Source organism: Candidatus Ichthyocystis hellenicum (assembly GCF_001460935.1).
Lineage (GTDB): Bacteria > Pseudomonadota > Gammaproteobacteria > Burkholderiales > 2013Ark19i > Ichthyocystis > Ichthyocystis hellenicum.
The window spans coordinates 474,110-531,281 of sequence record NZ_LN906597.1; the positions used below are offsets into that span (position 1 = coordinate 474,110).

The 57,172-nt window shown below is 42.0% G+C and carries 58 protein-coding genes and 4 tRNA genes (2 of these 62 cut by a window edge); 51 read left to right on the forward strand and 11 right to left on the reverse strand.

The annotated features are described in order from the left end of the window. The 17 genes from minD to Arg41_RS02260 all read left to right on the forward strand — a co-directional run. Positions 1-785, forward strand: partial view of a septum site-determining protein MinD gene (gene minD, locus Arg41_RS02180; RefSeq protein ID WP_092342054.1) — the 3' portion only. It extends 25 nt beyond the left edge of the window; only the last 785 of its 810 coding nucleotides appear in the window; the start codon falls outside the window, past its left edge; it ends in the stop codon at positions 783-785. Positions 786-787: 2 nt separating this feature from the next. Further along, entirely contained in the window at positions 788-1,051 is a 264-nt protein-coding gene (gene minE / locus Arg41_RS02185; RefSeq protein WP_092342052.1) for a cell division topological specificity factor MinE, read from the forward strand. Then, positions 1,048-1,545: a crossover junction endodeoxyribonuclease RuvC gene (gene ruvC / locus Arg41_RS02190; protein ID WP_092342050.1), complete on the forward strand. Its 498-nt coding sequence runs from the start codon at positions 1,048-1,050 to the stop codon at positions 1,543-1,545. The genes minE and ruvC overlap by 4 nt, the downstream gene beginning before the upstream one ends. Beyond that, entirely contained in the window at positions 1,542-2,132 is a 591-nt protein-coding gene (ruvA, locus tag Arg41_RS02195) for a Holliday junction branch migration protein RuvA (RefSeq protein WP_092342048.1), read from the forward strand. Before ruvC ends, ruvA begins: the two co-directional genes overlap by 4 nt. Next, complete coding sequence (gene ruvB / locus Arg41_RS02200) at positions 2,122-3,144, forward strand: Holliday junction branch migration DNA helicase RuvB (protein WP_420885861.1); 1,023 nt, start codon at positions 2,122-2,124, stop codon at positions 3,142-3,144. Before ruvA ends, ruvB begins: the two co-directional genes overlap by 11 nt. Positions 3,145-3,160: 16 nt before the next feature. Beyond that, on the forward strand, positions 3,161-3,874 hold the full coding sequence (locus Arg41_RS02205) for a MotA/TolQ/ExbB proton channel family protein (protein WP_092342044.1): 714 nt from the start codon (positions 3,161-3,163) through the stop codon (positions 3,872-3,874). Next, complete coding sequence (locus tag Arg41_RS02210) at positions 3,835-4,260, forward strand: ExbD/TolR family protein (protein WP_157722239.1); 426 nt, start codon at positions 3,835-3,837, stop codon at positions 4,258-4,260. The genes Arg41_RS02205 and Arg41_RS02210 overlap by 40 nt, the downstream gene beginning before the upstream one ends. Before the next feature lie 14 nt (positions 4,261-4,274). Beyond that, positions 4,275-5,072, forward strand: a complete 798-nt coding sequence (locus Arg41_RS02215; RefSeq protein WP_092342040.1) for an energy transducer TonB — start codon at positions 4,275-4,277, stop codon at positions 5,070-5,072. A 16-nt stretch (positions 5,073-5,088) separates the two neighbouring features. Beyond that, a complete protein-coding gene (gene tolB / locus Arg41_RS02220) occupies positions 5,089-6,378 on the forward strand; it encodes a Tol-Pal system beta propeller repeat protein TolB (RefSeq protein WP_092342038.1) in 1,290 nt (429 codons plus the stop codon). A 22-nt stretch (positions 6,379-6,400) separates the two neighbouring features. Next, positions 6,401-6,964, forward strand: coding sequence for an OmpA family protein (locus Arg41_RS02225; RefSeq protein WP_092342036.1), 564 nt, complete (start codon positions 6,401-6,403; stop codon positions 6,962-6,964). Further along, positions 6,964-7,737: a tetratricopeptide repeat protein gene (locus tag Arg41_RS02230; RefSeq protein ID WP_092342034.1), complete on the forward strand. Its 774-nt coding sequence runs from the start codon at positions 6,964-6,966 to the stop codon at positions 7,735-7,737. The genes Arg41_RS02225 and Arg41_RS02230 overlap by 1 nt, the downstream gene beginning before the upstream one ends. Positions 7,738-7,745: 8 nt before the next feature. Next, positions 7,746-8,882 carry a hypothetical protein gene (locus Arg41_RS02235; RefSeq protein ID WP_092342033.1) on the forward strand — a complete coding sequence of 379 codons (1,137 nt, stop codon included), beginning with the start codon at positions 7,746-7,748 and terminating at the stop codon, positions 8,880-8,882. Between the two features lie 3 nt (positions 8,883-8,885). After that, on the forward strand, positions 8,886-9,428 hold the full coding sequence (locus Arg41_RS02240) for a TlpA family protein disulfide reductase (protein WP_092342032.1): 543 nt from the start codon (positions 8,886-8,888) through the stop codon (positions 9,426-9,428). A 38-nt stretch (positions 9,429-9,466) separates the two neighbouring features. Then, on the forward strand, positions 9,467-9,934 hold the full coding sequence (gene accB, locus Arg41_RS02245; RefSeq protein ID WP_092342031.1) for an acetyl-CoA carboxylase biotin carboxyl carrier protein: 468 nt from the start codon (positions 9,467-9,469) through the stop codon (positions 9,932-9,934). Between the two features lie 18 nt (positions 9,935-9,952). Further along, positions 9,953-11,302: an acetyl-CoA carboxylase biotin carboxylase subunit gene (gene accC / locus Arg41_RS02250; RefSeq protein ID WP_092342030.1), complete on the forward strand. Its 1,350-nt coding sequence runs from the start codon at positions 9,953-9,955 to the stop codon at positions 11,300-11,302. A 91-nt stretch (positions 11,303-11,393) separates the two neighbouring features. After that, the gene (locus tag Arg41_RS02255; RefSeq protein WP_092342029.1) at positions 11,394-12,422 is read left to right on the forward strand and encodes a zinc-ribbon and DUF3426 domain-containing protein; all 1,029 of its coding nucleotides are present in this window, start codon (positions 11,394-11,396) and stop codon (positions 12,420-12,422) included. Between the two features lie 16 nt (positions 12,423-12,438). Beyond that, positions 12,439-13,281: a symmetrical bis(5'-nucleosyl)-tetraphosphatase gene (locus Arg41_RS02260; RefSeq protein WP_092342028.1), complete on the forward strand. Its 843-nt coding sequence runs from the start codon at positions 12,439-12,441 to the stop codon at positions 13,279-13,281. Here the strand turns inward: Arg41_RS02260 and Arg41_RS02265 are convergent. The 3 genes from Arg41_RS02265 to Arg41_RS02275 form a co-directional block, all read right to left on the reverse strand. After that, entirely contained in the window at positions 13,257-13,802 is a 546-nt protein-coding gene (locus Arg41_RS02265) for a hypothetical protein (protein ID WP_141663152.1), read from the reverse strand. The two genes, Arg41_RS02260 and Arg41_RS02265, sit on opposite strands and share 25 nt — an antisense overlap. Before the next feature lie 163 nt (positions 13,803-13,965). After that, on the reverse strand, positions 13,966-14,487 hold the full coding sequence (locus Arg41_RS02270) for a cytochrome b (RefSeq protein WP_092342026.1): 522 nt from the start codon (positions 14,485-14,487) through the stop codon (positions 13,966-13,968). 31 nt (positions 14,488-14,518) lie between these two features. Continuing rightward, a complete protein-coding gene (locus Arg41_RS02275; RefSeq protein WP_139057382.1) occupies positions 14,519-14,794 on the reverse strand; it encodes a hypothetical protein in 276 nt (91 codons plus the stop codon). A gap of 140 nt (positions 14,795-14,934) precedes the next feature. Between Arg41_RS02275 and ychF the strand changes: the two genes are divergently transcribed. The 21 genes from ychF to rpsJ all read left to right on the forward strand — a co-directional run bounded on the left by ychF (position 14,935) and on the right by rpsJ (position 36,146). Continuing rightward, positions 14,935-16,032 (forward strand): redox-regulated ATPase YchF, encoded by a 1,098-nt coding sequence (ychF, locus tag Arg41_RS02280; RefSeq protein ID WP_092342024.1) that lies wholly within the window; start codon positions 14,935-14,937, stop codon positions 16,030-16,032. A 53-nt stretch (positions 16,033-16,085) separates the two neighbouring features. Beyond that, on the forward strand, positions 16,086-17,501 hold the full coding sequence (locus Arg41_RS02285; protein WP_092342023.1) for a cation:proton antiporter: 1,416 nt from the start codon (positions 16,086-16,088) through the stop codon (positions 17,499-17,501). Between the two features lie 37 nt (positions 17,502-17,538). Next, positions 17,539-18,039 (forward strand): NUDIX domain-containing protein, encoded by a 501-nt coding sequence (locus tag Arg41_RS02290; protein WP_092342022.1) that lies wholly within the window; start codon positions 17,539-17,541, stop codon positions 18,037-18,039. A 92-nt stretch (positions 18,040-18,131) separates the two neighbouring features. Next, a tRNA-Tyr gene (locus Arg41_RS02295) sits at positions 18,132-18,217 on the forward strand. Positions 18,218-18,224: 7 nt separating this feature from the next. Next, positions 18,225-18,298 (forward strand) — tRNA-Gly (locus Arg41_RS02300). A 21-nt stretch (positions 18,299-18,319) separates the two neighbouring features. Further along, positions 18,320-18,391, forward strand: a tRNA-Thr gene (locus Arg41_RS02305). Positions 18,392-18,480: 89 nt separating this feature from the next. Then, complete coding sequence (gene tuf / locus Arg41_RS02310) at positions 18,481-19,665, forward strand: elongation factor Tu (RefSeq protein ID WP_092343884.1); 1,185 nt, start codon at positions 18,481-18,483, stop codon at positions 19,663-19,665. Between the two features lie 18 nt (positions 19,666-19,683). Next, positions 19,684-19,756: transfer RNA gene (locus tag Arg41_RS02315), tRNA-Trp, on the forward strand. Between the two features lie 18 nt (positions 19,757-19,774). After that, positions 19,775-20,122 carry a preprotein translocase subunit SecE gene (gene secE, locus Arg41_RS02320; RefSeq protein WP_092343416.1) on the forward strand — a complete coding sequence of 116 codons (348 nt, stop codon included), beginning with the start codon at positions 19,775-19,777 and terminating at the stop codon, positions 20,120-20,122. Beyond that, positions 20,122-20,655, forward strand: coding sequence for a transcription termination/antitermination protein NusG (gene nusG / locus Arg41_RS02325; protein WP_092343415.1), 534 nt, complete (start codon positions 20,122-20,124; stop codon positions 20,653-20,655). The genes secE and nusG overlap by 1 nt, the downstream gene beginning before the upstream one ends. Before the next feature lie 78 nt (positions 20,656-20,733). Further along, positions 20,734-21,165: a 50S ribosomal protein L11 gene (gene rplK / locus Arg41_RS02330; protein WP_092343414.1), complete on the forward strand. Its 432-nt coding sequence runs from the start codon at positions 20,734-20,736 to the stop codon at positions 21,163-21,165. 3 nt (positions 21,166-21,168) lie between these two features. Further along, complete coding sequence (gene rplA / locus Arg41_RS02335; RefSeq protein WP_092343413.1) at positions 21,169-21,870, forward strand: 50S ribosomal protein L1; 702 nt, start codon at positions 21,169-21,171, stop codon at positions 21,868-21,870. Between the two features lie 133 nt (positions 21,871-22,003). Next, positions 22,004-22,537: a 50S ribosomal protein L10 gene (rplJ, locus tag Arg41_RS02340; RefSeq protein ID WP_092343412.1), complete on the forward strand. Its 534-nt coding sequence runs from the start codon at positions 22,004-22,006 to the stop codon at positions 22,535-22,537. Positions 22,538-22,580: 43 nt separating this feature from the next. Next, the gene (rplL, locus tag Arg41_RS02345; RefSeq protein ID WP_092343395.1) at positions 22,581-22,958 is read left to right on the forward strand and encodes a 50S ribosomal protein L7/L12; all 378 of its coding nucleotides are present in this window, start codon (positions 22,581-22,583) and stop codon (positions 22,956-22,958) included. A gap of 113 nt (positions 22,959-23,071) precedes the next feature. Further along, entirely contained in the window at positions 23,072-27,244 is a 4,173-nt protein-coding gene (rpoB, locus tag Arg41_RS02350; protein WP_092343390.1) for a DNA-directed RNA polymerase subunit beta, read from the forward strand. A 42-nt stretch (positions 27,245-27,286) separates the two neighbouring features. Beyond that, complete coding sequence (gene rpoC / locus Arg41_RS02355; protein ID WP_092343391.1) at positions 27,287-31,513, forward strand: DNA-directed RNA polymerase subunit beta'; 4,227 nt, start codon at positions 27,287-27,289, stop codon at positions 31,511-31,513. A gap of 52 nt (positions 31,514-31,565) precedes the next feature. Further along, entirely contained in the window at positions 31,566-31,940 is a 375-nt protein-coding gene (rpsL, locus tag Arg41_RS02360; protein ID WP_092343392.1) for a 30S ribosomal protein S12, read from the forward strand. Positions 31,941-31,973: 33 nt separating this feature from the next. Continuing rightward, the gene (rpsG, locus tag Arg41_RS02365; protein WP_092343393.1) at positions 31,974-32,444 is read left to right on the forward strand and encodes a 30S ribosomal protein S7; all 471 of its coding nucleotides are present in this window, start codon (positions 31,974-31,976) and stop codon (positions 32,442-32,444) included. A gap of 38 nt (positions 32,445-32,482) precedes the next feature. Next, positions 32,483-34,582 (forward strand): elongation factor G, encoded by a 2,100-nt coding sequence (fusA, locus tag Arg41_RS02370; RefSeq protein ID WP_092343394.1) that lies wholly within the window; start codon positions 32,483-32,485, stop codon positions 34,580-34,582. A gap of 26 nt (positions 34,583-34,608) precedes the next feature. Then, the gene (gene tuf / locus Arg41_RS02375) at positions 34,609-35,793 is read left to right on the forward strand and encodes an elongation factor Tu (RefSeq protein WP_092343884.1); all 1,185 of its coding nucleotides are present in this window, start codon (positions 34,609-34,611) and stop codon (positions 35,791-35,793) included. Between the two features lie 11 nt (positions 35,794-35,804). Then, positions 35,805-36,146 (forward strand): 30S ribosomal protein S10, encoded by a 342-nt coding sequence (rpsJ, locus tag Arg41_RS02380; protein ID WP_092342178.1) that lies wholly within the window; start codon positions 35,805-35,807, stop codon positions 36,144-36,146. Here rpsJ and Arg41_RS02385 read toward each other — a convergent pair. Next, positions 36,133-38,280, reverse strand: coding sequence for a penicillin-binding protein 1A (locus tag Arg41_RS02385; protein WP_092342180.1), 2,148 nt, complete (start codon positions 38,278-38,280; stop codon positions 36,133-36,135). The two genes, rpsJ and Arg41_RS02385, sit on opposite strands and share 14 nt — an antisense overlap. A gap of 177 nt (positions 38,281-38,457) precedes the next feature. On the opposite strand from Arg41_RS02385, the gene pilM reads away from it, so the two are divergent. The 5 genes from pilM (at position 38,458) to Arg41_RS02410 (ending at position 43,688) form a co-directional block, all read left to right on the forward strand. Next, positions 38,458-39,564 (forward strand): type IV pilus assembly protein PilM, encoded by a 1,107-nt coding sequence (gene pilM / locus Arg41_RS02390; protein WP_092342182.1) that lies wholly within the window; start codon positions 38,458-38,460, stop codon positions 39,562-39,564. Continuing rightward, positions 39,551-40,183: a PilN domain-containing protein gene (locus Arg41_RS02395; RefSeq protein ID WP_092342184.1), complete on the forward strand. Its 633-nt coding sequence runs from the start codon at positions 39,551-39,553 to the stop codon at positions 40,181-40,183. The genes pilM and Arg41_RS02395 overlap by 14 nt, the downstream gene beginning before the upstream one ends. 27 nt (positions 40,184-40,210) lie before the next feature. Next, positions 40,211-40,885, forward strand: coding sequence for a type IV pilus inner membrane component PilO (locus tag Arg41_RS02400; protein ID WP_092342186.1), 675 nt, complete (start codon positions 40,211-40,213; stop codon positions 40,883-40,885). Positions 40,886-40,960: 75 nt separating this feature from the next. Then, positions 40,961-41,482, forward strand: a complete 522-nt coding sequence (locus tag Arg41_RS02405) for a pilus assembly protein PilP (protein WP_092342188.1) — start codon at positions 40,961-40,963, stop codon at positions 41,480-41,482. Positions 41,483-41,570: 88 nt separating this feature from the next. Continuing rightward, on the forward strand, positions 41,571-43,688 hold the full coding sequence (locus Arg41_RS02410) for a type IV pilus secretin PilQ (RefSeq protein WP_092342190.1): 2,118 nt from the start codon (positions 41,571-41,573) through the stop codon (positions 43,686-43,688). Position 43,689: 1 nt separating this feature from the next. Here Arg41_RS02410 and mnmE read toward each other — a convergent pair whose 3' ends face one another. The 7 genes from mnmE to dnaE all read right to left on the reverse strand — a co-directional run bounded on the left by mnmE (position 43,690) and on the right by dnaE (position 52,621). Next, positions 43,690-45,054, reverse strand: a complete 1,365-nt coding sequence (mnmE, locus tag Arg41_RS02415; RefSeq protein ID WP_092342192.1) for a tRNA uridine-5-carboxymethylaminomethyl(34) synthesis GTPase MnmE — start codon at positions 45,052-45,054, stop codon at positions 43,690-43,692. Continuing rightward, positions 45,051-46,628, reverse strand: coding sequence for a membrane protein insertase YidC (gene yidC, locus Arg41_RS02420; protein WP_157722240.1), 1,578 nt, complete (start codon positions 46,626-46,628; stop codon positions 45,051-45,053). The genes mnmE and yidC overlap by 4 nt, the downstream gene beginning before the upstream one ends. Before the next feature lie 61 nt (positions 46,629-46,689). Further along, positions 46,690-46,914: a membrane protein insertion efficiency factor YidD gene (gene yidD / locus Arg41_RS02425; RefSeq protein ID WP_242641377.1), complete on the reverse strand. Its 225-nt coding sequence runs from the start codon at positions 46,912-46,914 to the stop codon at positions 46,690-46,692. A gap of 4 nt (positions 46,915-46,918) precedes the next feature. After that, positions 46,919-47,314 (reverse strand): ribonuclease P protein component, encoded by a 396-nt coding sequence (gene rnpA, locus Arg41_RS02430; protein ID WP_157722241.1) that lies wholly within the window; start codon positions 47,312-47,314, stop codon positions 46,919-46,921. Positions 47,315-47,333: 19 nt separating this feature from the next. Further along, entirely contained in the window at positions 47,334-47,465 is a 132-nt protein-coding gene (rpmH, locus tag Arg41_RS02435; protein WP_092342200.1) for a 50S ribosomal protein L34, read from the reverse strand. 98 nt (positions 47,466-47,563) lie between these two features. Beyond that, positions 47,564-49,078, reverse strand: a complete 1,515-nt coding sequence (locus Arg41_RS02440) for a fumarate hydratase (protein ID WP_092342202.1) — start codon at positions 49,076-49,078, stop codon at positions 47,564-47,566. Between the two features lie 87 nt (positions 49,079-49,165). Then, complete coding sequence (gene dnaE / locus Arg41_RS02445; protein WP_092342205.1) at positions 49,166-52,621, reverse strand: DNA polymerase III subunit alpha; 3,456 nt, start codon at positions 52,619-52,621, stop codon at positions 49,166-49,168. 240 nt (positions 52,622-52,861) lie between these two features. Here dnaE and rplC point away from each other — a divergent pair, with 240 nt between their 5' ends. The 8 genes in view from rplC to rplP are tightly spaced (at most 32 nt apart) and all read left to right on the forward strand, a layout consistent with a single transcriptional unit that may run on beyond the window. Next, a complete protein-coding gene (gene rplC, locus Arg41_RS02450) occupies positions 52,862-53,497 on the forward strand; it encodes a 50S ribosomal protein L3 (protein ID WP_092342207.1) in 636 nt (211 codons plus the stop codon). Positions 53,498-53,519: 22 nt separating this feature from the next. Beyond that, positions 53,520-54,152: a 50S ribosomal protein L4 gene (gene rplD, locus Arg41_RS02455; protein ID WP_092342209.1), complete on the forward strand. Its 633-nt coding sequence runs from the start codon at positions 53,520-53,522 to the stop codon at positions 54,150-54,152. Further along, entirely contained in the window at positions 54,149-54,463 is a 315-nt protein-coding gene (locus Arg41_RS02460; protein WP_092342211.1) for an uL23 family ribosomal protein, read from the forward strand. Before rplD ends, Arg41_RS02460 begins: the two co-directional genes overlap by 4 nt. Next, a complete protein-coding gene (gene rplB, locus Arg41_RS02465; protein WP_092342213.1) occupies positions 54,450-55,274 on the forward strand; it encodes a 50S ribosomal protein L2 in 825 nt (274 codons plus the stop codon). The genes Arg41_RS02460 and rplB overlap by 14 nt, the downstream gene beginning before the upstream one ends. 17 nt (positions 55,275-55,291) lie before the next feature. Further along, on the forward strand, positions 55,292-55,573 hold the full coding sequence (gene rpsS, locus Arg41_RS02470) for a 30S ribosomal protein S19 (RefSeq protein ID WP_092342215.1): 282 nt from the start codon (positions 55,292-55,294) through the stop codon (positions 55,571-55,573). A gap of 32 nt (positions 55,574-55,605) precedes the next feature. Next, positions 55,606-55,956: a 50S ribosomal protein L22 gene (rplV, locus tag Arg41_RS02475; RefSeq protein ID WP_092342217.1), complete on the forward strand. Its 351-nt coding sequence runs from the start codon at positions 55,606-55,608 to the stop codon at positions 55,954-55,956. Between the two features lie 11 nt (positions 55,957-55,967). Continuing rightward, positions 55,968-56,741, forward strand: coding sequence for a 30S ribosomal protein S3 (gene rpsC, locus Arg41_RS02480; RefSeq protein WP_092342219.1), 774 nt, complete (start codon positions 55,968-55,970; stop codon positions 56,739-56,741). Between the two features lie 18 nt (positions 56,742-56,759). Beyond that, on the forward strand, positions 56,760-57,172 hold the 5' portion of the coding sequence (gene rplP, locus Arg41_RS02485) for a 50S ribosomal protein L16 (protein WP_092342221.1). It continues 13 nt past the right edge of the window; the window shows 413 of its 426 coding nt (coding positions 1-413); it begins with the start codon at positions 56,760-56,762; its stop codon lies off the right edge, out of view.

Consider the following 57,172-nt stretch of genomic DNA (forward strand, 5'->3'; position numbering starts at 1 on the left):
CAGGTAAGGGTGGTGTTGGTAAGACGACAACCAGTGCAAGTTTTGCTTCTGGTTTGGCACTGAAAGGTCATAAAACGGTAGTTATTGACTTTGATGTTGGATTGCGTAATCTAGACTTGCTGATGGGTTGTGAGCGTCGAGTTGTATACGACTTTGTTAATGTAATTAATAAGGAGGCTACCTTATCTCAAGCATTAATTAAAGATAAGTATTGCCCTGATCTCTATATACTTCCTGCTTCACAGACACGGGACAAAGACGCATTGACAGAGGACGGGGTTCAGCGGGTCTTGGAGGAGTTATCTTCGATGGGTTTCGGGTACATCGTGTGTGATTCTCCCGCTGGAATTGAGCATGGTGCCGTTATGGCGTTGCGATTTGCGGAGATTGCCATAATTGTTACCAATCCAGAAATTTCTTCTGTGCGTGATTCCGACAGAATTTTGGGGATTTTGCAGGCTAAATCCAAAGAAAGTAATGGTGAGCCAGTAAAAGAGTATTTGCTGGTTACTCGCTACAATGTTAAGCGAGCAGAGTCAGGAGAGATGTTGAGCTTTTCTGATGTTCAGGAGATTCTGAGAATTCCGCTTATCGGTGTAATTCCAGAGTCGGAAGTTGTTCTTCAAGCTTCGAATCAAGGCAAGCCCGTTATTCATATGGCGGAGCATGATAGCTCTCAGGCCTATCGTGATTTGGTTGATCGTTTTTTAGGAGAGGATCGTCCGCTAAGGTTTGTATCAGCCGAGAAACAGGGATTGTTGAAGAGAATATTCGGAGGGAGGTAGCTTTGTCTTTATTCGACTTTATATTTCACGGTCGCCAAAAATCAGCGGAGGTTGCGAAAGAGAGATTGCAGATCATTCTTGCTCATCAAAATGGGGGGAGCAATCATAATTTCTTGCCAGCGCTTCAAAAGGACCTAATTAATGTGATTTCTAAGTATGTTTCTGTTGGGGAGGAGGACATACGTGTTGCGTTGGAAAAGCAGGGTGACTACGAGGTTATAGAGGTCAATATTGTTATACCGGAAGAAGCTAAGCATGAGTTATGACAACTCGTATTCTTGGTCTTGATCCAGGTTCTCGTTTAACTGGCTTTGGTGTAATTGATTGCGCTTCTCCTTTTAAATTTAGTTATGTTGCTAGCGGAGTTGTCCGAACAACGCAGGGTGTTTTGGCTTTGCGACTGAAAGAGTTATTTGAAGGGGTAGGCACTGTTGTTGGTACTTTTTCTCCGGATATTGTTTGCATTGAGAAGGTTTTTGTTAATGTTAACCCGCAGTCTACGCTTTGTTTGGGTCAGGCAAGGGGTGTCGTGCTTTGTTCTGCAGCGATGTTTGATTTGCCAATTTCTGAATATACGGCTCTACAGATTAAGAAATCTGTAGTAGGTAACGGTCATGCCGATAAGAATCAAGTACAGTACATGGTGTCTTATCTCTTGGAATTGCAGAAAAAAGTTGGTTCCGATGCATCTGACGCTTTGGCGTGTGCTATTTGTGGTGCACAGCGTATCTTGTCGACAAGCGGTGGGGTTGGGAGATGATAGGTTATTTAAGAGGTGCTTTGGCAGAAAAAAGTCCTATCCATGTTGTTGTCGAGTGTTGTGGGATAGGTTATGACCTAGACGTTCCTATGTCTACGTTTTATCATTTACCTAATGTCGGTCAAGTAGTTCTATTGCGTACTCATTTGGCTATTCGCGATGATGCACACCTACTTTTTGGGTTTTTGACCGAGGATGAGAGAGTTTTTTTTCGCCAACTCTTGAAAACAAATGGTGTTGGCAGTCGTTTGGCATTGGCCGTTTTATCGGCAATGACCTTAGATCAGTTTTCAATAGCAGTTCTATCAAAAGATTTATCTCTTCTTAAGACAATTCCAGGGGTAGGATCTAGGCTAGCAGAACGATTGACGTTGGAGATGAAAGATTTTTGTTGTTCGCGCCGATCATCATTTGATCAAGTCAATAGTTCTACTTTGGCAAGATCAGTGGTTGATGATATTTCCCATGCTTTGGTGTCATTGGGATATTCAATGAAGGAGATAGCTGTTGTTATGCCGAAAGTTTCTGGTGAAGTAGATGTTTCTGATGGGATTAAATTAGCACTTAAGTATCTTTCTGCGCAGTGATGACATGATAGAAATTGATCGTATTGTTACTCCTAATAGAAATAGTGATTCAGATGGTTCGCTGGAGCGAGCACTGCGTCCTAGGACGTTGTCAGATTACGTTGGCCAATCTAGTATTTCTAAGCAATTATCCATTTTTATCCAGGCGTCCTTACAGAGACAAGAGCCCCTAGACCATGTATTGTTGTTTGGTCCCCCAGGGTTGGGTAAGACTACTTTAGCTGCGATTATTGCCTATGAGATGGGTGTTAATCTCCGTCAGACTTCTGGTCCTATCATAGAAAAAGCAGGGGATTTAGCAGCAATTCTGACTAACATAGAAAAAAATGATGTTGTTTTTATCGATGAAGTTCACCGCTTATCTCCTTCTGTCGAGGAAATTTTGTATCCGGCTCTTGAGGATTATCGTTTGGATATTTTAATCGGTGATGGTCCTAGTGCCCGTTCAGTTCGTTTGGATTTGGCTCCATTTACCTTGGTTGCAGCTACAACACGAGCTGGTATGCTAACTGATCCGTTGCGAGATCGTTTTGGCATAGTTTTCCGGTTAATGTTTTACTCTAGTGACGAATTGGCTTGTATAGTTAGGCGATCGGCACATTTATTGGGAGTTGAGTTGGATGACTCTGCTGCTTTTGAGATAGCACGCAGATCTCGTGGCACGCCTCGAATTGCAAATAGATTGCTAAGAAGAGTAAGGGACTTTGCTGAAGTAAAGGCCGATGGCCATGTTACGTATGATGTATCTTGTGCTGCTCTGAAGCTTATGCAGGTTAATGAATCGGGGCTAGATCGTAATGATTTGCGTTTTTTGAGGACAATTTGTGATCATTTTGATGGTGGTCCGGTTGGATTGGAGAGTGTTGCTGCGGCTGTAGGCGAGTCAGTGGATACGATAGAGGATGTTATTGAGCCGTTTCTAATTCAACAGGGATTTATGCAAAGAACTTCTCGTGGTCGAGTATTGCTTCCAAAGGCACTAACTTGCATAGAAAAATCTTCCGAGTTTTAAAGGGGGGGTAGGAAGAATGTCGATAATTGAAGTATTGAAGTCTGCTACCTGGATAACCAAATCTATTTTGTTTATTCTGCTTGTTCTTTCTGTTGCGTCTTGGGCTGTTATGTTCTCGGAATATGTAGTTTTGAGGCGGCTTTCTTCTCATGTTTTGGCTATAAATAATCTTGTTAAATCTTGTTCTTCTATACAACAAGTGAATAGCTATTTGAGACAACATGTTTTAATATCTGTTTTTGTTGACATAATTGAAAAGAGTGAATCGATTTGTCGAAAAGCTATTGCCAGTAAACGTTCTTTTTTGCCGTCAGAGATTATGGTTCCTGTTCACCGTTGTGCCGACGATGCTGTTTCTAGTTATGTCAATACTATTGGATCCCATATTAATTATTTAAGCATCATTGGGGCTATTTCTCCTTACATAGGTTTGTTAGGGACGATTTGGGGTATTGTAAGTGCCTTTCAGGGCTTTTCCGATCTATCCAGAGTGACTCTGTCACAAGTAGCCCCAGATATTTCGGAGGCGTTGGTTTCGACTGCCGCTAGCTTGCTTGTAGCCATTCCTGCTGTAGTTGCTCACAGCAGGATGAATCTTATGTTAGATGAGTTGGTACAGGCTATTTGTGATTTTAAGGAGTGCTTTTTGTTGCACCTCCACATGCATTTGATATCAGGAGAAGAAATTTGTTGGAAAGATCAAACAGAAGAGACATTATTGCGCCATTGAACATCATTCCTTTGATTGACATTATGTTGGTGTTGCTGGCTATATTTATGATAACAGCTCCTGTCATGAATGTTTCCGATATTCACTTGCCTATTGTATCTGCTGGTAACCAATCTTCTCCTAATCCTAATCAAGGGCTTTCCATCAAAATTAACTTGGATGGCATCCATTTTTTGGGATTGGCTGGAACGGCAGATAAAGTTCTAACCCCGTCTGAGCTTAGGGGAGAGTTGGCCTCATACAGCAACCGTGATTCTATGGAAATATCAATTTTGGCAGATGAGAAGGTGCCATACGGTCAAGTTATGGGCGTGTTTTCTGTTATTCGTTCTCTGGGGTTTGTTAATCTTAATCTCGTCGTTCAAGATGGCACTGGTGGTTTATAGGATTAGGTTGGATCATGCAGAAAAGATTTTTTGTTTGGTCACTTTTTGTGCATGGAATTTTTTTTCTGCTCGTGGTACTTAATTCATCGGAAAAAGGGCAACCCAATATCAGCGGTGCTTATTCTTCGCCTCACGAAGAGAAATTATTAGTGCGTGGATTTATGCCACCTGCGGTACCCCCTGGTGGGGGGGGATTCGTTAAAACCGACTATTCTCCTGGGGTAACATTAGGAGGCGGGTATCATGTCTCCCAAGTAAAATCAAGCAAGATACAAAAGTTACATCACAGCACAAAGAAAATAAAAAGGGTGTTGCCTAAAAAATTTGAAGGACCACAGTCTTTATCATCTAAGAAATCTTATAGTAAATCGTCGAAAAGAATTAACATAATTAAGAAACAAGTGGGAGAACTTTCTTCCGATAAAATTATGGCCAGTATGTTGGCAGAAAAAAACAGAATAAATAAAGACATAAGAAACAAATATATAAGATCCCAATTGGATAAGTCTGTTGCTCTGTTGGAATTTACTCGTGAAAGGATAAAGTACCTTGATGCGATTCGTAGCAAAATATACGCTGGAGTTCTTTCTTCTATTCCTTTTTCTCCAAAACTGGAAACCATTGTTAAGGTTTATCAGGACCGCAAAGGGAAAATAATTTCAGTTAGCGTAATTAAGAGCAGTGGCAATCATGATTATGATAAACAGGTTGTTTCTGCTACCTATCGAGGAAGTCCATTGCCTTCTCCTGTACGCGCTGATCTTTTTCGGGATACAATCGTGCTAAAATTCAGTCCTCAACGGAAATTTTGAACATGAGGAGTTCCGAATGAGGTGGTTTGGTATAGTGTGTGGGTTATTTCTTCTTGTTGTTCCTCTTTCTTGTTTTTCTCAGCGTGTTGATATAGATATCAGCGGTGGGTCTAAGAGTCGTGTCAATATTTTATTGCTTCCTTTTCGCGGTGTTAGTTCTTTGGCCAGGGATCCGCTGGACATAGTTGTTGATGATCTGAATGATAGCGGGTTCTTCCGTGTTGAAAGGATTAAGAACAAGTCGATAAATGATTCTGTTAATGCAGTTGTTGATGCTTCTGTGTGGAAATCTCGGGGATTTGATGCTGTTGTTAATGGGCGTGTAGTTGCTATTCATCCGGGGCATTATGAGCTTAACTTTGCGGTTTACGATGTCAACCAAACTCGATATTTAGTTAATAATAAACTAGCTCTATCTGATAACAAGTTGGATAAAGTGGCCCATCTCATATCTGATGAGATCTACAAGTCATTTTTGGGGGTAAATGGTTATTTTAATAGTAAGATTGCGTATATTACTAAGAAAAATGGTAATTACGAATTGCATACTGCTGATGTAAATGGAAAAAATGATAAAACGTGGGTTAGTCTGTCAGAGCCTTTACTATCTCCTAAGTGGTCTTATGGCGGTGATATGTTGGCGTTTGTATCTTTTGAGCGCAAAAAACCGGTAGTTAAAATTTTGCACCTTGCTGATGGTACTTTGTCAACATTGGCTAACTATGATGGAAGTAATTCGTCTCCGGCATGGTCGCCAGATGGAAGTCATGTTTTGGTCGTTCTGACGAAAAACGGAGTTTCCGATATCTATGCTTTAACAGCGTCAGGTACAGACTTGGTTCCGGTGATTCATTCTTCTAGCATTGACACGGAGCCTGTGTACTCTCATGATGGAAAGAGTGTTTTTTTTACTTCTGATAGAGGGGGATCGCCGCAGATTTATCGTTATACACTAAGCACGAAAAGGACTGAGCGGGTTACTTTTGTCGGTGGGTATAATGTTTCTCCTGCCGTTAGTTCGGACGGACGTTATCTGGCCTATGTTAGTCGCCAAGAAGGCAGGGGTTATGTTGTGATGTTGATGGATCTTTCCTCTGGTCAATTTTGGTCTTTGACTTTGGGGCCCAATGATGAATCGCCGAGTTTTTCTTCTAATGATCAGTTGATAATGTATGCTTCTAACGTGGGTGGCAAGGGGACAATACATATTGTTTCCCTGTTGGGTGAAGAGCGTTACGAGTATAAGTTTTTTGATAGTAAAGTTATTTCTCCGTCGTGGAGCAGTAGTTCCGTCGTGGAGCAGTAGTATAAATCGATAGGATGTATGCATGCGAAAAGTAGCAATATTGTCTTTGATGTTATTGTTGTCCGGATGTGTTGCCAGTAATTATGGCTCTCGTAGTTCACGGTTTTGTCAGGAGAACAGTGGGGCGTATGGTGCCAATGAAGAGGCTGCTGGTTATGCTCCTGTCCAAACGGTGTCGTTAGACTCTTTGGAAGAAGGGACTTCAGGTGAGCATTCTTCTGCTGATCAACATAAAGCTAATTCACTTCAGAAGAGTGTTTATTTTCCTTTTGATAGTTTTGAAATTTTGCCACAGTACCAAGGTGTTATATTGTCGAACGTGAATTATTTGAGGGCTAATCACCTAGAAAGCATTCGCATTGTTGGAAATACAGATGAGAGGGGGAGTAGAGAATATAATCTGGCTCTTGGGCAGAAGAGGGCGGGGATTGTCCGTCAGGCTTTTGTCTCTATGGGTATATCTCCCTCACGTGTGGAAGCGGTTAGTTTTGGTAAAGAAAAACCTAGGGCAAAGGGGCATGATGAGAAGGCTTGGTCTGAGAATCGCCGAAGTGATTTGCTCTACAAGAGTCTTGGAGAGTTTTGATGAGTTATAGGCTACTTCTGTTTTTAGTTTTTGTTTCTCTTGGTAGGTTGGCTTGGGCGGATTTTGGTGATTTGCCATACTCTAGTAAGATGGTAGAGTTGGAGGATATGGTCGAGCATCAAAAGGGAGAGATTGTCAGTTTGAGGTCACGATTAGATCAGGTCCAGCTAGATATTCTTAATAGCAGGCAAGAACAATTGGTGGAACATCAGAAGTTAGTTGGGCAGTTATCTGATTTGCAGCAGCAGATTATCAAGCTTAGTTCTGCTCATGTGGTTAATAGCGATAAGTGTGTTTCTGCTCCACATATTGTTTCTAAACCTGTTTCTAAAGTAGTGGTAGAACCGTATTCTAATCCTATCCCAAGCCAATCGGTTATTTCTGAAGGTAAATCTGCTGAGTCCTTGTTGGATTCTCGATCCTACGAAAAAGCACTTCAGAGCATGAGGTCTGGTCATTATAGGGGAGCATTGGTATCCTTTAAGGATATAAAATCGAAATTGTCGCCAAACTCTCCACACAATGCAGATTTGAACTATTGGATGGGAACTGCTTACTATCTGCTTGGGGAGTATAAGGATGCTATTGAGTTTTTTTCTAATGTTTATGAGAGATGGCCTGAAAGTGAGCGTGCCCCGGATGCGCTGTTTAATTTAGTTAACAGCTATTACCAGACCAACCAAAAGTCAGAGGCGAAAATAGCAGGTGAGAATTTGGTTAAAAATTATCCTCATTCTGCTGCAGCAAAGTCATTGTCTAAGCTTACTCTTTGAGGGGTATCATGTTTTTTCCCAAAAGATTCGCTTTAGCGTTTTTTCTATGTCTTGTGAGTGGAGTTTCGGGGGCGGTTTCCTTTCATAGTGATCCGTGGACTATTGATGTTAGCGGTTCTTTTAATATGTCGATTGTGCTTTCATCTTGTAATAAGGATACTGCTCTTATTGATGTGTTGAGGTGTCCTTCTCTGCCAGATAGCTCGGGTTACTATGGTTTGACAAATGATTTTTCTCCGTCATATATTTCCCTCAGGTTGCTGCGGCAGGGGCAGCCGTTGAATGTTGGTGGTGTTTTGACGGTGCGGCTTCCCGTTTTTAATGAGCTTGTTCGCAGAGGTGATTTTACGGTTTCCCGTGCTATACCGCAGGGTTTTATTTTTTGGGAAACGCCTTCTTCTGGTCGTTTTGAAGTTGGTCGGGGGTACCCGTTGTTGGGCCGTGACATAGCATTTTTCAGTGGAATACTGCCAGGAAATTTACATAAATTTGAGGCGTTTTCAAGTTACAGAACTCATTTGCCCCGTTCTTATGCCTTCGTTTCTTACCAAACTCCAGCAACAGATGGATTTTCAGCCGCTGTTTCATTGGGAGATGGGGTTGAGCTGCAAAGCTATATAGGCGATCGTTCTGTGGAGGCTCATTTGCCTAATCTATCTCTTCATTTTTCCTACGAGAGTAAGTTAGTTCATTTGTGGGTTAATTATTTTGTGCAACCTTTGTCTTATAGGCATAGTGGATCTTCTTTTGATCTTTCTGCCAATGAGGTTGGTGCTGTTTTGGGTCCAGCTCGGTTGTCGGGTGATGGATTTTCTTTGGTTATGAACTACCAAATTGGTAGGGCGGTTGGTTTGTTGTCTGATTTTTTTGGTCCTATCGGACTAGAATTGAAGGGATTTCCAAAGATTAGCTATTTATTTGAGGGTATTGGGTACACAATGGGGTTGACGCGATTTTTTGCTGGGTATTCCAGAACTAACCTGCTTAGCCGTAAGCGACTTAGTGATGGTTGGGGCGGGGCTGTGAGTCATCAAATTAATCCGAACTTTTTTCTTTTTGGGCGTGTTGGTGTTGCTAATTGGCCTGGGTTGGTTATTAATCAACAGCTTCGATTTGTAGGTATGGGTTTTGTTCTTATTTTTTAATTCATGTTGCTAAGAGCTTCTATTTTTGTTTTCCTGGTGCTAATTCTGGGGGGGTATGTCTGCCGAAAATTTTTTGAACCCTCGGCAAATACTCCTGAAAGTTCGACAGAGATTTTTTTCAGGGATATTAACATAGTTGGTATGGACGGTAAGCCAGTTACCTTGCGGGCAGAATTTGGACAGGTGATTTTTAGCAATTTTTGGGGGACTTGGTGCGACTCTTGTGAAAGAGAGACAGACTTAATTTTGGGTTTGTATAGGGATTATGTGCCCTTGGGCGTTAAGTTTGTCAGCGTTGCTATCGACTCGATTGGCGATGTTGTTGTTTTTAATAAGAAGAAGATGATAACCTACCCGGTTTATGTTTCTGATATTAGTGCAATACGTTTTTTGCTAAAATACGGCGATATGTCCGGTGTTCTACCGTTTACCCTGGTGATTCACAGTCGATTCAGACAAGCTTTTGTTGGTGAGTTAAAAGATAAGGTTATTCGAAAGTTTATAGATAATGAGCTTTGTCTGGTGAGGGCGGATGTTGGGTCGTGATTCTTTGTGTTTAAAAATTCGGGGGTGTGTTTTTTCCCATGGACCTTAAAAAATTGAAGAAACTTATAGATATGGTTGAGTCTTCAGCCATTGCAGAGCTTGAGATTACCGAGGGCGAAGAGAAGATAAGAATAGTTAAGATTCCTCCGCTGCAGAATCAGCTCGTGAGCATTCCTGCTAACCTGTCTTCTCGTGATTATGTTGTTTCTGCTAATCCTCCTGTGACAAGAGATTTGTCAAGCGCACCCGAACTTGATGTTGAGGTTGTGCAGGATTTTATTATTCGTTCTCCTATGGTAGGTACTTTTTATCGTTCTCCTGCACCTGGACAGCCACCTTTTGTCTCCGTCGGTGCTTCAGTTAAGGCCGGTGATGTGCTGTGTATTTTGGAGGCAATGAAATTGCTAAATGAAATTGAAGCTGAGTGTTCAGGCGTTATTAAGTCCATTTTTGTTGAAGATGGCGAACCTGTAGAGTTCAATCAACCGTTGTTTTCACTATGCTAAATTTTGCGAAGGCAGTTCATGTTTAGGAAAGTTTTGATTGCCAATCGCGGGGAAATTGCTCTTAGGATATTGAGAGCTTGTCATTCTCTGGGTATCAGGACAGTTGCTGTTTACTCGTTGGCGGATTCTGATGCTAATTATGTGAAAATGGCTGATGAGGCGGTATGTATAGGTCCTGTTTCCCCTGCTGAAAGTTATTTAAATATTCCTTCCATCATTAGTGCTGCAGAAGTAACAGATGCTGATGCTATTCATCCAGGATATGGATTTTTATCAGAGAATGCTGATTTTGCGGATAAAGTTGAAAAGAGTGGTTTTGTTTTTATTGGCCCCACTTCAGAAGTTATTTGTTTGATGGGAGATAAAGTTTCTGCTAAGAGAGCAATGACCGAAGCTGGTATAGTTTGTGTTCCTGGATATGATCAAGTTCTTCCAAATGATCGCAAAGAGGTAGAAGAAATAGCCAAAAAGATCGGTTATCCCATAATTGTTAAAGCTTCTGGTGGTGGTGGTGGAAGAGGAATGCGTGTTGTTGCTGAGGAGGGAGTTTTATGGACCTCTGTGTTGGCAACTAGAGAAGAGGCGGAGCGGGGTTTCAGAAACGGTGATTTGTACATTGAGCGCTTTCTAGATAACCCACGCCACATTGAATTTCAAGTTTTGGCAGATAAAGTTGGTAATGTTGTTCACCTTGGGGAGAGGGATTGTTCTCTGCAGCGAAGACACCAGAAGATATTGGAAGAATCACCTGCGTTATTTATCAGCGATGATTTTCGTAATCGCATGGGTGAGGTTTGTGTTAATGCTTGTCGTTCTATAGGGTATGTCGGTGCGGGTACATTCGAGTTTTTGTTGCATGGTGAAGATTGTTTTTTTATTGAAATGAATACGCGTATTCAAGTTGAACATCCAGTTACAGAAATGGTTACGGGTGTTGATCTAATTAGGGAACAAATTTTAATAGCGGCTGGACATGAGATTAGTTTTAATCAGTCGGATGTTGTTATTAGAGGTCATGCTATAGAATGCAGAATTAATGCAGAGGATCCGGTAACCTGGATGCCTTTTCCTGGTTTAATTAGTGTTTACAATGTTCCCGGTGGTCCAGGGGTTCGCTTAGATTCACATGTATATCATGGATATAAGGTCTCTCCGTACTACGATTCGTTGGTAGGAAAATTAATAGTCCATGGTTCTGATAGAGCACAAGCCATAGCTCGTATGAAAGTTGCTTTGAGTGAGCTTGTGATCGGTGAGATCAAAACAAATATACCACTTCACTTTGATTTGTTGAGTGATCCTGATTTTTGTAGAGGTGGTTTTGGCATCAGGTATCTGGATGATTTTGTGAAGAGATTGAAGATGTGAATATAAAGGTTGTGTTCAGGGAGAAAGTGAAAGAGCGTGAAGATAACCTATAATATCAGTGGCTTTTTATACGTTTATTGGGAAAACAACAATGAACGCGGCCGTTTGCAGCGATACAATTTTGCAGTGCCCAACTTGTTACAAGCGCTATCGGGTTGCCGATGGGCGTTTGCGTAAGTGTGGATATCGTGTTCGTTGTGGTGGTTGTCGAGAGGTCTTTGATGCCAGGTCGGTAAGACTAAATCCTGCTGTTTGTAGTCCTCAGCTTATAAAAGAAAATAAACGGGAGAATGAGTTCTCGCTTCCTTGGCCAGTTTGTCCAGGTGTAACAGTTTGTGGTGAAAATGTTGACGAATACACTAAGATTGAACGAGTTGCTTCGGTAGATGATTCTTCATGTTTGATTGGTGGCGTTACTCAATTGGGTGCGTTTACTTTGATGGATGATTCTTTAACCACTTTTGATTCAAGTAGTTTCTCTTCCGATAGTGGTGGTTGTGATCCTGGTAATGTACCGCTGGATGTTCGAGGGATTAAGCATGTGGTTTTGGGTGCTCATGAGGGTGGATTATCTGCCCAAGTTTCGTTTGACAAAGGTCTACGTACTTTCAGCGAAGCGTTTAGGTGCGAAGGAAAAAAGGCTCGTATTAATGTTGCCAAGGGAGTTTTATCTAGATTTTTTATTGTTACTATTGTTTTTGCTGCCTTAGCTGTATTTTACGAACGCGATGAATTTGTAGGGTTTTTCCCCGGTAGCTATAATTTTTTGCAGAGGGTGTCTGCCTTTTTTGGTAAAACTGTGGTTTGGCCACATAGTAACTGGCAAATTAGTTTGCGTGCCGTGGAGATGCGGCTTGATCAGCAGGATGCCGAGAAGTTGGTACTTACCGGTGTCTTGAGTAATAGAAGTTATCAAAACTTATCTTTTCCCTCTTTAGAGATAACATTTTTAGACTCTGACGGTGTTGTTCTTCGTAAAGAAGTATTACCCCCCTCCAGTTATATAGGAGATGGTAGAGTGAATTTGGGATTTGCTGCTAGATCTCAAATAAGATTTTCGTCTGTTATCAAGAATAATAACTTAATAAAGGTTGATGGATTTCAGGTATCTTTGAAGTAAATTCGGTGTTTAAAAAATGCATTATTCTAGAGTTTTTGTGGTAGGGGACATTCATGGGTGTTATCGTAGCTTTATGGCACTGCTTGAGAAGGTTGGGTTTAGTCCTGGAGTGGATAGGTTATGGTGTGTTGGTGATATAGTTAATCGTGGTCCGGATTCCCTCAGCGTGCTCAGAACTCTTATGGGTTGGGGGGATAGTGTAGTTACTGTTCTAGGTAATCATGACTTGTATGCTTTGGCGCTAATTTCTGGGGTGACTCAAAAGTATAGGCATACGCTTTCCGATATCATTTCTTCATGCTATAAGAGCGACTGTATAGATTGGTTACGTACGCGTCCAATCGTATTTATGGATGAAAATTTCTTTTTGGTTCATGCGGGTATTTGTCCGATATGGACGGCACAGGATGCCCATTCTTATGCGCAAGAGGTTTCTGAGAGGCTGGCCGGGCCTCGCTTCACAAAATTTCTAAATGATTTTTATGAAATGGGTCACACATGCGTTGAATGGTCAGAAGGAATGACCGAAGAGTATAGAGCTATGTTTTGCTTAAATACATTTCTTAGAATCCGTTTTCTTTCCCTTTCAAATACTAAGCTTATTTTTTCACACGACAACAACCCGCTCACTCCTCCTGACGGAGGTCATGCATGGTTCAAGGGGCTTTCCTCATCTAAGATGGGAAGCAGGAAAATAATATTCGGACACTGGTCTAGCCTTGGATGGGCCCGAGGAGAAAACCACATATGCATTGATACGGGATGCGTATGGGGAAATCAACTAACCATTGTCGAATTACCAAGCATGACCAAGTCAACACAACCCTGCATAGATCAGTTTCTACTTCCATTGCCATAGTAATGATCATCAAAGTCTTCATCGTCGTCGTCATAGTGGTGTCGTCTATGCCTTTCGCCTCGCTGGTCTACTACACGTTTGATCCTAGTGCTTCCGTCCCTAAATACAGACACCTTCACCCTGTCACCTGGTATGAACGCGTTAGTAAACCGTTGAATAATAACGACTCTATCTCCATCTTCTTTCAATACAACCAGACGCGTAGCACGCTTTCCTTTGCTGTTTTCAGAAAAGTCGCTGTCGCGAACATTGTTTTGAACTGCTGCTCCACCGATAGCCGCTCCCGCACCAGCCCCAACAATAGTACCAACGCCACTGCCGTTACTCATGCCTGCCCCAGCTAACCCGCCAACAATGGCTCCCAGCAGGGCTCCTTTTTCGGCAGTGTTGCCTGATCCCAGTCCACTTTCAGAATAGTAAACCGTACTAACCCGCTTGATTTGACCATAAAAACTTCTTTGCTGGTAACTGCCAGCATCATCTGCTACGCTGTCCCAGAAAGCTTCGCTGCAGGCACTCATCAACAGGACACAAGTGACAAGGGTGACACTAGAGATCAATTTCTTGCAATTAAACGCCATATCACGGATACTCCTCGATAAAAATGGAAACGACTACAACAATGCCGGTGGCGACATTGTATCCTACTTCCTCTTCGGTGAAGATACAACCCTAATACATCTCCTACCTCATGCGCACAAATAGGTTGACGCGGTCTATAAATAAGTGCTTGAAGGCCATCAAAGCGTGTAGAGAGAAAACTACGAAGAACGAATATGCGGCTATCATGTGAAAATTCTGGGCTACGGTGGCTATATCTCTATTTGCAGAAACAATCCTCGGGAGTGCTGTTCCAAAAAAAAGAACGCTGTGGCCATTGGCATTGCTAACGGTATACCCTGACAGAGGAATTGCGAACAAGCAAAAGTACATTAAGGCGTACCCAGCACGAGATAACCGCAACTCTAACTTCGTAATTTTCGCTGGAGCTATTTCGTAGGATATTCTCACAAGTAATCTTATTGTTGCCAAAACGAAAATAGAAACGCCCATGGTCTTATGAACCAAGAAGATGTTTCCTATCCAAGATGAACCCTGAGCCACAATCCTAGCACCAAGGAAACCCAAAGAGCCAGTGCATACGACAAGAAGAGCTACTAGCCAATGTAGCACAACCGATAAAGGGTGATATCTTTCACGAACCATGATTAATTGTTCCCACTCTGATGTGTTAACCTCACTTACTTTCTCTTTCGTTAACCGATTTTTCTACCCTGTCGAGCTTTTCCTCAAGAAGGCAAATCCTCTTTTCTATATCGTCCAGAAAGTTACGTTGAGCACGAAAGGTGTCGTAGCTCATGAACCCTAAGGAAGTCAATTTAGACGCGACCAAGGTATCCACTTTTTTTTTCACGAATCTACCAAAATCCTTGGGACAGGATCCCGACAATGCTTTCGCGATCTTTTCTTTGTCTATCATAAAATAAACTAATCTGCTTTCCGGGACCGCCAAGCCCCAACTTCCACCATACCCATGGCGCTATTCTACACCGCCGATCATGTTTTGTGAAGGGAGAGAGGTGTAAGTTTAAGGCGTATGCTAGTATGAAGAGGAGTATTATCAATTCTTTCAAATAACTGGAATTTGTTTGTATGTCTGTTCAATGTGGCATTGTAGGTCTTCCTAACGTTGGTAAATCGACTATTTTTTCCTGTTTGACCAAGCTTATTGTTGCGGCAGAGAATTATCCGTTTTGTACCATCGATCCCAATGTTTCCTCTGTTGCTGTTCCTGATGATCGTCTTCTTCGTTTGGCTGATATTGCTAAATCTGCTGCGATAGTGCCCTCATTTTGTGATTTTGTAGACATTGCCGGTCTTGTTGCCGGTGCTTCTAAGGGTGAGGGCTTGGGGAACAAGTTTTTGTCTCATGTTCGTGAAGCAGATGCCTTAATTCATGTTGTTCGTTGTTTCTCTGATGAAAATATTGTTCACGTAAATGGGGTTGTCGACCCGGTTGCAGATGTTCAAATTATTCAACTTGAGTTAGTGCTGTCAGATATTGATGTTCTGGAAAGGTATTTGGCTAAACAGGCTAAAACCTTGAAAATTTCTCGCCAAAAAGATGCACTTGAGCGACTTGAGCTAGTGGAATTCATTTTGGGCCAAATGAATGCAGATGCTGTGTTGGTAAGAAATATGAATTTGGATGAAGATCAATTTGAAATTATTCGTTCGTTGAATTTGCTAACTGATAAACCATTTTTATATTGTGCTAATGTTGATGAACCAGATCAATCGAAAAATGAGCATCTTGCCAAGATGTCTTCGTTAGCTGAGGCGGAGGGAGTAGAGCTTCTTGCTTTGAATGCAGCGTCTGAGAAAGAGTTGATAGGTTTCTCAGATGATGAGCGCCAAGAGTTTTTATCTTACATGGGGTTTGCAGATTCCGGATTGAATCGGCTGGTTAAGTCGGCATATAGATTGCTGGGTAGACACTCTTTCTTCACCGTTGGTCCAAAAGAGACTCATTCCTGGACCATACCTACTGGTACAAAGGCACAGAGCGCCGCCGGAGCAATCCACTCAGACATAGAAAAGGGATTTATCCGTGCAGAGACGATATCATATGAAGACTTCATATCGTGTAATGGATTTAACGGGGCTAAGGAGTCAGGAAAGATGAGGTTGGAGGGTAAAGAATATGTTGTTAATGACGGTGATATAATTCACTTTCGTTTCAATGTATGAGATAAATTTGAAGGCTTACCATACTAAAAATCAAAAATAATGAAAGGATTTATGTGTTCCAAGTTCCTTTGTGGTTGAGGACAGGCGGGTGTCGTTGCAATCCTTGTCGTGTTTTATTATTTATATTGATGATTTTTTCCCCTAGTGTTATGGCAGCTGGTGACAGCAAGAATATTTTGTCATTTATGACTATGGCTTTACTTTTGCTAATTACACAACTGCTGGCCTCCTTCGTAGGGAAATTTAGGCTGCCATCGGTTTCTGCTGAGATGTTTGTAGGTATATGTTTAGGAAACTTCTCTTTGTTGGGGATTAATTTACCGGATGCAATACAAAATTTTGGCAAGGATCCGATGGTTTTGTTTTTGTCTGACATCGGATTGGTTATGTTGTTGTTCGAAATAGGATTGCACTTTGATCCTAAGACTTTGAAAAGTAGTGGGGTTGATTCTTTCGTGGTGGCTTTTTTGGGAGCTATGTTTGCTGTTGTGCTTAGCGTTGCTTTTATCGGGCCGGTATTTTTACCAAAGGAAGGTTTAGAGTCTTGGTTATTTATAGGGGCAGCTCTTGCGGCAACGTCCATTGCAGTGATGTCGCGTATATTTAGCGATTTTGGCTTGGTTCATACTATTGAGTCGCGTATTATCCTGGGAGCGGCTTTGTTTGATGATATTTTTGGTTTTGCTTTGTTGGGTGCTTTAGCTGAACTTGTTGATGGTGGCGAGGTTTCTTATATGGGGATACTCTCTTCTTTAGGGTCTGCGTTTGCTTTCCTAGGCGCTTGTTTTTTAATAGGAAGACCAATTGTGAAAGTTATTGTTAATTTGATAGCAAAAAAAGTTGATAATAGCCATGCTATGGCTCTTGTGATATTGATTTCCTTGGCTTTTGTCGGGTCTTATTTTGCTAGTTATTTTGGTTTGGCCCCAATTGTTGGAGCTTTTGCTGCCGGTTTAATGTTAGGGGAGGATAATTTGCTGGTTTTTTCTGATGAGAAGGCTGTGCAGATGATTAATGATTATTTGAAGGTAATTAAGTCAGAGTCTGACTCTTTGTCTTTTAAGTATCTTGAAGATCGTCTAGTGTCTGCAAGGAAAGAACAATTTCTATCTTTGATTTTTCCACTAAAGAAGATTTTTTTGCCGTTGTTTTTTATTGTTGTCGGTACAGAGCTTAATGTTGGAATATTTTTTGAAAAACGCAATGTTTTTCTTGTTTTGGTTATCCTTGCTTTAGCAATAGTGAGCAAGCTTTTGTCGGCTATTTTTCTGCGATGTGCTGATCGCTGGATTGTAGGGTGGGGCATGGTACCCAGAGGTGAGGTGGGGCTCATATTTTTGGCGGCTGGACGTGCCTATGGTGTAATAGTTGATCCGTATTTCTCTATTCTTGTGGCGGTTGTTATTGTGACTACCATTGTTAGTCCGTGGGTGTTGAGTTTATTGTTGCATAAGCGTGAATTAGTATAATTAGTCGATTAAGGCGGACTTTATATTATGGTAGATTATGGTAAATGACGGCGGTGAAGTGTTTTTTCGTGCTGGTGTAGGTGCTGTTATAACGAATTTATCCTTTGATAGGGTGTTATTGTTTAGACGTGGTGATTACGTCAATACGTGGCAGTGTCCCCAGGGGGGTGTTAATCAGAATGAATCAACTGATGAAGCCGTTTTTAGGGAGGTGTTTGAAGAAACCGGGATAAAGAAGGAAGAGTTAGAGGTTGTGGCGGTTTGTCCGGTATGGCTGGGGTATGAGTTACCTAGTGGAAAGAGTGAGGAACACCTTAGTGTTGGGCAGGTGCATAGGTGGTACGTTCTTAAATTGCTTACTTCTTATGATGTTTTCCGCGATGCTGCGGCCAAGGAGTTTATCGATTCTTCTTGGCGTAGTTTTGATGACTGGAATTTAGACAGCGTTCCTAGTTTTAAAAAGGAAGTGGTAATTTTTTTGATGAATTGGTTTTTTGATGTGGCTTTGGCTGAGGAAAGATTATTATCCGGTGTCTGACTTTTGAGTTGTTTTTTTTCATATACTTTGTTTTTTTCAGGAATGATAATTTGACAAACGTTGTTTTTCTCTGAAGAATAGCTTCTCTTTGAGGAGGGGTGCCCGAGTGGCTAAAGGGGGCAGACTGTAAATCTGTTGGCTTACGCCTACGTTGGTTCGAATCCATCCCCCTCCACCATGTTTGTGCGGGTGTAGCTTAATGGTAGAGCAGAAGCCTTCCAAGCTTATGACGAGGGTTCGATTCCCTTCACCCGCTCCAATGATTTTGAGTGCAGATTTAGCCCATGTAGCTCAGTGGTAGAGCACTCCCTTGGTAAGGGAGAGGTCGTCAGTTCAACTCTGATCGTGGGCATTTGCTTGTTTTTGGTTAATTTGTAGTTTGATTTGCATAGGTTATCAGGGGTTTGTAGTTGCAAGAGGTTGTTTAACACGGGGGGGTATATGGCTAAGGCTAAGTTTGAGCGTACGAAGCCGCATGTTAATGTAGGGACGATAGGGCACGTTGATCATGGGAAGACAACGTTGACGGCGGCGTTGACGACGATATTGAGCAAGGCGTACGGAGGAGAGGTAAAAGGGTACGACCAGATCGATAATGCTCCTGAAGAAAGAGCTAGAGGGATAACGATAAATACGTCGCACGTTGAGTATTCTACGTCAGCGAGGCATTATGCGCATGTAGATTGTCCTGGGCACGCTGACTACGTGAAGAACATGATAACCGGAGCGGCCCAGATGGATGGAGCGATACTGGTGGTGTCTGCAGCGGATGGTCCGATGCCGCAGACGAGGGAGCATATATTATTGGCAAGGCAAGTTGGAGTACCGAGCATAGTAGTATTTTTGAACAAATGCGACATGGTTGATGATCCGGAGTTACTAGAGTTAGTTGAGATGGAAGTCAGGGAGTTATTATCTAAGTATGATTTTCCTGGGGAAGAGATACCGTTAGTGAAAGGTTCTGCGGTAAAAGCGTTAGAAGGGGATCAAAGCGAGATAGGAGAGAAGGCGGTAATGGCGTTAGCGGAGGCGCTGGATAGTTATATACCGACACCGACGAGGGCGGTGGATCAGCCGTTTTTGATGCCGATAGAAGATGTATTTTCTATTTCTGGGCGAGGCACAGTGGTAACCGGTCGAGTAGAGCGGGGCATATTGAAGGTAAATGAAGAGATAGAGATAGTGGGGCTGAGAGAGACGCAGAAGACTATATGTACGGGAGTGGAGATGTTTCGCAAGTTACTGGACGAGGGTCGTGCCGGTGACAATGTGGGGATATTGTTGAGGGGAGCGAAGAGGGAAGATGTAGAGAGAGGGCAGGTTTTGGCGAAGCCGGGTTCAATAACTCCTCACACGGTATTTGAGGCGGAGGTGTATGTATTGTCGAAGGAAGAAGGGGGTCGGCATACACCATTTTTTAATGGATATAGACCGCAGTTTTACTTTAGGACAACAGATGTAACCGGATCGATCAAGTTTGAAGGAGAGATGGTAATTCCCGGGGACAATGTGACAATGCATGTTGAGTTGATAGCACCGATTGCGATGGAAGAGGGCTTACATTTTGCTGTACGAGAAGGTGGCAAAACTGTTGGTGCTGGTGTTGTTACAAAAGTTATTAAGTAAATTCGGTTTATGTTTCTAAGGCCAATAGCTCAATTGGTAGAGCGCCGGTCTCCAAAACCGAAGGTTGGGGGTTCGATTCCCTCTTGGCCTGTTTAGATGTTGCGATGACATGATAGAGAAGATTAGAGTAGTACTGTTTTTTCTTGTTTTTTCTGCTGGTATTTTATTTTTTAGCTTCTTTCCTACCCAAACTGTTATTACGAAAGTTGGTGTAGGTGTGGCTTCTGTTATTGTTTGTGGTCTGTTGTTCTATTATTCTAAGCTGGGCCAGAGGTTGGTTGTTTTTTCTAGAGAGTCTGTTCGTGAGGCTTCTAAAGTATTTTGGCCTACTCGTAAGGAGACGATGCAACTAGTGCTGGTGGTGTTTGTTTTCACCGTGGTGGTTGCGTTGTACATTTTTTTTGTTGATAAATTTCTTGAGTGGTTTCTTTACGATTTGATTCTGGGGTGGAGATAATGTCGAAGCGTTGGTACGTGGTTCATGTTCACTCTGGTTTCGAGAAAGCTGTTCGTCGTTCCCTTGAGGAAAGGATTGAGCGTTCTGATCTTCAGGATTCATTTGGCCAAATTCTCGTTCCGGTTGAAGAGGTTGTTGAGATGAGGGGTGGGCACAGGAGGATATCTGAGCGTCGATTTTTTCCTGGGTATGTTTTGATTGAAATGGATTTCAACGAAGATACCTGGCATTTGGTGCGTAGTACTGCTAAAGTAAGCGGCTTCATCGGAGGGACTTCTAGTAGACCTACTCCTATTTCTGAAAAAGAGGTCGAAAAAATAATGAAATTGGTGCAAGATGGCTCTGAAAAACCGAAACCTAAAGTTCTGTTCGAGATAGGTGAGGTTCTTCGAATTAAAGAGGGTCCTTTCGCTGATTTTCATGGTGTTCTCGAAGACGTTAATTATGATAAGAGTCGTTTGCGGGTTTCGGTAACTATTTTTGGTAGGGCTACTCCTGTGGAGTTGGAGTTTGATCAGGTTGAGAAAGTTTGAATTTTTGGTTGGCTTAGGGCCTGTTTTGGGTTCTTTTGTTGTCGCTTAATTTTTAAGGTTGGCTTGGAGTGTTTGTAGATGGCTAAGAAAGTTTTGGGGTTAATTAAGTTGCAGATTCCGGCAGGTAAGGCCAATCCGTCTCCTCCGTTGGGTCCTGCTTTGGGGCAGCGCGGGCTTAACATTATGGAGTTTTGTAAGGCTTTTAATGCTGCTACACAGTCCTTTGATCAGGGCGTGCCTATACCAGTTGTTATTACTGCCTATGTAGATAAGAGTTTCACTTTTATAATGAAGGCACCTCCTGCTACGTTTCTGATAAAAAAAGAGGCTGGAATTACTAAGGGATCTGCTCGTCCTCACGTTGATAAAGTTGGTGTTTTGACATTTGAGCAGTGTAAGAAGATAGCCGCTTTGAAAATGTCTGATCTCACGGCGGCTAGTATAGACGCAGCTGCGTTGACTATTGCTGGTTCTGCAAGAAGCATGGGTGTTAAGGTGGAAGGAATCTAGGTTATGGCAAAGCTTAGTAAGCGATTATCGGCTAACAAGGTGATGGTGGATCGTGATAAACAGTACAATCTTGACGATGCACTTTTGTTGCTTAAGAAGATAGCTACGGCGCGCTTTGATGAGTCTGTTGACGTTGCTGTTTGCTTGGGTGTGGATCCGCGTAAGTCCGATCAGGTTGTTCGCGGGTCGGTGGTACTGCCTTCAGGTACTGGTAAGGCTGTTCGTGTTGCCGTTTTCGCTCAAGGGGAAAAAGCTGAAGCTGCTAGAGCTGCTGGTGCTGATATTGTTGGTTTTGAAGATCTTGCGGAGACTATTAAGGGCGGGACAATTGATTTTGATGTTCTGATAGCCTCTCCTGATTCTATGCGTGTAGTTGGTCAGTTGGGCCAGATTTTGGGTCCTAGGGGTTTGATGCCAAATCCTAAAGTAGGTACTGTTGCAACTGACGTTGTTCTTGCTGTTAAGAATGTCAAGTCTGGGCAGGTTCAGTACAGAACTGATAAAACAGGGATAGTCCACTGTGCTTTAGGTAAGGCTTCTTTTTCTGTGGAGAGTTTAAAAGAGAATTTTATTTCTCTCATGTCTGCTTTGAATAAAGCTAGGCCTGCTTCTGCTAAGGGTGTTTATTTTAAAAGGGTGTTTATGTCTAGCACCATGAGTTGTTCTGTTCGCTTGGAGGTTACTTCTATTCCTCTTAGTAGATAGGTTGGATTGAATACTGGTTTATCGAAGACCGGTGGGGCTTTTGGGGCTTAAAAATTAAACCCGCCGCAGATAGTAATGGAAGGCTTTATTTCTCCTTGCTTCTGATTCGTTTATGCCAATTTAAGGAGGAGTGATGGGTTTAAGCCTTAAGGATAAGGAACTGGTTGTTTCTCAGTTGTCTGAGCGCCTTGCTGGTGCGCAGGCTGTTATTTTTGCTGAGTATCTTGGTACTAGTGCGACTGCTGCTGCTGCTCTTCGAAGAAGTGCAAGAGAGAGTGGGGTATACCTAAAAGTTTTGAGGAATACATTGGTGCGGCGTGCTATTAAGGGTACGTCGTTTGAGGTTTTGTCGGATAGAATTTTTGGTCCGCTTGTGTATGCCATTGGTGATGATCCCGTGTCTGTTGCTAAGGTTTTGTACGATTTTTCTAATGTCTCGCAGCAGACTTTTGTTGTTAAGGGTGGAGCTGTTTCTGGTCGGTATATTGATTGTGATGCTGTGAAAGTTTTGGCTACTCTGCCTTCGCGCGAAGAGTTGTTGTCAAGGCTCATGGGTACCATGCAGGCTCCAATATCCCAGTTTGCTCGCGTTATGAACGAGATTCCTACTAAGTTCGTACGTGCTTTGGCTGCTATCAGGGATCTGAAGGAATCTTCCCTCATTTAATACTTTATAGGTTGTTTATTGTCGTTGTGCTGAGGAGTTATTTATGGCTATGTCTAAGAAGGACGTTTTGGAAGCAATTTCTGATATGACGGTACTAGAGTTATCGGAGCTCATAAAGGATATGGAGGAAAAATTTGGAGTGTCAGCAGCAGCAGCGCCGGTTGTTGTTGCTGCCGCTGGATCTGATGCTAAAGAAGAAGCGGAAGAAAAAACAGAATTTGATGTTATCTTATCTGCGATTGGTGACAATAAAATTGGTGTAATCAAAGTGATTCGTGAGATTACCGGATTACCTCTGAAAGAAGCTAAAGAGCTTGTGGAATCGGCTCCTAAACCAATTAAGGAAGGCATTTCCAAATCCGATGCTGAGGCTATGAAGAAAAAAGTGGAAGAATCTGGTGCTACAGTTACTTTGAAGTAGTTTTTAGCGCTGTTTGGTCGGACAGATGCATACTCTCTGTTGTCAGCTAAGACTGGTAGTGGCCAGTAGCCAAGCCTATTGTAGTTTCTCGTTTTGCCAGTGAGGGGGTTTTGATGTCGTACGGCTACGCAGAGAAAAAAAGGATAAGAAAGAACTTTGCCAAAAGGGGTACAGTTCTCGAGATTCCTTATTTATTGGCTACTCAGCTTCGCTCCTATAGGGATTTTCTGCAGGCAGATGTTCCTCCTCAGGATAGGGTTTCTCGCGGTTTGCAGGCTGCCTTTGAGGCTGTTTTCCCTATTTCTGGGTACTCTGGGTTTGCTCGTTTGGAGTTCATTTCTTATTCCTTGGGCGATCCAAGCTTTGATGTGTTGGAGTGTCAGCAGCGTGGATTGACTTACTCGGCCTCTCTTCGTGCCAAAGTTCGTCTGGTTTTGTTCGATAAAGAATCAAATCAAGATAAGGTTAGAGAAGTGAAGGAGCAGGAGGTGTATATGGGAGAGATTCCTCTCATTACGCGTCATGGTTCTTTCATTGTGAATGGTACAGAACGGGTTGTTGTCTCGCAGTTACACCGTTCGCCGGGTGTTTTTTTCGAGCATGATAAAGGGAAAACACATAGTTCTGGTAAGCTTCTCTTTTTTGGCAGAATCATTCCTTATCGTGGTTCTTGGTTGGATTTTGAGTTTGACTCCAAGGACTATTTGTATTTTCGTGTTGATCGTCGACGCAAGCTTCCAGTCACTATTCTCTTGAAGGCAATGGGTTTCTCAAAGGAAGCTATATTGTCAATGTTCTACTCTTTCGATACCTTTCGTATTGATGCTGGTCAGTATTTTCTTTGTTTGCAACCGCATCAATTGAAGGGTGAGATTGCTCGCTTTGATATTCATGATTCTACTGGTTCTCTGATTGTTGCTAAAGATAAGCGTATTAATGCGAAACATGTAAAGGAAATGGAACAAGCCAAACTAACTGAGGTTCCTGTTCCTCTTGAATATATTTTTGGCAAGATTTTGGCCAAAGATTACGTGGATGATAAAACTGGTGAGATAATTGCTCGTGCTAATGACGAGATTAATGAGGATATATTAAAAGCTCTTTTTGATGCGGGTCTTAATGAATTTGATGTTATCTATGTAAATGATTTGGATAATGGTAGCTATATTTCGCAGACGTTGCGTATCGATGAGACGGTAGACGAGTGGACTGCTAAGGTGGCCATTTACCGTATGATGCGTCCTGGAGAACCTCCTACAGAGGATGCTGTCGAGTCGCTGTTTCGAGCTTTGTTTTATTCTGCTGATAGGTATGATTTATCTTTGGTTGGGAGGATGAAGTTTAATAGCAGAGCCTATCCATCTAATGTTGATGTTAGGACCTCGACTTGGTTAAAAGCTTTTTATGATAAGGTCGCTGAGGCTGGTTTGCCTTCTTCTATGACCCTGACTGATAATGATATTGTCTCTGTGATTGGTATTTTGGTTGAGCTTCGTAACGGTAGAGGAATTGTTGACGATATTGACCATTTGGGAAATCGTAGGGTGCGTTGTGTTGGTGAATTGGCTGAGAATCAGTTTCGTGCAGGTCTTGTTCGAGTGGAGCGAGCAGTTAAGGAACGTTTGAGTCATGCTGAATCCGAGAATTTAATGCCCCATGATTTGATTAATGCAAAACCCATAGCTGCGGCGATTAAGGAGTTTTTTGGCTCTTCTCAATTATCTCAGTTTATGGATCAAACTAATCCTTTGTCGGAAATTACTCATAAGCGAAGGGTGTCTGCGCTAGGACCTGGAGGTTTGGTTAGAGAGAGGGCTGGATTTGAAGTTAGGGATGTTCATCCTACCCATTACGGACGGGTTTGTCCTATTGAAACTCCGGAAGGGCCGAACATTGGTTTGATTAATTCCATGGCCCTTTTTGTTCGAACCAATGATTATGGGTTTTTGGAAACGCCTTATCGTAGGGTCGATAATAGTCGCGTAACTGACCAAATAGATTACTTGTCTGCCATTGAGGAAGCTGGGTATGTTATTGCGCAGGCTAATGCTGCTCTAGATGAGAATGGTTGTTTGACGAGTGATCTTGTTTCTTGTCGTTATCTTGGAGAGTGTAGCTTGATGTCTCCAGATATCGTACAGTATATGGATGTTTCCCCGTCGCAGATTGTCTCTGTTGCTGCTTCTTTGATTCCTTTTTTGGAGCATGATGATGCTAACAGAGCTTTGATGGGGTCAAACATGCAGCGGCAGGCGGTTCCTTGTCTGCGACCTGAGAAACCGCTTGTTGGGACTGGAATTGAACGCACAGTAGCGGTCGATTCTGGAACAACAGTTCAATCTTTGAGGGGTGGAGTTGTAGATTTTGTTGATGCTAACAGAGTAGTTGTTCGTGTCAACGATGATGAGGCAGCTTCTGGTGAGGTTGGAGTAGACATCTACAATTTGATAAAGTGTACTCGTTCTAATCAAAACACAAACATAAGTCAGCGTTCCATTGTTAAGAAGGGTGATGTTGTTAGAAGGGGCGATGTAATTGCTGATGGAGCGTGTACGGACAAGGGTGAGTTAGCCTTGGGTCAGAACATGTTGGTTGCGTTCATGCCTTGGAATGGCTACAACTTCGAAGACTCTATTCTTATATCAGAGAGGGTTGTTGCTGATAACCGATTTACTTCCATACATATCGAAGAGTTGTCTGTGGTAGCGCGAGACACAAAATTAGGGCCGGAAGAAATTACTAGAGACATATATAATTTGGCAGAGTTTCAGCTGAGTCGTTTAGATGAGTCTGGTATTGTTTACATAGGTGCTGAGGTTGAGGCTGGTGATGTTTTGGTTGGAAAAATTACACCAAAAGGAGAGATTCAGCTGACACCAGAAGAAAAATTGTTGCGGGCCATTTTTGGTGAGAAGGCTTCGGATGTTAAGGATACTTCCTTGAGGGTTCCGTCAGGAATTTCAGGCACTGTGATAGATGTTCAGATATTTACTAGAGAGGGTGTTGATAGGGATTGTCGTGCCCAGCAAATTATTGATGACAATCTTAGAAAATACCGAGCTAATTTAGCTGATCAGATGAGAATTGTTGAGAATGACGCTTTTGATCGAGTCTCTCGTCTCTTGGTGGGGCAGGTTGTTCGCTTGGCTCCTCAATTAAAAGAAGGTCAGGTAATTACTGAAGATTATTTACTGATGTTGCCGCGTCATAATTGGTTCGATATTTGTTTAGAAGATGAAGGCAGTGCTTCTAGTCTGGAATTTTTGCGGCAATTGTTGGAGCAGAAGAGGCGAGAGTTTGATTTGATGTTTGAAGAGAAGCGCAAGAAGATGACTCAAGGTGATGAATTGTCTCCTGGGGTTCAAAAGATGGTCAAAGTCTATATTGCTATAAAGAGACGCCTGCAATCAGGTGATAAAATGGCGGGTCGTCATGGGAATAAGGGGGTTGTTTCTCGTATCGTTCCCGTGGAGGATATGCCTCATCTTGCTGATGGAACCCCGGTTGATATGGTGTTGAATCCCTTAGGTGTTCCGTCTAGGATGAATATAGGTCAGGTTTTGGAGACTCATCTCGGTTGGGCAGCAAAAGGGTTGGGTTCTCGGATAGCAGAGATATTGGATAAGGTACAGGAGGATAAAAATAAGATTTCATTTTTGAGAGATTATTTGTCCAATATTTATAATAGAAGTGGGCGTAAAGAATCCTTAGACTTTCTTTCAGACGAAGAAATTATAGAATTAGCTACTAATTTGAAGGAAGGTGTTCCTTTTGCAACGGCGGTGTTTGATGGTGCTACTGAGGATGAAATTCGATCAATGTTGGAGTTGGCATATCCTGATTATTTAGGTGAGGTGATGGGATTTACTCCATCTAAAACTCAAGTTGCCCTCTATGATGGTCGAACCGGTGAGAAGTTTATTCGCCCTGTTACAGTTGGGTACATGTATATACTCAAACTGCATCATTTGGTTGATGATAAAATGCATGCTCGTTCCACTGGGCCTTATTCTCTTGTTACTCAGCAACCATTGGGTGGTAAAGCCCAATTTGGTGGTCAAAGATTAGGTGAGATGGAGGTTTGGGCGTTGGAGGCTTACGGTGCCGCTTATACATTACAGGAGATGTTGACTGTTAAGTCAGATGATGTTTCTGGTCGTACGAAGGTGTATGAGAATATTGTTAAGGGTGATCATAAGATAGATGCTGGTATGCCTGAGTCATTTAATGTTTTGGTTAAAGAGATTCGTTCTTTGGCTATTGATGTTGAACTTGAGAATTCTTGATTTGGTTTTTGTAGCTTTGATATTTTGACGAGAGAGAACTAGATGAAGGCATTGCTTGATTTGTTTAAGCAGGTGGGTCACGGTGAGGAGTTTGATGCGATAGTCATTCGTTTAGCATCTCCCGAGAAGATTCGTTCTTGGTCTTACGGCGAAGTAAAAAAACCAGAGACAATAAACTATCGTACTCTCAAGCCGGAGCGAGATGGTTTGTTCTGTGCGAAAATTTTTGGCCCGGTGAAGGATTATGAGTGTCTTTGCGGTAAGTATAAGCGGCTTAAGCATCGTGGTGTTATCTGTGAGAAGTGTGGTGTTGAGGTTACTTTATCTAAAGTTCGCCGCGAACGAATGGGGCATATTGAGTTAGTTTCTCCTGTTGCGCATATTTGGTTTTTGAAATCGTTGCCTTCTCGGATGGGTATGATTTTGGATATGCCTCTTCGTGATATTGAGAGGGTTTTGTATTTTGAGGCTTTTGTCGTAGTTGATCCTGGCATGACTCCTTTGACCAAGGGGCAGTTGTTGAGTGAGGATGATTATATTGCAAAGCTGGAAGAGTACGGTGATGATTTTGTGGCTTTGATGGGAGCGGAGGCGGTTCGTGATCTTTTGAGGGGCTTGGATTTACCACGGGAGATACAATCGCTTCGTAAATCCTTGGAAGAAACTTCGTCTGAAGCCAAGATTAAGAAAATTGCAAAGCGTTTGAAGTTGTTGGAAGCTTTTGATAATTCTTCTTCTCGTCCGGAATGGATGGTCTTAGAGGTTTTACCTGTACTTTCTCCTGAGCTACGTCCGTTGGTTCCTCTTGATGGTGGTCGTTTTGCTACCTCAGATCTTAATGATTTGTACCGTCGAGTTATTAATCGCAATAACAGGTTGCGTCGGTTGTTGGAGCTTAGGGCTCCAGACATTATTGTTCGTAATGAAAAGCGTATGTTGCAAGAGGCGGTTGATTCTTTGCTTGATAATGGCCGGCGTGGTAAAGCTATGACAGGTGCCAATAAGAGACCATTGAAGTCTTTTGCCGATGTTATTAAGGGTAAGAGCGGCCGTTTCCGTCAGAATTTGCTTGGTAAGCGGGTGGATTATTCTGGACGTTCTGTGATAGTTGTTGGTCCGCAGTTAAAGTTGCATCAATGTGGTTTGCCCAAAAAAATGGCCTTGGAGTTGTTTAAACCTTTTATTTTTCAGAAGCTTGAGGTTATGGGGCTAGCGACCACCATAAAACAAGCTAAAAGAATGGTTGATAGTGAGGAAGCTATTGTTTGGGACATATTGGAGGGAGTAATTCGGGAGCATCCGGTGTTGTTGAATCGTGCTCCTACACTACATAGATTGGGGATTCAGGCTTTCGAGCCTATTCTTGTTGAGGGTAAGGCGATTCAGTTGCACCCATTGGTTTGTGTCGCGTTTAATGCGGACTTTGATGGTGACCAGATGGCGGTGCACGTTCCTCTATCTTTGGAGGCGCAGATGGAAGCTAGAACTCTTATGCTTGCTTCCAACAATGTTTTGTCTCCAGCCAATGGTGAGCCTATTATCGTTCCGTCACAGGATATTGTGCTAGGTCTTTACTACATTACTCGTGAGAATAAGGCAGCTCGAGGAACGGGAATGTTCTTTTCGGATTTGTCGGAGTTGAAACGAGCCTATGAAGTAGGTGCAGTTGATGTTAATGCCCGTGTTACTGTGCGATTGGAAGAGCGATTTTTTGTAGAGGGTAAAGTTTCATCTGTTCGGTCTCGTTATGAAACTGTAGTTGGCTGTGCCTTTGTTTCTGAAATATTACCTGTAGACTTGCCTTTCTCTATGGTCAATAGAACGCTTAAGAAAAAAGAAATATCTAAACTTATCAATTCTTCTTTTAGACGTTGCGGTTTGCGTGAGACGGTTATTTTTGTCGATAGATTAATGCAGATGGGGTTCCACCACTCTATGAAAGCAGGGGTGTCGATTTCTATTGATGACATGCTGGTGCCTAGTAGGAAGGATTCGTTGGTTCAGAAAGCTGAGGTAGAGGTTAAGGAAATTCAGCAGCAGTATAGTTCTGGGTTGGTTACTGAAGGTGAGCGCTACAATAAAGTTATTGATATATGGGGGCGAGCAGGGGATCTTGTTGCCAAGGCCATGATGGATCGGCTTTCCGTGGAGAAAGTTATTTTGGATGATGGGGTGGAGGCCGAACAAGAGTCATTTAATTCCATATATATGATGGCTGATTCTGGGGCAAGGGGCTCTGCTGCTCAGATCAGGCAGTTGGCAGGAATGCGTGGTCTTATGGCTAAGCCTGATGGTTCTATTATTGAAACTCCTATTACTTCGAACTTCCGTGAAGGTTTGAATGTTTTGCAATACTTTATTTCTACCCACGGAGCTCGTAAAGGTCTTGCCGATACGGCTTTGAAGACAGCTAATTCTGGATATTTGACTCGGCGTTTGGTTGATGTTACCCAGGATTTGGTTGTAATCAAGAATGATTGTGGTACAACCAGTGGGGTTTGGGTGAAGGATTTGATTGAAGGTGGGGAAGTTGTTGAGTCGTTGCGAGAACGTATTTTAGGGCGTGTGGTTGCTCAGGATATTATTCACCCGGATACTCGGGAAGTTATGTTTCCAGCTGGGGTTTTGTTGGGTGAAGATGAGGTTGGACGTATTGAGGCTGTCGGTGTAGATGAGGTTAAGGTTCGTACTCCCTTGACTTGTGTAACTCGCTATGGTCTTTGTGCGAAGTGCTATGGTCGTGATTTGGCTCGTGGGCACTTGATCAATGTGGGTGAGGCTGTGGGTGTTATTGCGGCTCAATCCATTGGTGAACCGGGTACGCAGTTGACGATGAGAACTTTTCACATAGGTGGTGCTGCTTCTCGTGCTGCTGTTTCTTCCAGTGTAGAGGTCAAAGTTTCTGGTGTCGTGTGTTTCTCGTCTTCTATGCGGTATTTGACTAATAAGAAGAATGAGAAGGTGGTAATTACTCGTTCTGGTGAGGTAACAATAGTTGATGCTACCACTGGGCGCGAAAGGGAACGTCATAAAATACCCTATGGTGCTGTGCTTCGTTTTGGTGACAGCGAGTCTGTGTCTGCTGGGGACGTTTTGGCCACTTGGGAACCGCATACGAGGCCAATTATTTCTGAGTTTGCCGGTATTGTTCGCTTTGAAAATGTAGAGGAAGGTGTTACCGTTGCTCGCCAAGTTGACGAGGTTACGGGTCTTTCTACTCTCGTTGTCATTGATGGTAAACGTCGCTCTGGTTCCTCGAAGACTCTTAAGCCTCAGGTTAAGCTTTTTAGTGAATCTGGAGAAGAGGTTAAGATTTTAGGAACTGACCACGTGGTAACGATAGGGTTCCAAGTTGGTTCTGTTATTACCGTAAAGGATGGCCAGTTCGTCGATATAGGTGAGGTTTTAGCTCGTATTCCATTGGAGACTTCGAAAACTAGGGATATTACCGGTGGGTTGCCTCGTGTTGCCGAGTTGTTTGAGGCACGTGCGCCGAAGGATAGTGGTATTTTGGCGGAGGTGACTGGTACTGTATCTTTTGGTAAGGATACAAAAGGCAAGCAGCGTTTGGTTATTACTGATCTGGAGGGGAACAGTCGTGAGTTTCTTATTCCAAAAGATCGGCAGGTTTTGGTTCACGATGGTCAAATTGTTAACAAAGGTGAGCCTGTTGTTGATGGTCCGGCTAATCCTCATGATGTTTTGCGTTTGTTGGGAGTTGAGGCACTTTCTCGCTACATAGTTAGTGAAGTTCAGGATGTTTACCGTCTTCAGGGTGTGCGCATTAATGACAAGCACATCGAAGTGATTGTGCGGCAAATGCTTCGTCGGGTACATATTTCCGATCCTGGGGATACTAGGTTTATTCTTGGCGAGCACGTTGAGCGCTCGGAAGTTTTGGATGAAAATGACAAGGTTGTCAGTCAATCCAAGAATCCTGCGTCATACAACTACATGCTGCTTGGTATAACTAAAGCTTCTCTTTCTACTGATTCTTTTGTTTCGGCTGCTTCGTTTCAGGAGACTACTCGTGTTTTGACTGAAGCTGCGATTATGGGCAAGCGTGATGAATTGAGAGGATTGAAGGAGAATGTTATTGTTGGTCGACTGATTCCCGCTGGAACTGGATTGGCCTATCATAGGAGTCGCAAGTCATCACCTTCAGGTGTGTTGTTTGATTCTGAGGAAGTATTTCAGAGTGCTGATGTTTCTTGTTCCTCTTTGCCTCTGGATTCTGGTGCTTCATTGGGCCCGGTGGTTCCTGACTAGGTTGTTTTTATGTTTGTTTGTGTAGGGTTTGAAATTTTTATTGGACGAAAATATGCCAACGATTAATCAATTGGTTCGCGAGGGTCGTTCGACTCCGCGCTTTAAAAGTAAAGTTCCTGCTTTGGGCAACTGTCCTCAAAAGAGAGGGGTCTGTACGCGTGTTTACACTACAACGCCGAAAAAACCTAACTCCGCTCTTCGTAAGGTATGTAAGGTTAGGCTTACTAATGGTTATGAAGTAATTTCATATATTGGTGGTGAGGGTCATAATCTGCAGGAGCACTCTGTTGTTTTGATACGTGGCGGTCGGGTTAAAGATTTGCCTGGGGTTAGGTATCATACTGTTCGTGGTTCCTTAGATACACAAGGAGTTAAAGATCGTAGGAAAGCACGGTCTAAGTATGGAGCTAAGAAACCTAAGAAATGATAGTTTTTGAGTTTGTTTTAAAAGGAAATTTTTATGCCTCGTCGTAGGGAAGTTCCCGTCCGTGGAGTTCTGCCTGATCCTAAGTTTAGTTCGGTAGAGGTTTCCAAGTTCGTAAATGTCTTGATGACTCGTGGGAAGAAGTCTGTCGCAGAGAGAATAATTTATGGTGCTTTTGGTATCATAGAGGATCGTTTTGGTAAAAGTCCCTTAGACGTTTTTTCTTCTGCTGTTTCTAATGTCAAACCCATTGTTGAAGTGAAGTCTCGTCGTGTTGGTGGTGCTAATTATCAAGTTCCAGTAGAGGTATCTCCACCCCGTCGTACTACTTTATCCATGCGTTGGTTGAAGGAGGCTGCTCAAAAGCGACCAGAGAAGTCCATGGCGCTTAGGTTGGCTCAGGAGCTGTTGGAGGCTTCGGAGGGACGTGGTGCTGCTGTAAAGAAAAGGGATGAAGTTCATCGGATGGCGGATGCTAACAAAGCTTTTTCTCATTATCGTTTTTGATCGAATTGATTTTGTTATAAATAACCTGGAGATTTGTTGTGGCCCGCAAAGTTCCCATAGAACGCTATCGTAACATAGGCATTTCTGCCCACATTGATGCGGGAAAGACAACTACGACCGAGAGAATCCTATTTTACACTGGAGTTAATCATAAAATTGGCGAAGTTCATGATGGTGCTGCTACTATGGACTGGATGCCGCAGGAGCAAGAGAGAGGTATTACTATTACCTCTGCGGCCACTACTTGTTTTTGGTCGGGGATGGCGAAAACCTACCCTGAGCATCGGATAAATATAATTGATACTCCCGGGCACGTTGATTTTACGATTGAGGTTGAGAGGTCAATGCGTGTTTTGGATGGGGCTTGCATGGTTTACTGTGCTGTGGGTGGTGTCCAACCTCAGTCTGAGACTGTGTGGCGTCAAGCTAATAAGTATAAGGTTCCGCGTTTGGCGTTCGTGAATAAGATGGATCGTTCTGGTGCCAATTTCATGCGAGTTTACACTCAGATGCGTGACCGTTTACGTGCCAATCCTGTTCCAATTCAGCTTCCTATTGGTTCTGAGGATAATTTTCGCGGTGTGGTTGATCTGGTTAAGATGAAGGGTATTGTTTGGGATGATTCGAGCCAAGGCACTAAGTTTGAGTACATAGATATTCCGGAGCAGATGCTGGATGAGGCCAATGAGTGGCGGGAGAAGATGGTCGAGGTAGCGGCTGAAGCAGATGAAGAAACTATGAATAAGTATCTGGAAGTTGGATCTTTGACTCATGATGAAATAAAGGCAGCTCTTCGTGCGCGAACAATTTCCGGGGAAATCGTTCCCATGCTTTGCGGTACAGCTTTTAAGAACAAGGGTGTTCAGGCGATGTTGGATGCTGTGTTGGACTATTTGCCGTCACCTGTTGATATTCCTCCTGTTAGAGGAATAGATGATAAGGGTAATGAAGCTGATCGTCAGGCCTCAGATGATTCTTTTTTCTCTGCCTTGGCTTTCAAGATAATGACTGATCCCTATGTTGGTCAGCTTACTTTCTTTCGTGTTTACTCTGGTGTTATGTCTTCAGGTGACACGGTATTCAATCCCATAAAGGGTCGTAAGGAACGTATTGGTCGAATTTTGCAAATGCATGCTGATCAGCGTGAGGAGATAAAAGAGGTTTTTGCTGGTGATATAGCAGCAGCTGTTGGTTTAAAGGATTGTGTTACAGGTGAGACGTTGTGTTCTCAGGACAATCCTATTACTTTGGAAAAAATGGAATTTCCTGATCCTGTTATTCACGTTGCGGTTGAACCTAAGACGAAGAATGATCAAGAAAGAATGGGTATAGCTTTAGGTCGTTTGGCTCAGGAGGATCCGTCTTTTCGCATTAGGACGGATGCAGAGTCTGGGCAGACGATTATTTCGGGTATGGGTGAGTTGCATCTTGAAATAATTATAGATCGTATGAAGCGAGAGTTTGGTGTTGAGGCTAATGTTGGTGCTCCCCAGGTTGCCTACCGTGAAGCGATTAAAGCGAGTGTTAGTAAAGAAGGAAAATTTATTAAGCAATCTGGTGGTAGAGGTCAGTATGGTCACGTTTGGTTGAAATTGGAGCCCAAGCGGTCTGGTGAAGGATTTGAGTTTGTTGATGCAATCAAAGGAGGGGTTGTTCCCCGAGAGTACATTCCAGCGGTTCAGAAGGGTTTGAACGAAGCAATGACTTCTGGGGTTGTGGCGGGATATCCCGTTGTAGATGTTAAGGTGACCCTTTTTGATGGTTCGTATCACGAGGTTGATTCTAACGAAAATGCTTTTAGAATGGCTGCCATTTTTGCTTTTAAAGAGTCTATGCGTTGTGCGTCTCCTGTTTTGTTAGAGCCTGTTATGGCGGTTGAGGTTGAAACGCCAGAAGAGTTTATGGGTAACGTTATGGGAGATTTGTCTAGTCGCCGGGGAACGATTGTTGGTATGGATGATTCACATGGTGGCTTGAAGATAGTAAAGTGCGATGTGCCATTGGCAGAGATGTTTGGGTATTCTACTGATCTTCGTTCGTTAACTCAGGGTCGGGCTACCTATATTATGGAATTTAAGCACTATTCAGAAGCGCCTAAGAGTGTTGTCGAGGCTATCGTTAGCCGGAAGAAGGGTTAGATTTTTTAGTTCAGGAGATTTGTTTTATGGCTAAGGCTAAGTTTGAGCGTACGAAGCCGCATGTTAATGTAGGGACGATAGGGCACGTTGATCATGGGAAGACAACGTTGACGGCGGCGTTGACGACGATATTGAGCAAGGCGTACGGAGGAGAGGTAAAAGGGTACGACCAGATCGATAATGCTCCTGAAGAAAGAGCTAGAGGGATAACGATAAATACGTCGCACGTTGAGTATTCTACGTCAGCGAGGCATTATGCGCATGTAGATTGTCCTGGGCACGCTGACTACGTGAAGAACATGATAACCGGAGCGGCCCAGATGGATGGAGCGATACTGGTGGTGTCTGCAGCGGATGGTCCGATGCCGCAGACGAGGGAGCATATATTATTGGCAAGGCAAGTTGGAGTACCGAGCATAGTAGTATTTTTGAACAAATGCGACATGGTTGATGATCCGGAGTTACTAGAGTTAGTTGAGATGGAAGTCAGGGAGTTATTATCTAAGTATGATTTTCCTGGGGAAGAGATACCGTTAGTGAAAGGTTCTGCGGTAAAAGCGTTAGAAGGGGATCAAAGCGAGATAGGAGAGAAGGCGGTAATGGCGTTAGCGGAGGCGCTGGATAGTTATATACCGACACCGACGAGGGCGGTGGATCAGCCGTTTTTGATGCCGATAGAAGATGTATTTTCTATTTCTGGGCGAGGCACAGTGGTAACCGGTCGAGTAGAGCGGGGCATATTGAAGGTAAATGAAGAGATAGAGATAGTGGGGCTGAGAGAGACGCAGAAGACTATATGTACGGGAGTGGAGATGTTTCGCAAGTTACTGGACGAGGGTCGTGCCGGTGACAATGTGGGGATATTGTTGAGGGGAGCGAAGAGGGAAGATGTAGAGAGAGGGCAGGTTTTGGCGAAGCCGGGTTCAATAACTCCTCACACGGTATTTGAGGCGGAGGTGTATGTATTGTCGAAGGAAGAAGGGGGTCGGCATACACCATTTTTTAATGGATATAGACCGCAGTTTTACTTTAGGACAACAGATGTAACCGGATCGATCAAGTTTGAAGGAGAGATGGTAATTCCCGGGGACAATGTGACAATGCATGTTGAGTTGATAGCACCGATTGCGATGGAAGAGGGCTTACATTTTGCTGTACGAGAAGGTGGCAAAACTGTTGGTGCTGGTGTTGTTACAAAAGTTATTAAGTAGAGGGTTTTTTGATGAAGCAGGAAAAGCAGAAAGTTGTGAAGAGAGAAAAGCAAAAGATACGTATACGCCTAAAGGCTTTTGACTACAGGTTGATTGATCAGTCCGCTGCTGAGATTGTCGATACAGCAAAGAGGACGGGGGCGGTGGTGTGTGGTCCTATTCCGCTGCCTACGCGTATAGAGCGTTATAATTTTCTTAGGTCTCCTCATGTCAATAAGACAGCCAGGGATCAGTTTGAGATGCGCACGCATTTGCGTCTAATGGATATCATAGAGCCTACTGATAAAACCGTCGATGCTTTGATGAAGCTGGATTTGCCCGCTGGGGTTGATGTTGAAATTAAGCTTCAGTAGGATTGTTTAGCACTACTGTCGGAAACGATTTTTCTCCTTCCAGTTTCCGCTCGTTTAGGGCTTTCTTAGTGTATTCTATCCATATGGGCAGTGCCGTTTGGCTTCCATATTCATGTTTTCCTAGTGGCTGTGGGGAGTCAAACCCGACCCAGGTTACAGTGGCTACGTTTCCAGCGTAGCCACAGAACCATGCGTCTATGGAGTCGTTTGTGGTTCCCGTTTTTCCTGCTACATCATCTCGGCCTATTGACAGGGCCCTTTTTCCTGTTCCGTCTGTTATGACCTTCCTTAGCATGTAGTCTATGTATTGGCTTACCTTGGTTGATAATACTTCTTCTACTGCTGGAATATTTTGCTCAGCATCGAATATTACTTTCTTATCAAAGTCAGTGATTCTTTCAATTAGGTACGGTTTAATTTTGATCCCATTGCGTGCAAATATGCTGTAGGCTTGCAGCATTTGCCATGGTGTTGCCAGTCCTGCCCCAAGGACTAATGTTAAGTATGGTGGTTGTTTTTTGCTATCCAGTCCAAATTTTTCTAGCATGTTTTTTGCTTTGCTTATTCCTACAAACTGTAAAACTCTCACAGAAGGGACATTTCTTGATTCAGCTAGAGCTTGCCAAACAGGGATGAAGCCTTTAAAAATTTTGTCAAAATTACGAGGTGTCCATGCAGTGCTTCCAGTTTCCTTTGCCGTGAATGATATTGGGGAATCATCAATCATTGTTTCTGGGGTATAGCCTTCTGCTAGTGCGGCAGAGTAAATCATGGGTTTTATGCTAGATCCAGGTTGGCGCCATGCTTGGGTTACGTGGTTGAATGCACTTGCCGATTCGGAAAATCCGCCACACAGTGCAATAATTGCACCATTGTATACATTTTCTGATACCAGAGCTCCCTCTACCTTGGGTAATCCGGTAGCTCTCCAAGTATTGTTTCCAATGTTCCTTACGTACAGGATGTCTCCTCTTTTTACGATGAAGTGGTTACTATCGTCCTGTAGTCGTTCCAATTCAGCGTCAATGATTTCTATTTTTTTTCCTTTTCTTGTAAGTAATGAGACAGAGGTGTCAGTTATTTTTTCTACTACAGCAGAAATTAGAGGTGCATAATTATGGAAAGGAGCAAGCTGTTTTTTTACCGAGAAGCCGGGATTTATTTTTCCTGAAATGCCAGGAAAGTTGTGTCTCTCCGTGTATTCAATCAAGTTATGGCGCAGAGATTGGTTGGCAATTTTCTGGTAATTTTTGCTAATAGTAGTGTAAACATTAAATCCCTTCTGATAAGCATCTTTTCCGTACTCTGAGTAAAGAAACTGCCTAGCCATTTCCGCTACGTAGTTTGCTGTAACCGCATATTTTTGTTCATACGGGCTGATGATTATAGTTTGCCTTAGGGCATTCATGTATTGTTTGGGGGAGATGTATCTAAGATCTAGCATTCTTCCTAGTACATATTTTTGTCTCACTGTAGCTCGTTGCAAATTTGTGATGGGATTGTATGTTGAAGGTGCTTTTGGTAATCCTGCTAGAAGTGCCATTTCAGCAAGATTTAGTTGGTTTAGTGTTTTTCCAAAGTATGCTTCTGCTGCCGCGGCAAATCCATAGGAATGATTTCCAAGAAAGATTTTGTTTATGTACAGTTCCAGGATTTGGTCTTTTCCCAGTGTTGCGTCGATATTAAAAGCCATTAGCATTTCATAAAATTTTCTTTTATATGTTCTTTGAGGAGAAAAGAAAAAATTTTTTGCTACTTGCATTGTAATAGTGCTTGCCCCTTGTAGTCGTTTCCCCTCTATATTTAGGACAATTGCCCTAATTATTCCCTGCAAATCAACACCTGGATGCTTGTAAAATCTGTCATCTTCGGCAGCAAGAATAGCTTTTCTTAGCAGTAACGGCACCCTATTAATAGGGACAATATCTCTTTTTTTTATTCCATATTCAGCAATCAAACTACCATCTGCTGTGAATATCCTCAGAGGGATTTCAGGGGAAGAGTTTTTGAGGGTGTCTAATGAAGGCAGTTGTTTGGAAGCAACGGTAACCATTATAGCAAAAGACAGTAATAAGGCTATGGAGATACCTACTATACAGGAAACAAAAGTTGTTAATGCGCTAAGCAATTTCATTTAAATCCCAGAGAGGCAAGTTTATGCATACTTACAATTATCCGTATTGTATCCCGAGTTAAGTGGATATTAGCAACGTCAAAAATCAATCAAGTATTATGATGTTCGATGGTTGCTGTATCCAAGTGGTGTTTATAACCATGGTAACTTGATCATTCTGGGGCGGTGAAGATTTATATGGAGATATTTAAGAAAACACTGTTGGGTATTTTTGGCGCAAAAGCTAGCTATACCAAGGCCCTTGGTATTGATATGGGATCATCTTCTATCAAATTTGCAGAGGTTTCTTCGTCGGGTGGCAGATTCATACTTGACTCTTATCACATAGAACCATTGCCAGACAAATCGATTTCAATGGGCAATATAGCGGAACATATGTTAGTTGTTGATGCTGTGAAGAGAGGGTTATCGTCAAAAGATTTTCGTGCAAAATCTAACGTGAGCATCGTTATGCCTGACTCTATGGTAACTATCAGAGAAATGTCTTTTTTTGGTAATTTGGCTACATCATTGGAGATGAAAGCGGAATCTGAGGCTGTTCAGGTTACAGGTAACAGTATTGATGAGATAGCAGTGGATTTTTGTGTTGATAAACATCCCAAAGACAGCGGGAAAATAAACCTTCTATTGGCTATTGCGAAGCAGGATCAAGTTGATGAGAGAGCCCAAGTGATGAGGGATGCCGGAGTTTCCCCTCGTATTCTCGACATAGAGTTATATGCGTTTCATTCGATGTGTGCTCGTTTTCTTGATCTTAATTCATCACTTAAATCCAAGGATAAGATTTACCTTTTTGTAGAATTCGGTCATTCAAAAATGTTGTTCCTTTTTATGAGGGGGCACGATGTTGTTTTTACAAAGGAGCAGTCATTTGGGGCCAGTGCTCTAAATCAAGAAGTACAGAGTGAATTGGATACAGACTTTTCTTCTGCCAATAGAATAATAGTTGGTCAAGATGATGCTCCAGAAAAGTATTCCGAAAGGATTCTGCCTGAATTTGTTTCTGAATGCTGTGCCGTTGTTTATAGGACGCTACAGCTGTTTTACACTACTACCTTTTTTATAAAAATTGATGCAATGTTTATTTCTGGTGGAGGATCAAAGTTATCCGGCTTGTCAAGTGCTATTGAGGAAGAAGTAGGGGTCGAGGTTAAACCATTGGAGGCATTTCCTGAGGATGATATATCTTCGTCCATTAACCGAGAGAATTTTTTTTCTGATTTGCCGCGATTGACAACTGCCGTCGGAATTGCGATTAGGAACTTATTTCATGATGCTATTTAACCTTCTTCCTTATAGAAAGTACAAGGAACAGCAGGATCGAAGAATTTTCTTTGCTCACGTTGCTATCGCAGCTTTTATTGCTGTTATTATAAGTTGGGGTGTTAATCAACTTTCCTATTTTTATGTTAAAAAGCAAGATGATAACGTGACTTTTTTAAAATCTGAGATAGGTAGTTTGCAATCTGATAAGTTGTCTGTTAAGAAAATAGGAAATCAAATAAAAACTATTTTAGATAATCGTCGTGTTATCGAGGAACTTAACTACAGAAAGCTAAATTTGTTGGAGATATTGCGGGAGCTAGCAGTTGTTGTTCCAGATGGGATGTACTTGAATAGTTTTAAAACAACAAGTACTGGTGAAGCCGAGGTTTCTGGTGTGGCTTTGAGCAACAAAATAGTGTCTGATTTTTTGCATAAAATTGATGGTTCAAAAATTTTTACACTTAAGGGTTTGACTCACACAAAGATACTACATAGTAAGTTTGGTGTTTTTCAGGAATTTGAATTAGTTGTTGTTAAAAAAGAAAAAGAGATAGAACATGATGAATATTTTCCAGAGTTGATGTCAGATCATACTGAAAGCAAACCTGTTGACTTTAAGAACCTGTATCCTGTTTAAGCTTCAGGGTACGACTGGGGGTGAGTAATGGATCTTAGTAATTTATCTGCAGATATTATGTCTATGGGTAATGATCCTATTAAATGGCCTAAATATATAAGAATTTCGTGTATAGCTCTGCTATTCGTGCTTGTCTTGGTATTAAATTATATCTTTTTCGCTTCTGCCGCACTAAACAAGTTTTCAGCACTGAAAATTGAGGAAAGAAATCTGAAAAAAGAGTACGTTGGAAAGCTTACTGAGGTTGCTAATCTTCCTGTGTATCAGCAGTACTTCGAATATTTATCAGACAGCTTTGGTCAACTTATCGATAAATTGCCTAAAGAATCTCAAATTAATTTGTTGTTAAAAAATATTAATAGAATAGGTGTTGCTAATAATATGGTTTTTTACTCTTTTCTGCCGGGGAAAGAAGAAAAAAAAGATTTGTATATCGAGGAACCTGTTTCCGTAGAAATGGTTGGCAGTTATAACGATTTTGGTGAATTTGCATATCAGGTTGCTATGCTTGATACAGTTGTAGTTTTAGATAATTTGACTATTTCTACTCCTAGTTCTGTTGGGAAAGGAGGCGCAAGGGGAGAGCGCTCTATTAAGCCAGGTGATTTGTTATTTTCCTTTGTCGCTAGGATATACAAGGCTGTGGAGGTCAATGATAAGAATGATTCCGGATCTAATCCAAGAGGTGGAAAAATTAACTAACCTATGAACAGATCCTAATGATTATTGACGTTGGACGTACATAGATAACTCTATTTTATAGCTAGGTTGTAGAAAATGAACGGGAACTACAAAAAATACAAGCTTTTCATCTATATAGGGATTAATTTTTTCTTATTAGCGGGGTGTTTGCCAAGTTCGAACAACGAGCTGAAAAGATGGATGGAAGAAGAGGCTAGCAGAATTAAAAGAAAAGAATTTGTTAAATTGGATGATGAATATATTCGGCCTCAATCTTTTAGGCCAGTGAGAATAGATCCTTTCCAGGCCGTTCGTATAGGCATTTATGTTGGTAATGGTGATGCTTCTGTTGACTACACCAAGAATCCTAATGCTTCTCCTTTGAAGGACGTGAGTTTACAAGATTTGAAGTTGGTTGGGTTGATTATAAATAAAGATCAAAGAATGGCTGTTGTCAAACATGGGCCTAATATGTTTCGTGTTGGGGTTGGTACTCGCATAGGTGCGAGTGGTGGGGTTGTTATTGGTATTGACGGTGATGGGTTAAAAATCAAACAAAGGATTGATGATGGGACGGGGAAGATTGTTAGCAAAGTAACTATAATTAAATTGCGATAAATGTTCTTGATTGAGTTAGGTTTATTAGCTGTTGATTCCTATCTTGTTGTAGCCTAGATTTATTTTTGAAAATTCAGAGAGTCTCAGAATGATGAACTTTTGCAGAGACGCAGAAAAAATAGCAGGATTTGTTAGGGCAATTATTATGTCCGTTTTCCTGTTTGCAACTGGCTCAGTTTTAGCCGGCACTAGCTCAAATGGCCTTGTTTCTATAAATACAATAAAAGAAGGTAATAATTATGCAGTGAAAATAATGTTGTCGGGTGATTTATCCATTAGGAAAAAACCAAGTGTTTTTAGCGTTGTATCTCCAGCCAAGATAGTTATTGATCTACCCGATGTCACTACTAGTAGACCAACTTATGTTGTTCCCATTGGTGTTGGGGACTTTGATAAAGTTTATGTTGCTCAGTTATCCAATAAGACTCGGTTAGTTTTTTCCTTAAAGACTTTTCATTCCTATGATTTGCAGCAAGAGGGAGATCACTTGATTCTTTCCCTCACTGATGATTTTCCTGCTAAACCGATCCAAAATAGCCGTGATAGTGATAGAGAAACTACGATAAATTCGCAATATCATGATGAAAAACAGAGAAGTTTAACTAAAGTAGATTTTAAGAAAGGTGAAAAAGGAAGTGGAATGATTGTGCTTAATACTAATGTTAGGCATTCTTTCATAAGAGCCGATCGTGTGGCTAATGGTGTTTTGGTTTATTTGCCGGATTTGGTTCCATATGATTCAATAGTCAAGTCATATGATGTATCAGATTTTTCTACACCCGTTCAGAAGTTCTCGATTGTTAGAAAGGATCGAGGTTCATTAATTAGAATATATTCCAGCGGTGTTTTTGAGGATAGAACTTTCGAAAGTCAAGGTAAAATTGTAATTGAATTGAAAAAAGCATCTTCAAGTGAGGGTTCTTACGGTGGATTGTCAAAACGGGTATTTGTTGGCAAACGGTTATCTTTGCACTTTCAGAATACGACGATAAGAGGTGCTTTGCAGGCTATTGCAGATTTTACCGGATTGAACATTTTAGTTACTGACGGAGTTAAGGGATCACTGACCCTAAGGTTGAATGATGTGCCGTGGGATCAAGCTCTGAATATTATCTTAGAGTCAGGTAATCTCGGGATGAGGAAGAATGGTAGTGTCATTGTTATTGGTACTAGTAAGGAATTGATAGAATCTGAGAAACAGTACCTGCAATCTGAGAAACAGATGAACGAGTTGGCTCAGACAAGATCAGTGGTGTTTCATCTTAATTATCAAAAGGCAAATGATGTAGAGAAGATGTTGGGTAGTAAGAATAAAATCTTGTCTGAGCGTGGTAGTGCTATTGTTGATGATAGAACTAACCAGATTTTTATCCGGGATGTTCCCGACAAAATTAAAGAGGTTCGTGATTTTATTAAGGCAGTGGACGTTCCAGTTTCTCAGGTTATGATCGAGGCTAGAATTGTTGAGGCTGATAGTACTTTTAATAGATCTCTGGGGGTAAGATTGGGTACCGTTGGCAACAACCAAAACTCCACCTGGGGTGCTGATTTGTTGCAGAATGCCAGTCTTAGGAGTAATCCGGCTGATATTGTTAACGTAGGGTCTAAATCTCTCAACATTAATTTGCCGGCTACATCTACTTCTCCAGGAAGATTTGCTTGGACCATTTTTAATGCTGACGGTACTAGTTTACTAAATCTGGAAATAAGCGCTCTTGAAGCTGATGGAGAAGGTAAAACCCTTGCTAACCCACGTGTGGTAACCTCAGATAAGCAGCAAGCTATTATTGAGCAAGGCACTGAGATTCCGTACACAACAGTTCAGGGTTCAGGAACAAATGTTACTCTTTCCACAGAGTTCAAAAAAGTTAATTTGTCTCTGAGTGTTACTCCTCAGATTACACCAAATAATCACGTAATATTGGATGTGGAAGTTACTAAGGATTCTGTTGGTGTGTTTTCTACGACAGCTGGTCCAGCCATTAATACCAAACACGTTAAAACGCAGGTTTTGGTTGAAAATGGAGGCACATTGGTTATCGGAGGTATTTATGAAGATACACGTAATAGTGATCACACTAAGGTTCCATTGTTAGGAGATATTCCTGTTATCGGTAATTTGTTCAGGTCCAAGACCAAAGTGCGTAATCGATCTGAACTGATGGTGTTTATTACCCCACGGGTGCTTTACGAAAAAAGAGCTTAGTTTATTTGCCAATGCAAAATTGTGAAAATATTTCTGTGAGAAGATCATCGTCTGAAAAAAAGCCGATGATTTCCTCTAGGCTCTTCGCAGTTAGGCGGAGTTCTTCGGCAAATATTTCTAGGTGGTGTACTGATTTTTTGGCTAACTGGAGATGCTGCAAAGCCGTATCTATGTGTTTTTCATGGCGCTTGTTTATATACAAGGTGCAGTCCATGAGTTTTTTTTGAGAGATGTTGTTTTTTAAAACCTGTTTTAGTTCTTCTATTCCATAGCCAGTTATGGCGCAAACACGGATAATATTTGTTTTGGCTGTTAGCTGGGTCAGTTCGTTTTCTATGGAACTGATTTCGTGGTCTGTTAAGAGATCAATTTTGTTTAATATAACTATTGAGTTCTCATTTTTAAGGATATCGGCGTATTTGTGATGCGATATTGCAGGATAGCAAGTGACATCTAAAACTAGTAGCGTTATATCAGCTTGACTGATTTCTTTCCATGTTTTTTCAATACCTATTTTTTCAATTTCGTTGGTGGCTTCGTCGTTTATCCCGGCAGTGTCTATGAGTAAAACAGGCGTGGATTCGAGAACTAGATTTTCTTCTATGGTATTTCGCGTTGTGCCCGCTATATTGCTGACAATGGACCGGTCTTTTTTAAGTAATGCATTAAGAATGCTGGATTTACCTGCATTAACGTAACCTGTTAGTACAATTCTTGGTCCGTGGTTAAGTATATTGTTATTGTTGCTCTGTCTTAGTATATGAGTTAGATCATTTTCAATTGTGGATAGAGAATTAAGTAGTTTTTTTTCTGGAAATGTGATTTCTTCTTCAGGGAAGTCTATGAAGGCTTCGGTGTGAGTACGAACGTGGATGAGCTGTTCTCTAATGTTTTTTATGAGGTTTGAAAAAGACCCATTTATATTTTTTGCCGCAGCTTTAACCATTGCTTCCGATTGAGCATTAATGATATCTGAAATGGCCTCTATTTGTGTTAGGTCGACTTTGTTGTTGTAATAAGCTCTTAGAGTAAACTCTCCCGGTTCTGCCAAACGAGCTCCTGCTCGGAGGCATAGATCTAAGATCATATGTGTTACTACTAATCCGCCATGTCCATGAATTTCGATAACATCTTCCCCTGTATATGAGTGTGGCGCATGGAAGAACAGGACCAGAACGTTATCGATGATGTTATCTTCATCATATATGTTTGCTAGCGTCGGCTTCTTGTTTGGTATTTTCTTTCTGAATATGGCTTCGGAAAAAGACTGTAGATTGTCACCTGAAACACGGACAACCGAAATAGCACCGTTTCCTAGTGGAGTTGATATGGCACTAATTATTTCGCGATAATATCTACAGTTCATGCTTCATTTATTTTTTTGGTTATGAAGAATTGCTGCATGATTGATAGTAAATTGTTGGTAAGCCAGTACAGGACTAATCCTGACGGAAAAAAGAAAAACATGATTGAAAATACCATTGGCATTATCGTCATGATTTTTGCTTGTACAGGGTCAGACGCCGGGGGATTCATTTTGGTTTGTAAAAAAGTTGATGCGGCAAGGGCTATTGGCAAGACGTATAGAGGATCAGGTGAAGATAGGTCTTTGATCCATCCTAGCCACGGTGCTTGAAGTATTTCTACGCTTGTTGACAAAACGTAGTAAAGAGAAATGAATACAGGAACTTGTATAATTATAGGCAAGCAACCAGCTGCGGGATTGACGTTTTCTTTTTGAAACAACTCTACTATTGCTTTTTGTTGTTTGGCTTTATCATTGCCATAGGAAATTTTTAGTGCCTGAATTTTGGGGGAGAGTATTTTCATTTTAGCCATAGATTTATAACTAGTCGCTGATAATGGTAAAAATACGATTTTGATCAGGATAGTTAGCAATATTATTGCCCATCCCCAATTTGTCGTGAGAAGGTGTAACCAGCTTAGCAGCTTAAATAAAGGCTGGGCAATTATTGTTGACCAGCCATAATCTGTAACCAGTTCCAGGCCATTTGCGATCGAAGCTAGTTTGTTCTGCTCCTGTGGTCCTGCATAAAATTTGGCAGTAGCAGAACTTGTAGTCTTGGGCGGTACAATTCCTAGGTCCTGTTTAAACCCAATAGTATAAAGCTGGGAAGTCGGTTCTTTGAATGCATAGAAAGTTGCAACCTGATTGTCATTGGGTATCCAGGTGCTAACGAAGTAATGCTGGATTACTCCACACCATCCTCGTTTTTGGCTCATTTCTGTTTGGTTTTGATCCATACTGGAGAAGGTAATTTTGTTGAATTTTTTATCATTTGTGTATATTGCGCCCCCGAAGTATGAGCGCACGAATCGTGATTGCTCATGCACAGGATAATCATCTCTTTGTATTAAACCAAAAAGGAACGGGTTTATTGGTTTACTAGATCCATTAGTGATTTTGTATTTTACTCCGATGACATAATCATTGTTGTTGATTGTGTAAGTTGCTTCTATGTCGACTTTATGATCTTTTCCAGTTAGTAGAAGCGTTGATGTTCCCGTTAGGTTGTCATGCGATATGGTATGGTGATTGAAATATGGTCTGAAAACTATCTCATTTTTACCTGGTACTTGAATTTTGACAAAACTTGATGAGCGGTAGATGGGGTTGCCTGTACTCAGGAGGGTGTAAGCTTCGCTCTTGTTATTATGGTCATGGTATTTTTTCAGATATAGCCCTACTATGTTGCCGTTGATCGGGTTTACCGCCATGTCGACTAAAGACGAAGAAATTACTACCGGTTTTTGTTTCTCTTCGGTTGCTTCAGTTGTTGCTATAGTCGGCTGTTTTTTCTTTTCCACATTTAGGGGGTTGTACGCGTTAGTAGAACCGATGGGGTTGGGGGCAGGTGATTCCTTATTCCAGTTTTGATATAGTCCAAGCAATGATCCGAACAATAGAAATACCAGCACAAGTCTTACATTTTCCATAGTATTCCACACACTCTCTGATGATCTGTAACTCAGATTTTGGCTAGGGGTTGTCCTCGCCGAATCTTTTATTAATAGGGTTGCACCGCAATATACGATAAACTGCCATCAATAAGCCTTTGTATGGCCCGTATTTTTTAATCGCAAGTTCTGCATATACGGAACAGCTAGGGAAGAATCTGCAATTCATTCCCCAGAAAGGGCTTAGAAACAGCCTGTACAAACGGATGAAAAAAATTAGCAAACTAGACAAAAGTGAACGGATCACGGCCTTATTTTTCCTCCGATAAGAGAAAGAAAAGATGATCCACATAATTACGGATGTCGCGCCTTGGCATTGAAGATACGTTACCCTTTAGTGAAACAATAATGTCAGCAATTGGCAGGTAACGGATTCTAGTTCTAAAACACTCCCTGATCAGGCGTTTTACAAGGTTCCTCCTTACCGATGTCACCGTGGCCTTTTTGGGGATTACCATCCCGATCCGAACAAATAGCGGATTAGTCTCACGGGAGCAGTAAGCCTTGAAAGGACCTGATCTGACTGATATCGGTTTTGAGGAGTAAACGGAGACGAACTCTGATTTTTTTCTAACAGAGCATAGCGACCTCTTGAAAGGTGATAACAAATTTTTTCTGGGTTTAATCAGAGAGTTATCTGCTGTCAACGAATACCACTCCCCTTCTTTACGCAGACAATCTATGCCTTCCTTTTTCTCTGCGCGATTTTATAACCAGTCCTCCCGGTGCTTTCATTCTTGCCCTGAATCCGTGAGTGCGCTTACGTCTTATCTTGGAAGGTTGATAGGTTCTCTTCATTTCAATTACCTCGATGTTCCAACTTTCTATTCTCATGATCGAGCAACTAAACCTCGCTCATGAAGAAAGGGATGTTTATACAAATCAAACTATTCTAGTCAATTCCGACTTTCTTTTAAAGATATTTTCCACTTTTGTGGACCAATTTCGTGTATGGACTCACCCAATGACGAAACAGAGACGGTAACGGGCATGTCTTTTACCGTCAGTTTTCTTACTCCCTCCATGCCTAGATCAGAAAAAGCTATCATTTCCACCTTTGTAATAGATTTAGAAACTAAGTATGCGGCGCCACCTACTGCGATCATCGAAACGGCACCGTATTTTTTTATGGCATCGATGCCTTTTTGCTTCCGTTCTCCTTTTCCTATCATCCCAATTACACCTACTTTTTCGGACAACATAAGTTCTGCGAATCGGTCCATGCGATCTGCTGTGGTTGGTCCTGCTGGTCCTATAATTTCGTCGCGAACGGGATCCACAGGGCCTACGTAATAAACAATTTTACCTCTCAGATCAAATGGCAATTCTTTCCCTGCATTTATCATGTCTTGAATGCGCTTATGGGCGGCGTCGCGAGCAGTGTATAGAGTTCCAGATAGTAATAAATTTTGTCCTGCTTGCCACTTTGCTATATCACTCTTAGTTAATGTGTCTATATTCACAGGAGTTGCTTCAACTTGAGTGTCACTCAAGCTAATGTTCGGCCACAGGGATAGATCAGGTTCAGGGAAGGTAGCAATGTTAGTTCCATCCAGTGAAAAATGTACATGCCTTGTTGAGGCACAGTTTGGTATGAGTGCTACCGGGAGCGAGACAGCGTGAGTAGGGTAAGTTAGGACTTTTACGTCCAATACAGTCGTAATCCCACCTAATCCCTGTGCGCCAATTCCTAGTGCATTTACTCGATCGTAAATTTCTATTCGTAGCTTATCTATCGAGTTATCTCCTCCACGTTCCTTAATTTCATGTATGTCAATTGGTGCCATCAGTGATCTTTTGGCCAAATACATAGCATATTCTGGTGTGCCCCCTATTCCGATACCAAGTATTCCTGGGGGACACCAGCCTGCACCCATAGATGGCAAGGTTTCAATTATCCAGTTCACTACAGATGCGGATGGATCTAGATTAACAAAACGGCTTTTGTTTTCAGATCCTCCGCCTTTTGCTGCTAAATGAATCTCCACTTTGTTTCCGGGTACAATGTTATAATGAATGACTGCGGGTGTGTTGTCCTTCGTGTTCGTTCTTTTATCATGAGGATTATCTACGATGGAGAATCGCAATTTGTTGTTGGGATCTTGGTATGCTTTTCTTACTCCTTCGTGCACCATTTCTGATACTGATAGGTCGGTTTCCCATCTGACATCCATTCCAACATCGATGAAAACCACAGAAATGCCTGTATCCTGGCACATAGGTCTTTTGTTTTCGGCACTCATTTTGGAGTTAAGCAATATTTGTGCTATGGCTGTCTTAGCTGCAGAATTTTTTTCCCGTTTATAAGCTTCAGCTAGTGAGTGAACGAAATCCGGTGGGTGGCAATAAGAAATGAACTGAAAAGCGTTTCTTATAGATTCTATGAACTGTTGCTTTGTTATTATGGACATGTTTTCATTCCGTGAAAGTTTGGCAAATGCATTTTAAGAGAAAATCATTGTAATTCAGAATTATGAATTACCCAATATCATCAATTATTAATACCTTATATGATATGGTTTTTTTGAACAAGACAGTAACTGTTGACAAGCTTCCAGAAAGTCATTGGAGATTTTTATTTTCCATTTTTGTCCAGTTCTTATATAGCAGGAAATATTGTTATTGACGTAATAGAATGTTACAGGTACCGAATTATCCTGTGTTGCGTGCTCCTTGATTAGATTGCATATATCAGTTATTGGGGAAAACGGTTGAATGTACAGAATGAGTTGAGATGCTTTTTCTTCTCTGAGTTGTTCTAGTGACATAATGCGACTTGCTATAAATCGATTAGTTTTATGGTAATTATCGAAAGATATCTTGCCTTCGAAAAATAGCAAGTTGTCAGTTTTAAAAAGTTGTCTGTTCTTTTCAAAATTATCTGAAAATACCGTGACTTCAATTTCCTCTTGGCCATCGCTGATAACTGTGCAGTAAGCTTTGCCAATTTTGCGTACCTTATTGATTATGCCACTGATAATTTTGACGCTGTTGTCCGGATTGCAATGCAGTACATCTCTTAGGGATAGGCGTGTAATTTGCTGTGATTCGTCGGCAAATGCCTGAAATGGATGGGAGCTTAGAAAAAATCCAACGGCACTTTTTTCTTCAGACAGTTTTTTAAGTAAAGACCATTCAGGGAAGAGTGTTTCTGGGTTTTGATCTGCATTTGATACGGGTTGGTCCATGTCGAAAAGGCTTACCTGATTAGTGTCAAGGGTTTTCTTTTGCAGAGCTTGCTTCATTTTTTCCTTTATATCTTCGAATAGTATCTTTCTGTTATGGTTCAGCTTATCGAAGGCTCCTCCTTTGACTAAAAATTCTATACTTCTTTTGTTGACGATGTTTAAATCAATGCGGCTGCAAAAATCAGAAAGACTCGAAAACGGACCAGTTTGTCTCCTGTTGATAATTTCTAGGGCAGTATTTTGTCCTACTCCTTTTATAGCGCCGAGCCCATAAAAAATGGTTTTTTCATTTACAGGTGTAAATTTATGATCAGATTGATTTATGTCTGGGGAACAAACTGTGATGTTATTTTTTATAGCGTCTTCGTACAAAATTTTAATTTTGTCGGTGTCGTCCATGTCAAGCGAGAGAGAAGCAGCGATGAAGCATGATGTATGGTGCCTTTTTAGCCATGCTGTCTGATAAGCGATAACTGCGTATGCTGCTGAGTGAGATTTGTTGAACCCGTACTCGGCAAATTTTTCCATGAGGTTGAATAAGTGAATTGCCAATTGTTGGTCGTAGTTGTTTTTTTGGGCACCCTTTATGAATATTTCACGATGCTTTGCCATTTCTTCAGTTTTCTTCTTGCCCATTGCTCTTCTGAGCAAATCTGCTCCCCCCAATGAATATCCAGCTATTATCCTAGATATCAGCATTACTTGCTCTTGATAAACTATAATTCCATAAGTTGGTTTCAGCACAGACTCTAAACAAGGGTGGTAGTAATTTACAGACGCTTTGCCGTGTTTCCTATTTATGAAATCATCCACCATTCCTGAACCTAGAGGTCCTGGTCTATACAGTGCCAGTACAGCGATGACGTCTTCGAAATTGTTGGGACGGAGTTTTTTCAACAAATCTTTCATTCCTCGAGATTCTAGCTGAAAAACGCCAGTGGTGTTTCCCTCACACAGTAAATTATAGGTTTCTGCATCATTAAAATCTATATTTCTTAGTTCTAGATTTTCTTGATCTGGGTAGAGCGCTTGGATAGATTTTACAGTCCAGTTGATAATCGTTAAGGTTTTTAGTCCTAGAAAGTCAAATTTAACCAGACCAACTTCTTCTACATCGTCTTTGTCGTACTGGCTAAGCATATCTGAGGAATTATCAGGTTTGAATAAAGGGCAGAAATTTACTAGTCTATCGGGAGCTATCAGAACACCGCCGGCGTGGGTACTGATGTTTCTCACTAGTCCTTCTATTTCTTTCGCAAGAGATATGCACTGACGTACGTCTTCTTCGTTTTCTATGCGCTCTCTGAGCGAAGGTTCCATTTTGCAAGCGATGTCTATTGTTATATTTTTAGTTGGCTCGAACGGAATTAACTTAGCTATGCCGTCAACGAAAGTGTATGGTAAATTTAGGACGCGACCGATGTCCCTTATGGATGCCTTGGCAGCCATTGTACCAAATGTTGCTATCTGAGAAACGGCATCGTTTCCATATTTGTTTTTGACGTAATCTATTACTAGTTGTCTTTTTTCTTGGCAAAAGTCGATATCGAAATCCGGCATGCTAATACGTTCTGGATTTAGGAACCGCTCGAACAGTAAATCGTATTTTATTGGGTCAAGTTCTGTTATTCCTAGATAGTATGCCACTATTGATCCAGCACCAGATCCCCTTCCAGGTCCGACGGGTATGTCGTTATTTTTAGCCCAGTTTATGAAATCTTGCACTATTAAGAAGTAGCCAGAGAATCCCATTTCATTGATTATGCGCAGCTCATACTCTAAGCGTTGTTTGTGTACTTTTCTTGTCTTTTCGGGCAATAGTAAAAGTAATTGCTCTGATTTCTCATAAACAAGCTGTTTTAAATATTCTGTAAGTGTGAAATTTTTTGGTAGTGGAAAGTTTGGTAATTTTGGAACGCCAAGTTCCAATAATAGATTGCATTGTTTGGCAATTTCTACTGTGTTCAGCAAGGCATCTGTGTAAGGGTGAAAAAGGGCATTTGCTTCTTTTTCTGATATGAAGTGTTGAGTTGGCTTGAATTCTTTGGGGCGGTTTGGGTGGTTGAGTGTCCATCCGTTTGCAATGCATACTTTTGCCTCATGTGCATCGAAATCGCTCTTACTGAGAAATTGTACAGGGTGAGTTGCAACTAAGGGGGTATTTGTGGTTTGGCCAATGTTTGCAGAGGCGGTTAGTAGATCTTCATGTCTGGGATTATATCGCTGAATTTCTATGTAGAAACGATTTTCAAAAACTTCTTTGTAATGTTCAAGTACCAGTAGAGCTTTTTTTTCTTGTTGGCGAAGAAGGAGTTGTCCTATCTCTCCTTTGTCGTATCCGGATAATGCTATCAAGTTTCGACAATTTTCCCTTGTGAACCAGGATATTTCGATTGATGCCTCAGCAGAGTTTTCTTTTTTATGGTACGAAGATGTCAGTAGCTCGCAAATTTTTAGGTAACCATTAATGTTTTTTGCAAGAAGGAGCAATCTCGATTTTTGATTATTTATGAGTCCTGTTGTAAGTACATCAACCCCAAGTATTGGCTTAACCCCAACGCGCAGGGCTTCTTTGTAAAATTTTATAAATCCGAAGATGTTGTTTCTATCTGCTAGCGCTACCGCTGGCATTTTTTGATTGGCAACATGTTCCAGTAAGTGTTTTATACGTATTATGCTGTCTGTAATTGAGAATTCAGACCGCACTCGCAGATGCACAAACGAAGACACTGGGTGATTATGGGGGTGATGTTGTTTCTTATCCATAAGACAGATTGTTGCTATACATATAGTAAATAGATGACATCTTAACTAAGTCCGATTCAATGACGATAGCGCGATTTTTGTTATCTTGACAAGCTGTTGTTGTTTGATATGTGGCCGTGGAGAATATTTTTTGTTTTTTGGCGAAAATAGTTTTGAAATCACTGTTCTTTAATCTATAATCGGATCCTTGTTGTGAAACTGTCCCTCGACCAATCGTAGTCGAAGCTTGGGAGATTTTTAATGAAGGTTGGTTTTTTGATGGGCCGTAAGGTTGGTATGATCCGGATCTTTAAAGAGGCTGGGGAGTCCATAGCGGTTACTGTCATTGATGTTTCTGGTAACAGAATTGTTTCTGTCAAGAATTCTGCTTTGAGTGGATATTCCGCTGTTCAGGTTTGTTTTGGTAATGCTCGCTCGGACAGATTGAATCGGTCTGTGCGTGGATTTTATGCCAAGGTGGGTATTGAGCCCGGCATAAAGTTGAAAGAGTTTCGTATCCCAGAGGGCCAAGAGGGCTGTTACAATTCTGGTGATACATTGGGGGTTGGTGTTTTCAGCGTCGGTTCCCGTCTCAGTGTTTCTGGTGTTACTCGTGGGCATGGTTTTGCCGGTGCTATCAAGAGGCACAATTTTTCTTCGGGTGATAAATCTCATGGAAACTCTCTTTCTCATAATAAGCCTGGATCTACTGGTATGTGCCAGGATCCTGGTCGTGTGTTTCCCGGAAAGAAAATGCCGGGTCACATGGGTTGTGCGAGAAGGACGGTAAAGAATCTTCTTTTGTTCGATATTGACGAGAGCCGCAATTTGTTGTTCGTTAAGGGTGCGGTTCCGGGGCCTAAGGGTGGCTTGGTTTGCGTTAAGTCGATTCTGTAGATATCTGCAAAAGGGGATAATTGTGGAGTGTGATTTATTAGATCAGAATGGTCATCTGATTTCCAAAATTTCTTTATCGGATTCTGTGTTTTCCAGGGAATATAACGAAGCGTTGGTTCATCAGGTTGTTATTTCTTATTTAGCTAATGCTAGACAAGGATCTAGAGCACAGAAGAATCGTTCTTCTGTTTCTTATTCGACCCGTAAACCGTGGAAGCAAAAAGGTACTGGTCGTGCCCGTGCTGGTATGAGGTCTTCCCCATTGTGGCGTGGGGGTGGTAAGATATTTCCTTCTTCTCCATCAGAGAATTTCCGCCAGAAGATCAATAGGAAAATGTATAGGGCGGCAATGGGTTGCGTGTGTTCTAGGTTAGTGAGTGAAGGTCGTATATCTTTTGTTGATAAGATAGATGTTCCTCTACCTAAGACGAAGGAATTTTTGAAAATTGCTTCCGCCCTTGGTTTGCCGGGTGACGGTACGAGGGTTGTTGTTGTGACTGCTGGCTATGATGAGAACTTAGATTTGTCTTCGCGTAATTTGCACTACTGTGATGTTGTGGATTCGCTGGTCGTTGATCCTGTTACGCTTGTTAACAGCGGTAGAGTTTTGATGACAGAGGCAGGTTTGAGGGTGCTGGAGGGGAGTCTTTCATGAGTGAGGTTAAGTCTTTCTTTTTAGATGCTTTCAAGGGTTTTGTTGTTTCTGAGAAGGGTGGTCTTTGTTCTTCTCGTTTCCAGGTTACGGTGAAAGTTGGTACTTATCTTAATAAGGCTCAAATAAAGGAAGCTTTCGAGTCTCTTTTTGATGTTTCTGTTGAGGGAGTAACTACTCTGAATGTTGCGGGAAAGAAGAAGCGTTTCGGTCGTTTTTATGGAAAGCGTTCTGATTGGAAGAAGGCTTATGTTTCCATAAAGGATGATGTTCGCGGCAGGAGTTTTATGGAGAGAAATGATGGCGTTGCTTAAAGTTAAGCCTACTTCTCCGGGGCGTCGTTCTCTTGTAAAGGTAGTATGTAACCATTTGCACAAAGGTAGGCCTTTCGCCCCCTTGGTTTCTGGATTTCATCGTTCTTTTGGACGAGATGCTTATGGGCACATTACTGTTCGTCACAAGGGTGCTGGTCACAAGAGACTGTATAGGGTTATAGATTTTAAACGTAACAAGGACGGAGTACCGGCTAAAGTTGAGAGGATCGAGTATGATCCAAACCGTACTGCTCATATAGCACTGTTGTGCTATGCCGATGGTGAAAGAAGGTATATTGTTGCTCCGCGTGGATTGTTAGCTGGTGGAGTTGTGGAAAGTGGGCCGTTGGCGCCGATAAAGGTTGGAAATGCCTTGCCTATTCGCAATATTCCTGTTGGTACTGTTTTGCATTGTGTTGAAATGTTGCCGGGCAAAGGTGCTCAGATAGCTCGTTCAGCTGGTGTTTCTGTGGTGTTGTTGGCTAAAGAATCTGCTTATGCTCAGGTTCGCTTGCGCTCTGGTGAGGTTCGCAGAGTTCATGTTGAGTGTCGTGCTGTAGTGGGTGAGGTGAGTAATGAGGAAAATTCTCTTCGTTCGATAGGTAAGGCTGGTGCTAATCGTTGGAGAGGCATACGACCTACTGTTCGTGGTGTAGCTATGAACCCGGTTGATCACCCTCATGGTGGTGGTGAGGGTAGGACAGGAGAAGGTGGTGAGCCTACAAGTCCTTGGGGCAAGCCTACTAAAGGCTATAGAACGCGGTCTAACAAGCGTACTCAACCTTTGATTGTTTCCAGAAGACGCAAGTGATTTTTTAGGATGGTAGAATGAGTCGTTCTCTTAAGAAGGGTCCTTTTGTTTGTGCAAGTTTGTTGAAAAAAGCTGTTACTGCTGTGTCTCAGAGAGATAAACGACCGATAAAGACCTGGTCCCGTTCATCGACTGTTGTTCCTGACTTCGTCGGGCTTACTATAGCCGTTCATAACGGAAGACAGCATGTGCCTGTGTTTATTTCTGAGAATATGGTTGGTCACAAACTTGGTGAGTTTGCTTTGACGAGGGTTTTCAAGGGCCATCCTGGGGGCAAGAAGGTTGTTATCAAAAGGTAGTTTGAGTTTTTTGGTAATTGAGGGAGATTTTTATGCAGGTCAAGGCTGTTCTTAAGGGGGTTCGTCTCTCTCCTCAGAAGGGTCGTTTGGTTGCTGATACGATTCGGGGTTTGCCTGTTGTAGAGGCTTTGAGGTTGCTTAGTTTTTGTTCCCGTCGTAAGGCTGCGCAGATTATTAGGGCAGTTGTTTTTTCTGCTGCGTCTAATGCTGAGCATAATCAGGGCATGGATCTTGAAGATTTGTTGGTTGTTCAGATTTTTATTGAAAAGGGTCCTGTCCTTAAGAGATTTTCTGCTAGGGCCCGTGGCCGTGGTGCTAGGATTTTAAAACCTACGTCTCACATATATGTTTTTGTTGGTACCGTTGGTGATTTGGAGAATTAGGAGAGTTCTGGATGGGGCAGAAAGTTCATCCTGTGTGTTTTCGTTTATCGATGACCAAGGATTGGGGTTCTCGTTGGTATGCAAAAGGTTCTGTTTTTGCGAAAATGCTGGCGGAGGATATTCGTGTTCGTGAATATCTGAAAAAGAGGGTTTCTGGTGCGGCAATAAGTAGAATCTTGATTGAACGTCCTGCTAAGAGTGCTCGCGTAACGCTTTTTTCTGGCCGTCCAGGTGTGATTATTGGCAAAAAGGGTGATGGCCTGGAGAGAATTCGTGCTGATATTCAGGCTATGCTTAGTGTTCCTGTTTGTGTAAATGTTGAGGAAGTTAGAAAACCGGAGTTGGAAGCTCAGATTGTTTCTGATTCTTTGGCTCAACAATTGGAAAAGCGGGTGATGTTTAGGCGAGCAATGAAGAGATGTATACAGAGTGCTATGCGTTTAGGCGCTGAAGGTATTAAGATAGAGGCATCTGGTAGGTTAAATGGCATTGATATTGCTCGTTCTGAGTGGTACCGTGAGGGTCGAGTTCCGTTGCAGAAGCTTCGTGCAGATATTGGTTACGGATTCAGTGAGGCTAAAACTACCTATGGTCTTATTGGTTTGAAGGTATGGATTTTTAAGGGAGATAGAGCTGCTGTTGCATCTCCATCTTCTTCTCCGGTTTCTCCTTCTGCTGTGCCTTCTCCTCCTTCCCCACGTTCTGCTCCTGATAATCAGCGTAAAAGGTCTCGTGAAGGCTCTAGGAAATCTTTTCCTGCTACTAAATCCGGCTCAGGGTCGTAATTTTTTTGGGTAATTTTTATGTTACAGCCAGCTAAAAGAAAGTATCGTAAGGATCACAAAGGAAGGAATAGGGGTGTTGCCGTCCGTGGTAGCTCTGTTGCTTTTGGTGATTTTGGTTTGAAAGTTACCGGTTTGGCGAGGATTACTGCTCGTCAGATTGAGGCTGCTAGAAGAGCTATGACTCGCCATATAAAGAGAGGCGGTCGGATTTGGGTTCGTATTTTTCCAGATAAACCTATATCTTCTAAACCGGCTGAAGTTAGGATGGGTAATGGTAAGGGCAGTCCAGAGTTTTATGTAGCTCAGGTTCAGCCAGGAAAAGTTATTTATGAGATGGATGGTGTGAGTGAGAAATTAGCTCGGGAGGCTTTTTCTTTGGCTGCTGCTAAGTTGCCGGTCAAGACTGTCTTCGTAACGAGAAGGAGTATGGT

Bases quoted from the DNA above. Each gene is read 5' to 3' on its own strand.
- ruvC (WP_092342050.1), top strand. From the start codon at position 1,048: ATGACAACTCGTATTCTTGGTCTTGATCCAGGTTCTCGTTTAACTGGC.
- ruvA (WP_092342048.1), top strand. From the start codon at position 1,542: ATGATAGGTTATTTAAGAGGTGCTTTGGCAGAAAAAAGTCCTATCCAT.
- Arg41_RS02205 (WP_092342044.1), top strand. From the start codon at position 3,161: ATGTCGATAATTGAAGTATTGAAGTCTGCTACCTGGATAACCAAATCT.
- Arg41_RS02215 (WP_092342040.1), top strand. From the start codon at position 4,275: ATGCAGAAAAGATTTTTTGTTTGGTCACTTTTTGTGCATGGAATTTTT.
- tolB (WP_092342038.1), top strand. From the start codon at position 5,089: ATGAGGTGGTTTGGTATAGTGTGTGGGTTATTTCTTCTTGTTGTTCCT.
- Arg41_RS02225 (WP_092342036.1), top strand. From the start codon at position 6,401: ATGCGAAAAGTAGCAATATTGTCTTTGATGTTATTGTTGTCCGGATGT.
- Arg41_RS02230 (WP_092342034.1), top strand. From the start codon at position 6,964: ATGAGTTATAGGCTACTTCTGTTTTTAGTTTTTGTTTCTCTTGGTAGG.
- Arg41_RS02235 (WP_092342033.1), top strand. From the start codon at position 7,746: ATGTTTTTTCCCAAAAGATTCGCTTTAGCGTTTTTTCTATGTCTTGTG.
- Arg41_RS02240 (WP_092342032.1), top strand. From the start codon at position 8,886: ATGTTGCTAAGAGCTTCTATTTTTGTTTTCCTGGTGCTAATTCTGGGG.
- accB (WP_092342031.1), top strand. From the start codon at position 9,467: ATGGACCTTAAAAAATTGAAGAAACTTATAGATATGGTTGAGTCTTCA.
- accC (WP_092342030.1), top strand. From the start codon at position 9,953: ATGTTTAGGAAAGTTTTGATTGCCAATCGCGGGGAAATTGCTCTTAGG.
- Arg41_RS02255 (WP_092342029.1), top strand. From the start codon at position 11,394: ATGAACGCGGCCGTTTGCAGCGATACAATTTTGCAGTGCCCAACTTGT.
- Arg41_RS02260 (WP_092342028.1), top strand. From the start codon at position 12,439: ATGCATTATTCTAGAGTTTTTGTGGTAGGGGACATTCATGGGTGTTAT.
- Arg41_RS02265 (WP_141663152.1), bottom strand. From the start codon at position 13,802: ATGAGTGCCTGCAGCGAAGCTTTCTGGGACAGCGTAGCAGATGATGCT.
- Arg41_RS02270 (WP_092342026.1), bottom strand. From the start codon at position 14,487: ATGGTTCGTGAAAGATATCACCCTTTATCGGTTGTGCTACATTGGCTA.
- ychF (WP_092342024.1), top strand. From the start codon at position 14,935: ATGTCTGTTCAATGTGGCATTGTAGGTCTTCCTAACGTTGGTAAATCG.
- Arg41_RS02290 (WP_092342022.1), top strand. From the start codon at position 17,539: ATGGTAAATGACGGCGGTGAAGTGTTTTTTCGTGCTGGTGTAGGTGCT.
- tuf (WP_092343884.1), top strand. From the start codon at position 18,481: ATGGCTAAGGCTAAGTTTGAGCGTACGAAGCCGCATGTTAATGTAGGG.
- secE (WP_092343416.1), top strand. From the start codon at position 19,775: ATGATAGAGAAGATTAGAGTAGTACTGTTTTTTCTTGTTTTTTCTGCT.
- nusG (WP_092343415.1), top strand. From the start codon at position 20,122: ATGTCGAAGCGTTGGTACGTGGTTCATGTTCACTCTGGTTTCGAGAAA.
- rplK (WP_092343414.1), top strand. From the start codon at position 20,734: ATGGCTAAGAAAGTTTTGGGGTTAATTAAGTTGCAGATTCCGGCAGGT.
- rplA (WP_092343413.1), top strand. From the start codon at position 21,169: ATGGCAAAGCTTAGTAAGCGATTATCGGCTAACAAGGTGATGGTGGAT.
- rplJ (WP_092343412.1), top strand. From the start codon at position 22,004: ATGGGTTTAAGCCTTAAGGATAAGGAACTGGTTGTTTCTCAGTTGTCT.
- rplL (WP_092343395.1), top strand. From the start codon at position 22,581: ATGGCTATGTCTAAGAAGGACGTTTTGGAAGCAATTTCTGATATGACG.
- rpoB (WP_092343390.1), top strand. From the start codon at position 23,072: ATGTCGTACGGCTACGCAGAGAAAAAAAGGATAAGAAAGAACTTTGCC.
- rpoC (WP_092343391.1), top strand. From the start codon at position 27,287: ATGAAGGCATTGCTTGATTTGTTTAAGCAGGTGGGTCACGGTGAGGAG.
- rpsL (WP_092343392.1), top strand. From the start codon at position 31,566: ATGCCAACGATTAATCAATTGGTTCGCGAGGGTCGTTCGACTCCGCGC.
- rpsG (WP_092343393.1), top strand. From the start codon at position 31,974: ATGCCTCGTCGTAGGGAAGTTCCCGTCCGTGGAGTTCTGCCTGATCCT.
- tuf (WP_092343884.1), top strand. From the start codon at position 34,609: ATGGCTAAGGCTAAGTTTGAGCGTACGAAGCCGCATGTTAATGTAGGG.
- rpsJ (WP_092342178.1), top strand. From the start codon at position 35,805: ATGAAGCAGGAAAAGCAGAAAGTTGTGAAGAGAGAAAAGCAAAAGATA.
- Arg41_RS02385 (WP_092342180.1), bottom strand. From the start codon at position 38,280: ATGAAATTGCTTAGCGCATTAACAACTTTTGTTTCCTGTATAGTAGGT.
- pilM (WP_092342182.1), top strand. From the start codon at position 38,458: ATGGAGATATTTAAGAAAACACTGTTGGGTATTTTTGGCGCAAAAGCT.
- Arg41_RS02395 (WP_092342184.1), top strand. From the start codon at position 39,551: ATGATGCTATTTAACCTTCTTCCTTATAGAAAGTACAAGGAACAGCAG.
- Arg41_RS02400 (WP_092342186.1), top strand. From the start codon at position 40,211: ATGGATCTTAGTAATTTATCTGCAGATATTATGTCTATGGGTAATGAT.
- Arg41_RS02405 (WP_092342188.1), top strand. From the start codon at position 40,961: ATGAACGGGAACTACAAAAAATACAAGCTTTTCATCTATATAGGGATT.
- Arg41_RS02410 (WP_092342190.1), top strand. From the start codon at position 41,571: ATGATGAACTTTTGCAGAGACGCAGAAAAAATAGCAGGATTTGTTAGG.
- mnmE (WP_092342192.1), bottom strand. From the start codon at position 45,054: ATGAACTGTAGATATTATCGCGAAATAATTAGTGCCATATCAACTCCA.
- rpmH (WP_092342200.1), bottom strand. From the start codon at position 47,465: ATGAAGAGAACCTATCAACCTTCCAAGATAAGACGTAAGCGCACTCAC.
- Arg41_RS02440 (WP_092342202.1), bottom strand. From the start codon at position 49,078: ATGTCCATAATAACAAAGCAACAGTTCATAGAATCTATAAGAAACGCT.
- dnaE (WP_092342205.1), bottom strand. From the start codon at position 52,621: ATGGATAAGAAACAACATCACCCCCATAATCACCCAGTGTCTTCGTTT.
- rplC (WP_092342207.1), top strand. From the start codon at position 52,862: ATGAAGGTTGGTTTTTTGATGGGCCGTAAGGTTGGTATGATCCGGATC.
- Arg41_RS02460 (WP_092342211.1), top strand. From the start codon at position 54,149: ATGAGTGAGGTTAAGTCTTTCTTTTTAGATGCTTTCAAGGGTTTTGTT.
- rplB (WP_092342213.1), top strand. From the start codon at position 54,450: ATGGCGTTGCTTAAAGTTAAGCCTACTTCTCCGGGGCGTCGTTCTCTT.
- rpsS (WP_092342215.1), top strand. From the start codon at position 55,292: ATGAGTCGTTCTCTTAAGAAGGGTCCTTTTGTTTGTGCAAGTTTGTTG.
- rplV (WP_092342217.1), top strand. From the start codon at position 55,606: ATGCAGGTCAAGGCTGTTCTTAAGGGGGTTCGTCTCTCTCCTCAGAAG.
- rpsC (WP_092342219.1), top strand. From the start codon at position 55,968: ATGGGGCAGAAAGTTCATCCTGTGTGTTTTCGTTTATCGATGACCAAG.